Origin of the sequence: Shewanella jiangmenensis, from assembly GCF_018596335.1 — a bacterium.
GTDB lineage: Bacteria > Pseudomonadota > Gammaproteobacteria > Enterobacterales > Shewanellaceae > Shewanella > Shewanella jiangmenensis.
The window spans coordinates 576,056-633,726 of the sequence record NZ_JAHEPS010000002.1 but is presented as its reverse complement, the minus strand read 5'-3'; the positions used below and the strand labels follow the sequence as shown (position 1 = coordinate 633,726).

General features: G+C 55.5%; 52 protein-coding genes (1 of these 52 cut by a window edge). 21 read left to right on the top strand and 31 right to left on the bottom strand.

The features are described from left to right. Together rpsP and ffh are read right to left on the bottom strand one after the other, a co-directional pair. Positions 1–65: the 5' end (the start) of a 30S ribosomal protein S16 gene (rpsP, locus tag KJI95_RS08230; protein WP_214506690.1), read on the bottom strand. It extends 187 nt beyond the left edge of the window; the window shows 65 of its 252 coding nt (coding positions 1–65); the start codon lies at positions 63–65; the stop codon falls past the left edge of the window. A gap of 156 nt (positions 66–221) precedes the next feature. Then, complete coding sequence (ffh, locus tag KJI95_RS08225; protein ID WP_214506689.1) at positions 222–1,595, bottom strand: signal recognition particle protein; 1,374 nt, start codon at positions 1,593–1,595, stop codon at positions 222–224. Positions 1,596–1,848: 253 nt separating this feature from the next. Here ffh and KJI95_RS08220 point away from each other — a divergent pair, with 253 nt between their 5' ends. Continuing rightward, positions 1,849–2,637, top strand: a complete 789-nt coding sequence (locus KJI95_RS08220) for a cytochrome C assembly family protein (RefSeq protein WP_214506688.1) — start codon at positions 1,849–1,851, stop codon at positions 2,635–2,637. A gap of 95 nt (positions 2,638–2,732) precedes the next feature. Further along, on the top strand, positions 2,733–4,022 hold the full coding sequence (locus tag KJI95_RS08215) for an HlyC/CorC family transporter (protein WP_214506687.1): 1,290 nt from the start codon (positions 2,733–2,735) through the stop codon (positions 4,020–4,022). Between the two features lie 253 nt (positions 4,023–4,275). Here KJI95_RS08215 and KJI95_RS08210 read toward each other — a convergent pair whose 3' ends face one another. The 12 genes from KJI95_RS08210 to rpoE form a co-directional block, all read right to left on the bottom strand. Continuing rightward, on the bottom strand, positions 4,276–4,812 hold the full coding sequence (locus tag KJI95_RS08210; RefSeq protein WP_214506686.1) for an Mpo1 family 2-hydroxy fatty acid dioxygenase: 537 nt from the start codon (positions 4,810–4,812) through the stop codon (positions 4,276–4,278). 195 nt (positions 4,813–5,007) lie between these two features. Continuing rightward, positions 5,008–5,391 carry a holo-ACP synthase gene (acpS, locus tag KJI95_RS08205; RefSeq protein WP_214506685.1) on the bottom strand — a complete coding sequence of 128 codons (384 nt, stop codon included), beginning with the start codon at positions 5,389–5,391 and terminating at the stop codon, positions 5,008–5,010. Further along, entirely contained in the window at positions 5,391–6,128 is a 738-nt protein-coding gene (gene pdxJ, locus KJI95_RS08200; RefSeq protein ID WP_214506684.1) for a pyridoxine 5'-phosphate synthase, read from the bottom strand. The genes acpS and pdxJ overlap by 1 nt, the downstream gene beginning before the upstream one ends. A 100-nt stretch (positions 6,129–6,228) precedes the next feature. After that, on the bottom strand, positions 6,229–6,930 hold the full coding sequence (recO, locus tag KJI95_RS08195; RefSeq protein WP_214506683.1) for a DNA repair protein RecO: 702 nt from the start codon (positions 6,928–6,930) through the stop codon (positions 6,229–6,231). Then, entirely contained in the window at positions 6,930–7,928 is a 999-nt protein-coding gene (era, locus tag KJI95_RS08190) for a GTPase Era (protein WP_214506682.1), read from the bottom strand. Before era ends, recO begins: the two co-directional genes overlap by 1 nt. Then, positions 7,925–8,605, bottom strand: a complete 681-nt coding sequence (gene rnc, locus KJI95_RS08185; protein WP_214506831.1) for a ribonuclease III — start codon at positions 8,603–8,605, stop codon at positions 7,925–7,927. The genes era and rnc overlap by 4 nt, the downstream gene beginning before the upstream one ends. A gap of 5 nt (positions 8,606–8,610) precedes the next feature. Beyond that, a complete protein-coding gene (gene lepB, locus KJI95_RS08180; protein WP_214506681.1) occupies positions 8,611–9,528 on the bottom strand; it encodes a signal peptidase I in 918 nt (305 codons plus the stop codon). A gap of 226 nt (positions 9,529–9,754) precedes the next feature. Then, a complete protein-coding gene (gene lepA / locus KJI95_RS08175; RefSeq protein WP_214506680.1) occupies positions 9,755–11,545 on the bottom strand; it encodes a translation elongation factor 4 in 1,791 nt (596 codons plus the stop codon). A 207-nt stretch (positions 11,546–11,752) separates the two neighbouring features. Continuing rightward, positions 11,753–12,250: a SoxR reducing system RseC family protein gene (locus KJI95_RS08170; RefSeq protein ID WP_214506679.1), complete on the bottom strand. Its 498-nt coding sequence runs from the start codon at positions 12,248–12,250 to the stop codon at positions 11,753–11,755. After that, positions 12,247–13,185: a MucB/RseB C-terminal domain-containing protein gene (locus tag KJI95_RS08165; protein WP_214506678.1), complete on the bottom strand. Its 939-nt coding sequence runs from the start codon at positions 13,183–13,185 to the stop codon at positions 12,247–12,249. Before KJI95_RS08165 ends, KJI95_RS08170 begins: the two co-directional genes overlap by 4 nt. 46 nt (positions 13,186–13,231) lie before the next feature. Further along, complete coding sequence (locus KJI95_RS08160) at positions 13,232–13,849, bottom strand: sigma-E factor negative regulatory protein (RefSeq protein ID WP_214506677.1); 618 nt, start codon at positions 13,847–13,849, stop codon at positions 13,232–13,234. Positions 13,850–13,901: 52 nt separating this feature from the next. Further along, positions 13,902–14,480 carry an RNA polymerase sigma factor RpoE gene (gene rpoE / locus KJI95_RS08155; RefSeq protein ID WP_214506676.1) on the bottom strand — a complete coding sequence of 193 codons (579 nt, stop codon included), beginning with the start codon at positions 14,478–14,480 and terminating at the stop codon, positions 13,902–13,904. Positions 14,481–14,665: 185 nt separating this feature from the next. Here rpoE and nadB point away from each other — a divergent pair, with 185 nt between their 5' ends. Then, positions 14,666–16,288, top strand: coding sequence for an L-aspartate oxidase (gene nadB, locus KJI95_RS08150; RefSeq protein WP_214506675.1), 1,623 nt, complete (start codon positions 14,666–14,668; stop codon positions 16,286–16,288). Here the strand turns inward: nadB and KJI95_RS08145 are convergent. From KJI95_RS08145 to rppH, 10 genes are all read right to left on the bottom strand, one after another. Next, positions 16,251–16,676 (bottom strand): protein YgfX, encoded by a 426-nt coding sequence (locus KJI95_RS08145; protein ID WP_349356716.1) that lies wholly within the window; start codon positions 16,674–16,676, stop codon positions 16,251–16,253. The genes nadB and KJI95_RS08145 overlap by 38 nt on opposite strands. A 7-nt stretch (positions 16,677–16,683) precedes the next feature. Beyond that, positions 16,684–16,923: an FAD assembly factor SdhE gene (locus tag KJI95_RS08140; protein WP_214506830.1), complete on the bottom strand. Its 240-nt coding sequence runs from the start codon at positions 16,921–16,923 to the stop codon at positions 16,684–16,686. An 82-nt stretch (positions 16,924–17,005) separates the two neighbouring features. Further along, a complete protein-coding gene (gene nhaR / locus KJI95_RS08135) occupies positions 17,006–17,914 on the bottom strand; it encodes a transcriptional activator NhaR (RefSeq protein ID WP_214506673.1) in 909 nt (302 codons plus the stop codon). Positions 17,915–17,930: 16 nt separating this feature from the next. Then, positions 17,931–18,314 (bottom strand): hypothetical protein, encoded by a 384-nt coding sequence (locus KJI95_RS08130; RefSeq protein WP_214506672.1) that lies wholly within the window; start codon positions 18,312–18,314, stop codon positions 17,931–17,933. Next, a complete protein-coding gene (nhaA, locus tag KJI95_RS08125) occupies positions 18,311–19,486 on the bottom strand; it encodes a Na+/H+ antiporter NhaA (protein WP_214506671.1) in 1,176 nt (391 codons plus the stop codon). Before nhaA ends, KJI95_RS08130 begins: the two co-directional genes overlap by 4 nt. 120 nt (positions 19,487–19,606) lie before the next feature. Then, a complete protein-coding gene (gene thyA / locus KJI95_RS08120; protein WP_214506670.1) occupies positions 19,607–20,401 on the bottom strand; it encodes a thymidylate synthase in 795 nt (264 codons plus the stop codon). Next, entirely contained in the window at positions 20,398–21,207 is an 810-nt protein-coding gene (lgt, locus tag KJI95_RS08115; protein ID WP_214506669.1) for a prolipoprotein diacylglyceryl transferase, read from the bottom strand. The genes thyA and lgt overlap by 4 nt, the downstream gene beginning before the upstream one ends. Before the next feature lie 28 nt (positions 21,208–21,235). Then, the gene (locus KJI95_RS08110) at positions 21,236–22,036 is read right to left on the bottom strand and encodes a sulfite exporter TauE/SafE family protein (RefSeq protein ID WP_214506668.1); all 801 of its coding nucleotides are present in this window, start codon (positions 22,034–22,036) and stop codon (positions 21,236–21,238) included. Between the two features lie 85 nt (positions 22,037–22,121). Further along, positions 22,122–24,356, bottom strand: coding sequence for a phosphoenolpyruvate--protein phosphotransferase (gene ptsP, locus KJI95_RS08105; protein WP_214506667.1), 2,235 nt, complete (start codon positions 24,354–24,356; stop codon positions 22,122–22,124). Positions 24,357–24,387: 31 nt separating this feature from the next. Further along, positions 24,388–24,915, bottom strand: coding sequence for an RNA pyrophosphohydrolase (gene rppH, locus KJI95_RS08100; protein WP_214506666.1), 528 nt, complete (start codon positions 24,913–24,915; stop codon positions 24,388–24,390). Between the two features lie 693 nt (positions 24,916–25,608). Between rppH and mutH the strand changes: the two genes are divergently transcribed. Together mutH and KJI95_RS08090 are read left to right on the top strand one after the other, a co-directional pair. Next, positions 25,609–26,283, top strand: a complete 675-nt coding sequence (gene mutH, locus KJI95_RS08095) for a DNA mismatch repair endonuclease MutH (protein ID WP_214506665.1) — start codon at positions 25,609–25,611, stop codon at positions 26,281–26,283. A gap of 130 nt (positions 26,284–26,413) precedes the next feature. After that, positions 26,414–27,490, top strand: coding sequence for an adenylate/guanylate cyclase domain-containing protein (locus KJI95_RS08090; protein WP_214506664.1), 1,077 nt, complete (start codon positions 26,414–26,416; stop codon positions 27,488–27,490). A 35-nt stretch (positions 27,491–27,525) separates the two neighbouring features. Here the strand turns inward: KJI95_RS08090 and oxyR are convergent, their stop codons facing one another. The 3 genes from oxyR to mnmL all read right to left on the bottom strand — a co-directional run bounded on the left by oxyR (position 27,526) and on the right by mnmL (position 30,252). Then, positions 27,526–28,431 (bottom strand): hydrogen peroxide-inducible genes transcriptional activator OxyR, encoded by a 906-nt coding sequence (gene oxyR / locus KJI95_RS08085; protein ID WP_214506663.1) that lies wholly within the window; start codon positions 28,429–28,431, stop codon positions 27,526–27,528. Positions 28,432–28,791: 360 nt separating this feature from the next. Further along, positions 28,792–29,157 (bottom strand): Hpt domain-containing protein, encoded by a 366-nt coding sequence (locus KJI95_RS08080; protein ID WP_214506662.1) that lies wholly within the window; start codon positions 29,155–29,157, stop codon positions 28,792–28,794. Positions 29,158–29,322: 165 nt separating this feature from the next. After that, complete coding sequence (mnmL, locus tag KJI95_RS08075; RefSeq protein ID WP_214506829.1) at positions 29,323–30,252, bottom strand: tRNA modification radical SAM protein MnmL/YtqA; 930 nt, start codon at positions 30,250–30,252, stop codon at positions 29,323–29,325. 558 nt (positions 30,253–30,810) lie between these two features. On the opposite strand from mnmL, the gene gltB reads away from it, so the two are divergent. The 7 genes from gltB to KJI95_RS08040 all read left to right on the top strand — a co-directional run bounded on the left by gltB (position 30,811) and on the right by KJI95_RS08040 (position 40,339). Continuing rightward, entirely contained in the window at positions 30,811–35,259 is a 4,449-nt protein-coding gene (gene gltB, locus KJI95_RS08070) for a glutamate synthase large subunit (protein ID WP_214506661.1), read from the top strand. A 7-nt stretch (positions 35,260–35,266) separates the two neighbouring features. Beyond that, positions 35,267–36,685: an FAD-dependent oxidoreductase gene (locus KJI95_RS08065; protein WP_214506660.1), complete on the top strand. Its 1,419-nt coding sequence runs from the start codon at positions 35,267–35,269 to the stop codon at positions 36,683–36,685. 408 nt (positions 36,686–37,093) lie between these two features. Further along, entirely contained in the window at positions 37,094–37,786 is a 693-nt protein-coding gene (mtnN, locus tag KJI95_RS08060) for a 5'-methylthioadenosine/S-adenosylhomocysteine nucleosidase (RefSeq protein WP_214506659.1), read from the top strand. Between the two features lie 2 nt (positions 37,787–37,788). Then, entirely contained in the window at positions 37,789–38,775 is a 987-nt protein-coding gene (locus KJI95_RS08055) for a cobalamin biosynthesis protein CobD/CbiB (protein WP_432653792.1), read from the top strand. 92 nt (positions 38,776–38,867) lie between these two features. Next, complete coding sequence (locus tag KJI95_RS08050) at positions 38,868–39,245, top strand: DUF2721 domain-containing protein (protein WP_214506828.1); 378 nt, start codon at positions 38,868–38,870, stop codon at positions 39,243–39,245. After that, the gene (locus KJI95_RS08045; protein ID WP_214506657.1) at positions 39,242–39,865 is read left to right on the top strand and encodes a trimeric intracellular cation channel family protein; all 624 of its coding nucleotides are present in this window, start codon (positions 39,242–39,244) and stop codon (positions 39,863–39,865) included. Before KJI95_RS08050 ends, KJI95_RS08045 begins: the two co-directional genes overlap by 4 nt. Before the next feature lie 63 nt (positions 39,866–39,928). Continuing rightward, positions 39,929–40,339 carry a nuclear transport factor 2 family protein gene (locus KJI95_RS08040; protein WP_214506827.1) on the top strand — a complete coding sequence of 137 codons (411 nt, stop codon included), beginning with the start codon at positions 39,929–39,931 and terminating at the stop codon, positions 40,337–40,339. Between the two features lie 89 nt (positions 40,340–40,428). On the opposite strand, the gene tyrS is transcribed toward KJI95_RS08040, so the two are convergent. Further along, a complete protein-coding gene (gene tyrS / locus KJI95_RS08035; protein WP_214506656.1) occupies positions 40,429–41,625 on the bottom strand; it encodes a tyrosine--tRNA ligase in 1,197 nt (398 codons plus the stop codon). Between the two features lie 129 nt (positions 41,626–41,754). Between tyrS and KJI95_RS08030 the strand changes: the two genes are divergently transcribed. Together KJI95_RS08030 and KJI95_RS08025 are read left to right on the top strand one after the other, a co-directional pair. After that, positions 41,755–43,179: a peptidoglycan DD-metalloendopeptidase family protein gene (locus KJI95_RS08030; protein WP_214506655.1), complete on the top strand. Its 1,425-nt coding sequence runs from the start codon at positions 41,755–41,757 to the stop codon at positions 43,177–43,179. Further along, on the top strand, positions 43,176–44,285 hold the full coding sequence (locus KJI95_RS08025) for an anhydro-N-acetylmuramic acid kinase (RefSeq protein WP_214506654.1): 1,110 nt from the start codon (positions 43,176–43,178) through the stop codon (positions 44,283–44,285). Before KJI95_RS08030 ends, KJI95_RS08025 begins: the two co-directional genes overlap by 4 nt. 81 nt (positions 44,286–44,366) lie before the next feature. Here the strand turns inward: KJI95_RS08025 and KJI95_RS08020 are convergent, their stop codons facing one another. Then, positions 44,367–46,472, bottom strand: coding sequence for a winged helix-turn-helix domain-containing protein (locus tag KJI95_RS08020; RefSeq protein WP_214506653.1), 2,106 nt, complete (start codon positions 46,470–46,472; stop codon positions 44,367–44,369). 464 nt (positions 46,473–46,936) lie between these two features. Here KJI95_RS08020 and KJI95_RS08015 point away from each other — a divergent pair, with 464 nt between their 5' ends. The 4 genes from KJI95_RS08015 (at position 46,937) to KJI95_RS08000 (ending at position 51,569) form a co-directional block, all read left to right on the top strand. Further along, complete coding sequence (locus KJI95_RS08015; protein ID WP_214506652.1) at positions 46,937–49,618, top strand: alpha/beta hydrolase family protein; 2,682 nt, start codon at positions 46,937–46,939, stop codon at positions 49,616–49,618. A 160-nt stretch (positions 49,619–49,778) separates the two neighbouring features. Then, a complete protein-coding gene (gene aqpZ, locus KJI95_RS08010; RefSeq protein WP_214506651.1) occupies positions 49,779–50,474 on the top strand; it encodes an aquaporin Z in 696 nt (231 codons plus the stop codon). A 204-nt stretch (positions 50,475–50,678) separates the two neighbouring features. Next, a complete protein-coding gene (locus KJI95_RS08005) occupies positions 50,679–51,053 on the top strand; it encodes a DUF2750 domain-containing protein (protein ID WP_214506650.1) in 375 nt (124 codons plus the stop codon). Between the two features lie 12 nt (positions 51,054–51,065). Next, complete coding sequence (locus tag KJI95_RS08000) at positions 51,066–51,569, top strand: hypothetical protein (RefSeq protein WP_432653786.1); 504 nt, start codon at positions 51,066–51,068, stop codon at positions 51,567–51,569. 202 nt (positions 51,570–51,771) lie between these two features. Here the strand turns inward: KJI95_RS08000 and erpA are convergent, their stop codons facing one another. Further along, positions 51,772–52,122, bottom strand: a complete 351-nt coding sequence (erpA, locus tag KJI95_RS07995; protein WP_214506649.1) for an iron-sulfur cluster insertion protein ErpA — start codon at positions 52,120–52,122, stop codon at positions 51,772–51,774. A 19-nt stretch (positions 52,123–52,141) separates the two neighbouring features. Continuing rightward, positions 52,142–52,921: a DUF6776 family protein gene (locus KJI95_RS07990; RefSeq protein WP_214506648.1), complete on the bottom strand. Its 780-nt coding sequence runs from the start codon at positions 52,919–52,921 to the stop codon at positions 52,142–52,144. Positions 52,922–53,043: 122 nt separating this feature from the next. Between KJI95_RS07990 and KJI95_RS07985 the strand changes: the two genes are divergently transcribed. From KJI95_RS07985 to hemL, 3 genes are all read left to right on the top strand, one after another. Further along, the gene (locus tag KJI95_RS07985; protein WP_214506647.1) at positions 53,044–54,759 is read left to right on the top strand and encodes a chloride channel protein; all 1,716 of its coding nucleotides are present in this window, start codon (positions 53,044–53,046) and stop codon (positions 54,757–54,759) included. A 163-nt stretch (positions 54,760–54,922) separates the two neighbouring features. Further along, positions 54,923–55,942: an aspartate carbamoyltransferase gene (locus tag KJI95_RS07980; protein ID WP_214506646.1), complete on the top strand. Its 1,020-nt coding sequence runs from the start codon at positions 54,923–54,925 to the stop codon at positions 55,940–55,942. Positions 55,943–55,974: 32 nt separating this feature from the next. Beyond that, positions 55,975–57,258: a glutamate-1-semialdehyde 2,1-aminomutase gene (gene hemL / locus KJI95_RS07975; protein ID WP_214506645.1), complete on the top strand. Its 1,284-nt coding sequence runs from the start codon at positions 55,975–55,977 to the stop codon at positions 57,256–57,258. Positions 57,259–57,671 lie beyond the last annotated feature (413 nt).

Below are 57,671 nucleotides of genomic sequence, written 5' to 3'. Positions count from 1 at the left end.
GTAACTACGATGTTGTAAAATGGACGCTTTTTAGCGCCACCGCGAGCTAAACGAATGGTAACCATGCGTTTTTTGTCCTCTAATGATTTGCACGAAGCAAAAATAAAAACTGGAACCCCGTGTTCGCGGTAGAGTCCCAGCAAGAAAGCCGACGAATTTTACCTGAGTTTCAGGCGAATGCAACCGGATTTGGCCAATTTTCCGGCTGCACCTTACCGGGGTTAACGCCCGGGTAACTTCATGCCGCCGGGCATCATACCGCCCATGGCGCGCATCATTTTTTGCATTCCACCCTTGGAAGACATCTTTTTCATCATCTTCTGCATCTGGGTAAACTGCTTGAGCAGACGGTTAACGTCCTGAATTTCGGTGCCTGAACCAGCCGCGATACGACGCTTGCGTGAACCCTTGATGATATCGGGGTTACGGCGCTCACCCGGGGTCATGGAGTTGATAATCGCCTCCATCTGGCGGGTCATTTTGCCGTCCTGAATTTGTGCCATGGCCTCGGGAGGCAACTGGCCGACACCGGGCAGCTTTTCAATCAGCCCCATCATGCCGCCCATGTTTTTCATCTGCTGCAGCTGCTCGCGGAAATCTTCGAGGTCAAAATTGCCACCTGACTTTACCTTGGAGGCAAGCTTCATGGCCTTTTCTTTATCGACGCCGCGCTCAACCTGCTCAATCAAGGAGAGCACATCACCCATGCCGAGAATACGCGAGGCAACGCGGTCCGGATGGAATGGCTCCAGCGCATCGGTCTTTTCGCCGACACCGAGGAACTTAATCGGCTTACCTGTAATGTGGCGGATAGACAGCGCAGCACCACCACGGGCATCACCGTCGACCTTGGTCAGCACCACACCTGTAAGTGGTAGGGCCTCATTGAATGCCTTGGCGGTGTTGGCGGCGTCCTGACCTGTCATGGCGTCAACCACGAACAAGGTCTCGATGGGCTTAACCGCCGCGTGCAGCGCCTTGATCTCGTCCATCATGGCTTCGTCTACGTGCAGACGGCCGGCGGTATCGAGAATGACCACATCAATGAATTTACGTTTGGCGTGACCAATCGCCGCATTGGCGATGTCGATGGGCTTTTGGCTCACATCGGATGGGAAGAATTCCACTTCCACTTCGTTTGCCAGGGTCTCAAGCTGTTTGATAGCGGCCGGACGGTAAACGTCGGCACTCACCACCAACACAGATTTCTTCTGGCGGGTACGCAGGAACTTGGACAGCTTGGCCACAGAGGTAGTTTTACCCGCACCCTGCAGACCGGCCATCATGATCACCGCCGGCGGCTGGGCAGCCAGGTTCAAGGCCTCATTGGCCTCACCCATGGCTTTTTCAAGCTCGCTCTGGACGATTTTTACAAACACCTGGCCCGGCGTCAGGCTCTTGGCCACTTCCTGGCCTACCGCACGCTCTTTAACGGCATTTACGAATTCGCGGACAACCGGCAGGGCCACGTCGGCCTCGAGCAGCGCCATGCGCACTTCGCGCAGGGTGTCTTTAATGTTGTCTTCCGTTAAGCGACCGCGGCCACTGATATTCTTCAGCGTACGCGACAGTCTGTCGGTCAGGTTCTCAAACATCGTCCAGTGCTAACCTTTAAGAATTGTCAAAGTTGGCTGGTATTATAGCGATGCCAGCGGTTTATGCTACCTGCCAAAACGCGCGGCTAAGCCGCGATGGCAATAAAGCGCAGCTAACAATCAGAATTGGCTAAAATTTGCAATCCACATCACTGCCCATTTCCTCAAAGCTCGTGTTATTCTAGTTTCCAAATCCGCAATCCCGCTTTCGCCACGCGAAGCTTAGAGAAACTACAAAGCAGGTTGATCTCCCATGGTTCTTTTTTCTGCCTCGGCCATGTTCTTCTATTGTATCGCCCTTATTTTGGTGACCAGCCGGTTGTTCCACGCCGAAGGCCCGAACCGGCGCGCCGTGGCGGCCGTCGCCTCGATTGCCGTGGTACTGCATGCTGCTGCGCTGCAGCAGGCCATCTTCACCGATGATGGTCAAAACTTCAGCCTCACCAATGTGATTTCGCTGGTTAACTGGATAATCGCCTTTACCTTCAGCATCCTGATTTTCCGACTCAAGGTGATTGTGGTGGTGCCAGTGGTGTACGCGTGCTCGGTGCTGTCGGTGGCGCTATTGTGGCTGCTGCCGCCCAAGTACATCACCCACTTTGAGCACAACCCCGAAGTGCTGGCCCACGTAGTGCTGTCGCTGATGGCCTACAGTGCGCTGATGATTGCCGCGCTCTATGCCATTCAGCTGGCGATGATCCAGAAAAAGCTCAAGCAAAAGCAATTTATGTTAAGCCCGGCGATGCCGCCGCTGATGACGGTTGAAAAGCAGCTGTATCATCTGGTGATTATCGGGGTGATTCTGCTGAGCCTTGGGCTTGCCACCGGCTTTATCTTCCTCGATGACATGTTTGCCGAAGGCAAAGGCCATAAGGCGATTTTGTCCATCATGGCCTGGTTTGTGTACATCATTATGCTGTGGCAGCAATACACTGTGGGCTGTCGCATCCGCACCGCCATCGCCTATACCCTTACAGGCGCGACCTTACTGTCGCTCGCCTATTTCGGCGCCAGGATAGTGAAAGAACTTATTCTGAGTTAAGCATCTGACAGGGGGCCTTTGGCCCCCTGTTTACTTGACACCCCCGCCAATTGCCAGTATTTACTTACATCTCACGGCCTTAATGGAGCCTTTGCTTGGAATCGATATCGACCGGAACACTGCTGCTGACGCTGCTGGTGTTAATTCTTGTCTCAGCCTTCTTCTCGGGCTCAGAAACCGCGATGATGTCGCTCAACCGCTACCGCCTGCGCCACCTCGCCGGCAGCGGCCACAAAGGTGCCAAACGGGCACTTAAACTGCTCGACCGCCCCGACCGCCTGATTGGCCTTATCCTGATTGGCAATAACCTGGTTAACATCTCAGCCTCGGCCATCGCCACCCTGATTGGCATGCGCATTTGGGGCGATCTCGGCGTTGCCATCGCCACCGGCGTGCTCACTGTTTTAGTGCTGGTGTTTGCCGAAGTGACGCCAAAAACCCTGGCCGCCTTGCACCCAGAGCGCATCGCCTACCCATCAAGCTTTCTGCTTCGCTGGCTATTGATGGTGATGCTGCCGCTGGTGAAGGTCATGAACATCATCACGTCATCGATTTTGCGGCTGATAGGCGTTACCAATGTCGCCACCAATGACGCACTGAGTCAGGAAGAGCTTCGCACCGTGGTGCACGAGGCTGGCGCTCTTATTCCGCAGCGCCACCAGGACATGCTGCTCTCGATTCTCGATCTTGAAAAGGTGACGGTGGAAGACATCATGATCCCCCGCGCCGAAATCTACGCCATTAACGTCAACGATGATTTCAAGGTAATTAACCGCCAGGTCATTCAAAGCCCGCACACCCGGGTGCTGGTGTACCGCGACACCATAGACGATGCGGTGGGCTTTATTCACCTGCGCGATGCGCTAAGGCTGCAATCCAAGGAGCAGTTCAGTAAATCGACGCTGCTGCGGGCGGTAAAAGAGCTGTATTTTGTGCCTGAGGGTACGCCGCTCAACGTGCAGCTGGCGAATTTTCAGCAAAACAAAGAGCGCATCGGGCTTGTGGTCGATGAATACGGCGACATTCAGGGGCTGGTGACGCTGGAAGACATTCTCGAAGAAATCGTCGGCGATTTCACCACCTCGATGGCGCCTACCGCCAGCGATGAAATCTTCCCTCAGGAAGATGGCAGCCTGCTGATTGATGCCGGTATTAACATCCGTGAGCTCAATAAAGAAATGAAGTGGGACCTGCCCACCGACGGGCCCAAGACCTTAAACGGCCTTATTCTTGAGTATCTTGAAGACATTCCCGCCCCCAACACCAGTTTGCGCCTCGAGGGTTACCCCATCGAAGTGATGGAAGTGGCCGAAAACATGGTAAAAACAGTGCGGGTTCAGCCCAACCTGTATCAGGCGCCGGGCCGGGTCGGCAAATCAGACTGACAGCGCTAATCGCCACACAAGCGGGCCAAGCCCGGCTGAAACAGGTGTGAAGAAGCTTCACAAAAAAGGACGCCATCGCGTCCTTTTTGCTATTCAATTCACTCTTCACTCGCTGGGATGTGCCTGAAGCGCTGTGCAAGTCGCGCTGAGTAAGTCGCTCAGTGCAACCGGCTACATTTAAATAGCCCTGAACAAATAGCAGTGTGCTTGCCCCGCCATTACTGCGCTTTGGCGTTAAGTTTTTGCTTTGGTCTTAAGTTTTTGCTTTGGTCTTGCGCTCGGCTTCCAGCGCCCGCCGTGCGGCAATGGCCTTGGGGGTGATTTCTTTATCGAGCGCCTTTTCGAGCCCGAGCGCAAAGTAAAGCTCCGCCATCAAGAAAAAAGGGCCTATCAACAGCTGGGTTAAATCATCAATAAAGGCAGGCTTGGCCTTTTCGTATCTGTGACCGATAAGCTGAAACACCCAGCCGATAACAAACACCGCCGCCGCTATCCAGCCGGCATTGGGCAGCATCGCCATTTTATCCGAGGTGTAGAGCACAGGCAGGATGAAGAGCAGCATCCCCACCGCCAGGCGCACATGCAGCATCACATAATAGGCCAGCACCACTAAGGTAAACACCATGGCCGCACTTGCCACGCCAAAGCCTGCCAACTCAAAACGCAGTAATCCGAGCCAGACAAAGGCCGACCAGATGATAAGTGGAATACCGACAAAATGGGTTTTGATATTGGTGGGATTAAGATGCACGCTCTTGTAGCGCGCAAGCTGGTCGACGGCCGATTTCATCTGTTGCTCCTGAGCTTATCATTTTTACAGCCAACTGGGGGCGCCAGCGACAGACTGTCGCCCCGAAAACCTGTACATTTGTACCAGTAAATCAGGAAGCCTTTGCGCTGACAAGTAAAACACTGAGCAGATTTCGGCCTAAAAAACAAAAAGGGAGCCAGGCTCCCTCTCTCAAATGATTCAGCACAGTAAGGCTTAATCCGAACTGATGATGGCCGTCGCCACCGCGTAATGGCGCTCATCGGCAATCGACAGATGAACGCTGGTTGCGCCGAGAGCATCAAGGCGGGCCCTGGCTCCGTCGGTCAGGCGCACCATGGGCGCGCCCGTGTCGCTGCTGTAAGTTTCGATGTGCTGAAACGACACGCCGCGACCTATGCCGGTACCCAGCGCCTTGGCGACCGCTTCTTTGGCGGCAAAGCGCTTGGCAAGATAGCGCTCGCGATGACCGCTGGCGACAAAAAGCGCCATTTCAGCCTCGGTCAGTACCCGTTTGGCCAGCCGCTCACCGCTGCGCTCAAGGTGCTCCTGAATGCGGCTTATCTCAACGATGTCGGTGCCGAGCCCCAGCAGTGCCATTACTCGCCCCGGCGGCCTTCGAGCATAAGCTGCTTCATATCACGTACGGCTTTCTCGAGGCCATCGATGGCGGCGCGCGCCACAATCGCATGGCCGATGTTGAGCTCGTAAAGCTCAGGAATAGCGGCGATTGGCTTCACGTTGTGGTAATGCAGGCCGTGACCGGCGTTTACCGTAATGCCAAGGCCATGGGCATACTTGGCCATAGACGCAATGCGCTCAAGCTCGGCAGCGGCTTCGGCTTCACTGTGAGCCTCGGCGTAGCGGCCGGTATGGATTTCGATGTAGGGTGCGCCCACCTCTTTCGCAGCATCAATCTGGGCTTTATCGGCATCGATAAAGAGCGATACCAGAATGCCCTGGGCGGCGAGACGCTCGACCGCGGCGCGGATTTTGTCTTTTTGACCGGCGACATCGAGGCCACCTTCGGTGGTCAGCTCTTCACGTTTTTCAGGCACCAGACACACATAAGTCGGCTTGACCTCACAGGCAATAGCCAGCATCTCTTCGGTGACGGCGCACTCGAAGTTCATGCGGGTTTTCAGGGTCTTGGCCAGCAGATACACATCGCGGTCGATAATATGGCGACGGTCTTCACGCAAATGAATGGTGATGCCATCGGCACCGGCATGTTCAGCCACGGCGGCGGCATGCACAGGATCCGGATAATTGGTGCCACGCACCTGACGCAGGGTAGCGATATGGTCGATGTTCACGCCAAGCAGAATGCGGCTCATCGGGTACTCCTTCACGATTATTGGTTTTGGTTCTGCAGTAACTGGTTGCTGTCGGCATTGTACTGGATAAGCCCAAGGCTTGATACCTTTTGCCTTGTGCTCAGGCGCCCTTGCCTGCCGGCACATCGCGCCCGCTGCGACCGGCAAAAAGTGCGCGGCTCACCAGCGGCTTATCTCCTATCACGGGGGCAAGCAGTTGACGCAAGAGCTTCTTGGCGCTTTGAAAATCCTCATCCGCAAGGCTTTGGTTGGCCAATGAAAGCAGCACCCGGCCAGGGGTGGCGTTGGGCGCAAGACTTGGAATAAAGCCGCCCTGCGCCTTGAGTAGATAACAGATGTCCGGCTCGATGGTATTACCGGTTACATCGGACTCAAGCGGCGGGCAAATGCCAAGATCTTTCAATAATTCAAGTTCAAAGTAGCGCAGCACCCGCTGCTCAAAGCCAGCGGCAAGTGTCATCAGCGTCTGGTGGTAGGTGTAAAACAGGCCATCACCGCCATGGCTGTGGCTTAGACTTCGCATCAGCAGTTCGTTTAAGTACATGCCGGCGTAAAGGGAGTCGCCCTGCAGCGGAATGGCAGGAGCATAGGCTTCGGGCTGATTAAGGGTTCTGAGCTCGCCTTTGCCGGAAAGGGTAAACAGCAGCGGCTGAAACGGCTGCAGCAGCGCCCGGGATGAGCGCTTGCCGCCGCCAAGACGGGCTATCGCATCGACCCTTCCGGCGCCATCAACCAGCAAATTGACGATGGCACTGTTTTCCCGGAAGGGGCGTAAATGCAGAAGATAGCCCCGGTGTAGCATCAGTCTTCGCCGTAGCCCAGACTTCTGAGGGCGCGCTCATCGTCGGCCCAGCCGGACTTGACCTTCACCCACACTTCGAGGAACACCTTGTTATCAAACAGGCGCTCCATGTCTTTGCGGGCTTCGGTGGCGATGGTGCGGATACGCTCGCCGTTTTTACCAATCACCATCCGCTTTTGGCCGTCACGCTCAACCAGCACCAGCGCGTTGATTTGATACACGCCGTTTTCCATCATCTTAAACTGCTCGATTTCCACGGTGGCATCGTAGGGCAGCTCATCGCCGAGGAAGCGCATCAGCTTTTCGCGGACGATTTCAGAAGCCATAAAGCGCTGGCTGCGGTCAGTAACATATTCTTCGGGGAAGAAGAATGCCTGCTCCGGCAGCGACTCGCGGGCGAGATCCAGCAAACGCTCGACGTTGGTGCCCTGTTTGGCCGAAATCGGCACTATGTCATCGAAGGGATATTTCTTCGACACTTCAATCAGGTACGGGAACAGCTCTTCTTTTTCCTTGATGCCGTCGACCTTGTTGATGGCGAGCACCGTCTTGCGGCTCTCACCACCACGACGCAGCTTACCCAGCACCATCTCGTCATCGGCGGTCCAGGTCATTCCATCCACCACAAAAATCACCATCGACACATCGGCCAGCGAGCTTGCGGCGGCGCGGTTCATCAAACGGTTGATGGCACGTTTTTCGTCGATGTGCAGGCCGGGGGTGTCGATAAACACAATCTGGCTCGGGCCATCGGTATGAATACCCATAATGCGGTGACGGGTGGTCTGCGGCTTACGGGAGGTGATACTGATCTTCTGCTTCAAAAGCTTGTTGAGCAGGGTGGATTTGCCCACGTTGGGGCGGCCAACAATGGCCACCATGCCGCAGTAGGTCACATCGTAATGTTCCTGCGGCTGATTCTGGCTGTTCATACGCGCCAGCAATTCTTCCAGACTGGGTTCGTTTTCCGGTACGCCTGACTCGGGTTTATTACTCATTGTTTCAATAATTCCAACACTTGGGCCGCAGCCATTTGCTCGGCCTTGCGCCTTGAACTGCCCACACCAACCACGGGGTCGGCGAGATCGGTCACCAGGCATTGCACGGTAAAGGTTTGATCATGCGCCTCGCCTTCGACCAGGGTCACCTGATAATCGGGCAGCGGCTTTTTAATCCCCTGCAGGTATTCCTGCAACAGGGTTTTGGCATCCTTTTGGCCAACGCCGGGCATGATCTCTGCCAGACGCGTTTGGTACCAGTTGAGCAGCAGGGCGCGGCAAGTTTCCAGGTCCGCATCCAGATAGATGGCGCCTATGATGGCTTCCACCGCATCGGCAAGAATCGACTCACGTCGAAAACCGCCGCTCTTAAGCTCGCCCGGCCCCAGATTGAGGTAATCGCCGAGCTTGAAGTCACGGGCTATGATGGCCAGGGTATCACCGCGCACCAAGGTCGCCCGCATCCGGCTTAAGTCGCCTTCGGTGGCCTTGGGAAACTGATGAAACAGCGCATCGGAGATAACGATAGACAGGATGGAGTCGCCCAGAAACTCCAGCCGCTCATTGTGCTGATTGGAGGCGCTTCTGTGGGTCAGTGCCTGCTCAAGCAAACGGATATCCTGAAACTCATAGCCCAGAGTACGGCACAGTCTTGGCAGGTTTTTAATCGGCTCCATCATGCTCACTTGATACCGCCTACACGCTCAAAACGCACGCCGGTTGGCACCCAGGTAGGCAGGGTGTCAGATGGCTTACGGTCAAACTCAAAGCTAATCCAGATGGCCACGGCTTTACCTACCAGGTTATCTTCGGGAACAAAGCCCCAGAAACGGCTGTCGGTACTGTTGTCGCGGTTATCACCCATCACAAAATACTGGCCCTCGGGCACCACAAACTCGCCCACCTGCAGGTTTTCACCGCGATAGAACATGCTGCGCATGTCCGGGCGGGCCGGGTTAATCAGAATTTCGTGGCCAACGTTGCCAAGCTGCTCGTTAAAGTGCTTAAGACGGCTGCCATCCTGAACAAACTCACTATCACCAAGGGAGACACGCTCAACCTTGGACGGCACGCTCTGGCACACCTCGCCTTCGGCGCAGGCGCGCTGGATAAAGAGCTCTTTGTTCTGATAAAACACCTTGTCGCCCGGCAGACCCACTACACGTTTAATATAGTCAATCTTGGGGTCCAGCGGGTATTTGAACACGACTATATCACCACGCTCAGGCTTGCCGGTTTCGATGATTTTATTGCGCCACATCGGCTCGCGGATGCCGTAGCTGAATTTCTCGACCAGAATGAAGTCACCCACCAGCAGGGTTGGCATCATGGAGCCGGACGGGATTTGGAATGGCTCATACAAAAAGGAACGCAGCACCAGCACGAAGGCAATCACCGGGAAAATCGAGTGTGCGGTTTCAACTATGTACGGCTCTTTGGTGATGGACTCGGCCACTTCGTCAGTTAAATTGACGTTTGATGCCTGGGCGGTGGCAAGTGCCGCCTTACGCTTGGGCGCCTGAAACAGTACGTCAAACAGCCAGATAAGGCCCGACACCAGCGTGACTATCACCAGAATTTGAGAAAAATACGCAGCCATTAACGGTTTTACTCCTTGGCATTCAATTAATTGGCTAATCTCTTGCGCTTGGGCATCAGCCCATTAAGACAGGGCTTTTGAAACCACAAGACCCAAGAGTCAGTCGCTTTGGTGAGCATACCGCCATGGCAAATGTGCAATCTGCTAACCAAAGCGCCGCAAACTGCGGCGCCTTTATCGATGTTGTACCTAAGCCAGGCTTAAGGATGCAAGCAAAGAAATGTGATCAATCGTTAAGCTTGAGCACCGCGAGGAACGCCTCTTGCGGCACCTCTACGTTACCCAGCTGTTTCATCCGCTTCTTACCTTCTTTCTGCTTCTGCAGCAGCTTCTTCTTACGCGACACGTCGCCACCATAACACTTGGCGGTTACGTCTTTACGCAGCGCCTTCACGGTGGAGCGGGCGATGATTTGACTGCCCACAGCCGCCTGAATCGCGATGTCGAACATCTGCCTTGGAATAAGCTCTTTCATCTTCTCCACCAGGGCTATACCTTTGTGGCGAATGTTGGAACGGTGGATGATCATCGCCAGCGCATCGACGCGATCGCCGTTGATGAGTACGTCCAGACGCACCATGTCCGCAGGCTCGAAGCGAATGAAGTTATATTCCAGCGACGCATAACCGCGGCTGGTTGACTTGAGGCGGTCAAAGAAGTCCATCACCACTTCGGCGGCCGGGATATCGTAGGTCAGGGCTACCTGATTACCGTGGTAAACCATGTTCTTTTGCACGCCACGCTTCTCGATACACAGGGTGATCACGTTACCCAGGTAATCTTTCGGCACCAGAATATTGGCCTGAACGATAGGCTCACGCATCTCTTCGATGTGGTTGATGGCCGGCAGATCCGACGGGTTATCCACGTACACGGTTTCGCCGTTGGTCAGTACCACTTCGTACTCTACCGTTGGGGCTGTGGTGATCAGGTCCAGATCGTATTCGCGTTCCAGACGCTCCTGAATGATCTCCATGTGCAGCAGACCGAGGTAACCGATACGGAAACCAAAGCCCAGCGCCGATGAGGTTTCAGGCTCAAACTGCAGCGAGGCATCGTTGAGACTGAGCTTGTTCAGCGCGTCACGGAAGTTTTCATAGTCGTCGGTAGAGATGGTAAACACACCGGCGTAAACCTGTGGCTTAACCTTTTTAAAGCCCGGCAGTGGCTTGTCGGCGCCGTGCTTGGCGTGCGTCAGGGTGTCACCCACAGGCGCGCCGTGAATTTCTTTAATACCGGCAATGACATAACCTACTTCGCCAGTGCTCAGCATGTCTTTGTCTTTCTGCTTAGGTGTAAAGATACCCACGCGATCGGCGTTATAGGTTTGGCCTGTGCTCATCACCTTGAACTTGTCGCCTTTCTTCAGCACGCCGTTTTTGATGCGCACCAGCGACACTACGCCAAGGTAGCTGTCGAACCAGGAATCGATGATAAGTGCCTGCAACGGCGCATCCGGGTCACCTTCCGGTGGAGGGATTTGCGCGACTATGGTCTCGAGCACTTCGTCAATGCCGATACCGGTCTTGGCCGAGCAGCGCACCGCATTTTGAGCTTCGATGCCAACAATGTCTTCGATTTCGGCGGCAACGCGCTCAGGCTCGGCCTGTGGCAGGTCGATTTTGTTCAAAACCGGCACAACGTCCAGATCCATTTCCAGCGCGGTGTAACAGTTGGCCAGAGTCTGGGCTTCTACGCCCTGACCTGCGTCCACCACCAAGAGCGCACCTTCACAGGCTGCGAGCGAGCGTGACACTTCGTAGGAGAAGTCCACGTGGCCGGGGGTATCAATAAAGTTCAGTTGATAGATTTCGCCATTATTGGCCTTGTAGTCCAGGGTCACGCTCTGCGCTTTAATGGTAATGCCGCGTTCACGCTCAAGATCCATGGAATCAAGGACCTGTTCGGCCATCTCACGGTCCGTCAGACCACCACACACCTGGATCAAACGATCTGACAGGGTGGATTTGCCATGGTCGATGTGGGCAATGATGGAGAAGTTTCTAATGTTTTTCATGCTTCGGAAATGACCAAACTAAAATGGAACACAAAATCAAAGGTGCGAAATTGTACCCGATTAGTGATGCAATACCAATCTCAACCGATGATAAAGCTAAGGAAGGGTTAAGCGCAGTGCGCTGGCTGAATTCAGGCTTAAGGATAAGGGCCATCGCAGGCCGCGTTAGCTGCGCCGCCGGTGCCGTTAACACTGTTGATTTTGAGGTTATGCGGGCTTAGTCAGGCAATCAGGCGTTATCGACTTGCCAAGCCTTGCCAGGATCACCGGCACAGTTTCACGCTCAAGGGCTCGGGCAAGATGCTTACCAAAGCGCCAACTGATAACGCCGCCCACAAGCGCAAACAGTATGCTGGCGCTATCGGCTCCCAAACCCAGCACTGAGGCTAAATTCAGTTGTACTGCCATAAGCTTACCGAAAAGCGCGCCAAGCAACATGCCAGCGAGCGGCATCAGGTACACCAAAGCCGCAGCCTTGAGCAGGCTGGACTCTGGCAAGCCGAGGCGCAGCAACTCGCCTTCTTCACAGCGTTCGCTGCTGTGAATGGAAAATTGCTGGGTTTTACCGGCAAAGGCACTGGCAATGGCGCCGGTGCCGCAGTTTTCTTTGGCGCTGCAGTGGCCGCAGGCGGTTTTCACCTCAACCTCGACTGTAACCCAACCGGATGGCTCAACCTTCACCACCCGCGCCAGCTCTTCCATCATGACGGATTATCCAGCGTCAGGCTGCGAATGATGCGGCTTAAGGTCGCCATCGGCACCCGGCCAACCGCCACCACTTCAGCATTGCCCACTTTTTCAGTCACCAGCCCAAGGCCGTTGCGGGTCATCAGCTCTTCGGGCATGGGCACACTGCCGGCGCGGCCAACATAGACGGAAATACTGGCGATGCCATCGGTAAGCGCCACATATTCCACCGCTTCCTGCGAGCCCATCAAACGGTGATGGTCGCGGGCGACGATGCGATAGCCCTGGGGCAACCAGCTGAAATTCCAGTTTTGGCCGTCGTGGCGATCGAGCTGATTAACCACAGGTGGCCACTCTTGCTTGGCCGCCTCAACCAGCAACGCGGCTGGCTCCTGCAGTACGATAAGTTCCACCACCATGATTTGCTCAAGCAGCTCTTTCTCGTCGGTCAGCAGCTCATAGCGCAGCGGCAAAAAGGTGTCCATGTCCAGCCACACCTGCAGCGGATAACGGTGGGCATCGGTCGGAATAAAACGGATCAGCTGGCCGGGTCTGCCGGCAATGCGGCTGCGACCACCCAATACAAACTGGTAGCCGGACTCAAGCTCGGCAATATTTCCGGCAAAAATCGCGGGCCACAGTCCCTGAATGCGGTCGGCATTAATGCTGATGGCGGGCTGATCGTGCTCGATAAAGGTCACGGTATTGCCGATACGCACCGCATTTTTGGTCGGGCCGTTCAGGTGCTCCAAAAACGCAACTTCCTGGCCGTTTACCTTGCCGTGCAAATACACCATGGGGCGGATATGGTCGGCCTGCAGATGAATGACCGACATTTTGAACTGTTCTTGATTGAGTGCCCGGCTCATGTTCTCGAGCCAGGCCTTTGCAGAAAGGTCTTCAGCGTGCGCCGGAAGTACCAGGGCCACCAGGGCCAGAAGAATAAAACGCAAGCTTACTCCTTGTTGGGCGTGTAACTGGCCGTGCGCGTTGGCTGGCTCAGCGTTTTACAGGGATGAGAGTCTCCTCTGTATTGTCATCCACAACCACACCACTGTTCAATCTCTGCTGCAACATATGGTCCTGTAAATAGGCATTGATGCGACGGCGCTGCTCCAGCAGTTGCTCGTTGCTGGCCTGATTTTGATTGACCACAGGGCCTGTCTGCAGGCTCACTGGCGTTGCAGTGCCCACCAGCGGACGGGTGTTAAGTACAGGCAGCGGCTGGGTTTCGTCAGCAGTTTGGTAATTCTGCACCCCAACCACGGCTATCAGAGCCACCGCAGCGGCAATGCCGTATTGACCGAGCTGGCGCATAAAGGGCACCACCACGGCGGATTTTTGTGATGCAGCGTCGCTGGAAGCATCGGCTGCCATACTCGCGCTCGCAGCCTTGGGCGCCAGCACAGTCGGCTCAAGCTCAAGTGCCGCCGCAATGCGGGAAGACAAGTCAAGCGGCATCGCCTGAGGCAGTTCGTCGCGCATCGCGTCGCCAATCAGGTGATAGCGCTGCCAGGTGGCATGTGAGCCGGTATCTGCGGCAAGTTCGGCTAAGGTCTGGCGATTGGTTTCGCCATCCACGCTTGCAGATACCCATTCCTGTCCAGTCTTTTCCATTACTCACGTCTCTCTAAAAGATGAAAACCATGACTGATGCGGCCAATGCCCATCAGGATTCCAACAAGGGTTGTAACTTTTTATCTATCACTTCCCGTGCGCGGAAAATCCGTGACCGCACAGTACCCACAGGGCATTCCATAATATTGGCAATATCCTCATAGCTCATACCATCGAGCTCACGCAAGGAAATGGCCATTTTCAACTCTTCGGGCAGCTCTTCCAAGGTCTCAAACACCACGCGTTTGATTTCATCGGACAACATCAGCCGCTCCGGCGAGGCAAACTCCTTGAGGGCATCACTGCCTTCGTAATATTCGGCTTCTTCGGCATCCACATCGTTGGCCGGCGCCCTGCGCCCCTGGGAAACCAGGTAATTTTTAGCCGTGTTTACCGCAATCCGGTACAGCCAGGTATAAAACGCACTCTCGCCACGGAATGTTGCCAGCGCCCGGTATGCCTTGATAAAGGCTTCCTGAGCCACATCGGCCACATCCGCCTGATTACGGATATAACGCGAGATAAGGTTCAACACACGGCTTTGATATCTCAACACCAGCAGGTTGAACGCGTTTTTATCTCCCTGCTGAACCAGTTCTACCAGCTCTTGATCGCTTTTTTGTCCACTCATCCGAGCCGACTTCTCCCAAATCCAACATACTGATTTTTCAGTCGCTCGAATCATAACTATCTATGTAGACCAGCGTTCGAAGAAAAAGTTCTGCGTAAATTCAAAAAATCCCCTGATGGGGCAAGTACAATAAAATGCCAACTTTGTTTATGATAGCGGGACATTTGAACCCGTCATGATACCCGATGAAACAAGCAGTTGAACACCAATCAGATATTCTGGTCATTGGCAGCGGCGCAGCAGGGCTGACGCTGGCGCTCCATCTTGCTGAAAAAGCAAAGGTTACACTCATTTCCAAAGGGCCGCTCAGCGAAGGTTCCACCTTGTATGCCCAGGGCGGCATCGCCTCGGTGTTTGACGAAGGCGACACCATCGAGTCACACGTAGCCGATACCCTGGTTGCCGGTGCTGGCATTTGCGATGAGGCCGTGGTCACATACACTGCCGCCAACGCCAAGGCCGCGATGCAGTGGCTTATTCAGTGTGGCGTGCCCTTTGATAAAGAAGAGCACATCACCAACGAGGCCCAGCCCTATCACCTGACCCGCGAGGGCGGCCACAGCCACAGACGCATACTGCACGCCGCCGACGCCACCGGCAAAGCGGTGCAAACCACGCTGCAGGAACTGGCATCGTCACACCCGAACATTCAGGTGCTTGAGCGCTATAACGCCATCGACCTTATCACCACCCGTAAGCTCGGCCGCCCCGGTAACCGGGTGCTTGGCGCCTACGTTTGGAACCGCGAGCTTGAGCAGGTAGAAACCGTGAAGGCCCGCTTTGTGGCGCTTGCCACCGGCGGCAGCTCCAAGGTGTACCAATATACCTCCAACCCGGACGTCGCCAGCGGTGATGGCATTGCCATGGCATGGCGCGCAGGCTGCCGTGTGGCGAACATGGAATTTAACCAGTTCCATCCCACCTGCCTGTACCATGCCGAAGCACGTAACTTTTTGCTGACCGAGGCCCTGCGCGGTGAAGGCGCCTATTTGCGCCGCCCCGATGGCAGCCGCTTTATGCCGGACTTTGACGAGCGCGCTGAGCTTGCGCCCCGTGACATAGTCGCCCGCGCCATCGACTTTGAAATGAAGCGCCTTGGTGTTGACTGCATGTATCTGGACATCAGCCACAAACCGGCAGACTTCATCATCAAGCACTTCCCGACTATCCACAGTCGCTGCCTCGAACTTGGTCTGGATATCACCAAAGAGCCCATTCCCATCGTGCCGGCCGCCCACTACACCTGTGGCGGGGTGATGACTGACCTGCATGGCCAGACTGACCTTAATGGCCTGTATGCCATCGGCGAAGTGGCCTATACCGGCCTGCACGGCGCCAATCGTCTGGCCAGCAACTCGCTGCTGGAATGTCTGGTATTCGCCCGCGCCGCCGCCGAGGATATTGAAAGCCAGCTAGGGAAAATCGCCCTGCCCGGCCCATTGCCCGCCTGGGATGAAAGCCGGGTTTGTGACTCGGATGAAGAGGTGGTGATTGCCCACAACTGGCACGAACTGCGCCTCTTTATGTGGGACTACGTGGGCATTGTGCGTACCGATAAACGGCTTGAGCGCGCGCTTAGGCGGGTTACCATGCTGCAGCAGGAAATTCAGGAATACTATTCCAACTTCCGCGTCAGCAATAACCTGCTGGAGCTGCGTAACCTGGTACAGGTAGCAGAGCTGATTATCCGCTGTGCCATGGCCCGTAAAGAAAGCCGCGGCTTGCACTGTAACCTCGACCACCCGAACAAGCTCGAGCACTCAGGCCCGACTATTTTGAGTCCGGAGAGTTTAACGCCCGGGCGTTGACGGCAAGCAGCAGCCGGCTCAGGCTGCGATAGTCTGCATCGCTCAGCATATCGGCAAACACCAGGCCCAGACGGCGTTGTCCCTCTGGGCTTTTTATTTGCATCACGCATAAAAGCGGCGTTACCCGCGCGCTCAGCACATCACTGCTTTGCTGACGCCCATCCGGCGCAGCATCAATCAGCTCGCCCTGTGCAGTTAAGCCAAATTGCCAATGCCATGTGCGAAGCTTAAACAGCAAGCCAATGAAATACAGACAAATAACAAGCGCTGTGACTATCTTAAGCGCGGAAAAAACGGGGGTAAGGTAGGCAGGCCAGGCCAACAGGCTGGTCATAAAGAAGGCCCAAAGGATCGCTACAGCAAGGTATTGATCCCTTGAGGCTGTCACGGAAAATCTATGGCGCCTCGCGTCCACGGACGGTGACCACCATGGCGGCAAGCTCAGGATCGGCGCACTTTTCGTGGCCCATAAACCAGGCGAACAGCTCCGGATCTTCGCACTCAAGCAAACGCACGAACACAGCCTTGTCCTTGTCGCTCAGCGTTTCGTAGTGATTTTCCACAAAGGGCTGAAACAGCACGTCCAGCTCCAGCATGCCGCGGCGGCATGCCCAGCGAACCCGCGGGGTACTCATAAGATCTGACACGTTTTTACTTCCTGTTGCTCGCAAAAAACCGCGCTAAGTCTAGCAGGCTTGACCTCGGTGTGGCCAGCGCTCAGAAGCTTTGCACCTGTCTGTCTTTACCATGGAACAGATCGGAAAAATCCGTTTCAAGCAACCTTTTAACCGCCGGATGCTGGATCATCCGCTCGGCAAACATCACATGGTACTCTTCGCGAATATCCAGGGTTTCACCAAGCAGACACATGCCGTGGCCAAGAATATCCTGCTTGTAAATCGATGGCGCCACAAAAATGCCCTTACCAAAATAGCCAAAGGCCTTCATCATGGCCGCATCATCAAACTCGCCAAGGATACCGACACTGAGATTTTTTTCGGCAAACCAGCGATGCAACTGCTGCCCAAGGCTGGTGCGCTTGCCGGGGATAAGCAATTTATCCTCCTCCAGACAGGCCGGAAATGGCTTGCTGTATTGCCGCGATGAGAAAAAACTTACCCCGCACTCACCAAGCTTTTTCGAGAGGATTTCGGGATATTTAAGCGATTCGCCGGCGCAATCCGACAAAATCATATCCAGTTTATGCTCACGCAAACGGCCAATCAGGCTCTCGTGGGTCGCCTCATAGCAGGCAAGGTGCATACTACCATCGGTGGGCAGCACACTGAGTAATACCCGGCTCGACAACGCCTTAGAGAGCGCATCGGCAATGCCGACCTCAAACAGCATAGAGGCATCTTTACGATAGTTGAGGATATCCAGAAGCTCATAGCTTAAGTTGAACATCTTGTCGGCATAGCGGTAAACCAACTCACCCAGATCCGTCGGCTCAAGCTGACGCCCTACCCGCTTGAACAGCGCCCCGCCAAGACGTTCTTCCAGAGCCCTTATCTGGCCTGTGACGGTTTGCGGGGTGAGGCACAGGGCCTCGGCGGCTTTGACCACCGAGCCCTTGCTTTGCACCATCCAGAAATAGTACAGATGGTTATAGTTAAGATGCTGCATAAGGATGGCTACAGCCTTACTTGAGTCGCTGGCAGTCGAGCAGGCTGTACATCGCCTGGGCAAGTCCTTCCTGATCTTTCACTTCGCCTGAGCCAAGTGCTTCGGTCAGACCTTCCACCAACACATCCCGGTCGGGGATGCGATCAACGCAGTAACGGCGGTTGGCATCCTGGAAACGCTTGCCACCACGATACTTGAGTGCGCGGCTCTCAAACCCATTGGATTCAGGCCGGGCGCCGAGGGCACTGGTTTTATACATCAGCGCGCCGTCGACCACGCCATCAAGATAGCTTTGGCACTCGGTGCTGCGATTATCCTTAAGGCACACATCAAGCGGTGATGCCATCGACAGCATTGGCAGCGACAGCAGCGCCGCGCCACAGATCCATTTCAGCTTCATACCTTTTCTCCTGCTGGTGGCAGTACTTTGGACAGCCAGAAATAACCAATTACAGCGGCGAACAGGGAACCGAGCAAAATACCGAGACGGGCCAGATCGCCATAGGCCTCCGCGCTCTGCTCAAACGCCAGTGACGAGATGAACATCGACATGGTAAAGCCGATACCGCACATCACAGCCACAGGGGCAATTTGTCTCCAGCCAATGCCGGGGGGCAGCTCAGCCAAACGCAGTTTTACCGCGATAAAGCTGAACACCAACACACCGATGGGCTTACCCAGCAGCAGACCCAGCGCAATACCCACAGGCACAGGCGACATCAGGCTGTCGATGCTCATGTTGCCAAGCGGCACGCCGGCGTTGGCAAAGGCAAACACAGGCAGAATCAGGAAGTTACTCCAGGGGTGCAGGCTGTGCTCTAGGTGCTCTGAAGGCGAGCTGCCATCTTTGGCCCGCAGCGGAATACAAAACGCAATCACCACACCGGCCAACGTCGCATGGACACCGGATTTAAGCACCGCAATCCAGAGAATAAGGCCAAGCACCCCGTAAGGCGTCAGCGCCGTTACGCCTTTGCGGTTTAGCGCCACGAGCCCCGTTACGGCAATGGCCGCAATAATCAGGCTCAGCATCGACAGATCGGTACTGTAGAACAGCGCGATAATCACGATTACGCCAAGGTCGTCGATGATGGCGAGCGCCAGCAAAAACACCTTCAGCGCAACCGGTACCCGCTTGCCAAGCAGCGCCATAACCCCAAGGGCAAAGGCAATATCGGTGGCAGCAGGAATAGCCCAACCCACCTTGGTGGCAGGATCGGCATAGTTAAAGAAGAGATAAATTGCCGCCGGCACCAGCATACCGCCGATGGCGGCGAAGGTCGGCAGCGACGCCTTGGACGGGCTCGACAGTGCACCTTCCAGCAGCTCTCGTTTAACTTCAAGGCCGATAAGCAGGAAGAACAGCGCCATCAAGCCATCGTTGATCCACAGCAGCAGTGGCTTATTGATATCCAACGCACCAAAACGTACCTGCATCGGGGTATCCAAAAACCCCTGGTACAAACCGGAAAGCGGTGAGTTGGCGAGCAACATAGCCAGAGCGACCGAAACAAGCAGCAAAATGCCACCGGCCGACTCCTGGCTCAAAAAATTACGAATAGCCTTTTCCATTTCGTTACTCCCAAAAAAATCTTATGACTTGAGTGTAGCGAAATCAGATTATCAAACATAATCGTAAGTTTCTGCCTGACACCTCGAAATAACCGAGGTATCAGACGAAAGTTTACTCAATCAGATAGCGACTGGCGCTTTGATGTGCGGATGCGGGTCGTAATTCGAAAGTTCGAAGTCTTCAAAGCGGTAATCAAAGATGGATTCAGGGCGACGCAAAATGGTCATAGTCGGCAGCGGGCGCGGCTCGCGCGTGAGTTGCTGCGCAGTTTGTTCCATGTGATTGCTGTAAAGATGGGTATCACCACCGGTCCAGACAAAATCCCCCAGCGCCAAATCGCACTGCTGCGCCACCATCATGGTCAGCAGCGCGTAGCTTGCGATATTGAAAGGTAAACCGAGGAATACATCGCAGGAGCGCTGATACAGCTGGCAACTGAGTTTGCCGTCGGCCACATAAAACTGGAAAAACGCATGGCAAGGCGCCAGCGCCATTTTATTGAGTTCACCCACGTTCCAGGCAGAGACAATCAAACGGCGGGAATCGGGATTGGACTTAATCTGCGCTATCACTTCACTTATCTGGTCGACATGGCGACCATCGGGCGTTGGCCAGCTGCGCCACTGGGCACCATACACAGGGCCAAGGTTGCCGCTTTCATCGGCCCACTCATCCCAGATACTCACTTTGTTTTGCTGCAGGTAGGCGATATTGGTGTCGCCTTTCAAAAACCACAGCAGTTCATGGATGATGGAGCGCAGGTGGCATTTCTTGGTAGTGACCAGCGGAAAGCCTTCACTGAGATCAAAGCGCATCTGATAACCAAACACCGAGCGGGTACCAGTGCCGGTACGGTCACTCTTGTCGGTGCCCTTATCGAGAATGTGCTGCATTAAGTCGAGATATTGCTTCATCCACGCGCTTCCTGTTTACGCAAAATCAGATACAGACCGAAAATAATCATCGGCAACGACAGTATTTGGCCCATGGTGATAAAACCAAGGTACAAACCGAGGTGCGCATCGGGCTCACGCACGGTTTCAACCAGAATACGGAAAACACCGTAACCGAGCAGGAACATACCGGACACGGCACCCACCTTGGTGGTGCGCTTGGAGAACCACCACAGCAGCAGGTACAGGGCTACGCCTTCGAGTGCAAACTGATACAGCTGCGATGGATGGCGCGGATCCGGTCCGCCGGTGGGAAACACCATGGCCCAGGGCACATCCGACACCCGGCCCCACAGCTCGCCATTGATAAAGTTGCCGATGCGGCCGGCACCAAGACCAATAGGCACGACCGGCGCCACCATGTCAGCCACTGCAAAAAACGTCCGTTTCTGGCGCCAGGCAATATAGGCCATGGCGGTGATAACCCCGATAAGGCCGCCGTGGAACGACATGCCGCCTTCGGACACCTTAAAGAGATACATGGGGTTGGCGAGGAACAAATCGAAGTGATAGAAGAGCACATAGCCGATACGGCCGCCCAGCACCACGCCAAGGAACCCGTAGAACAAAAGGTCTGATACCTGCTCACGGCTCCACAGCCCATTTGAGCGGTCGGCTTTACGATTCAACAGCCACAGCGCCGCCATAAATCCCACCAGGTACATAAAACCGTACCAGCGCAGCGCAGGTTCAAAGGTGTTGCCAAACAGCTCAAACGGGCCGAGTTTGACAATAATCGGGTCGATATCTGGGAAAGTTAACGCCATAAGGTTTCCGAAAGTTCCTTTAAAAACATCAGCCGAGCACCAGTTTGATGCCGATGACTGTCAGTAGCAGCGCAAAAATCTTTTTAAGCAGCGCGGTTGGCCAACTGCTGGCCGCCCGGGCGCCAAGCGGTGCCGTAAGCATTGAGGTGCAGACAATACCAAAGAGTGCCGGCAAATACACGTAGCCCAGGGTGAATTCAGGCATGCCGGACGCATTCCAGCCGGCAAGCACGTAGCTTAAGCTGCCCGACAGCGCGATAAGAAGACCGGTACCGGCCGACACACCCACCGCGGTGCGCATGGCAATACCGAAAAAGGTCAGTAGCGGCACCAGCAGCACGCCACCGCCAATGCCCATCAGCCCCGCCACCAGTGCAATCAAGGCCACCATCACAAACAAGGGCAGTGTCGATGGCAGCGCGCGATTGGATTCTGTCTTGACCGGATAGGCCATATGAATCGCCATCAGGATAACGAAAATGGCGAACACTTGCTTAAGGTGGGCTGCGGCAATCCGCTCGGCGATAAAGCCAGAGGCAAGCGCGCCCACCAATACTGCCGGTGCCAGCAGTTTAAGCAGTGACCAGTCGATATTGCCGCGGCCATGGTGAGCCCGGGCGGAAGATAAAGAGGTCAGAATAATTGCCGACAATGAGGTCGCAATCGCCACATGGGGCAAAAAGTCAGCGTCAAAGCCGACCTTGGGCAGCAGATACAGCAGCGCCGGCACTATCATCAAACCGCCGCCAATGCCAAGAAGCCCGGCCATAAAGCCGACAAAAGCCCCCAGCAGCACACACCAGCCTATTACCCACAGCACTTGTTCCACTGAACCAACCTTTTGTTATTCTGATGGCCCGCGGTTTAACATCAGGGCCGCTCGCGGGTTAAACACTCTTTCCGGATTTCCGGTATCAGCCAAGAATAGACGCAAGCTCACGGCTGCTTAAAAACTCCCGCACCAGCTCGCGGGCATCCTGACCGTTGGACATTTGCAGCACCAAATCCAGAAGCTGCTCAAGCTCCCTGCGCTCAACCCTTCTGAGCAAGTAGTTGATTTTGGCAAGGCTCGCCTGGTTCATCGACAGCTGGGTGTAACCCATGGCCACCAGCAGCAGAGCGCCCATCGGCTCGCCGGCAAGCTCGCCGCACACGCTCACCTCGAGCTGATAATCACTGCATTCCTTGAGCGCACGGCGCAGCGCCCGCAATATGCCAGGATGGAATGAATCAAACAGACCGCTGACGCGGGGGTTGTTCCTGTCCACCGCCAGCAAATACTGGGTCAGGTCGTTACTGCCCACAGAGACAAAATCGACCCGCTTGGCCACTTCATCGAGCTGAAACAGCAGCGCCGGCACTTCCAGCATCACCCCAATCGGCGGCCGCTTAAGGGCGGGATTTACATCGGCCTTAAGCTCGTTGAAGGCCTGGTCGAGGTACAAAAGCGCCTCGTCTATCTCATCTATGCTGCTGACCATGGGCAACAGAATTTTAAGTTTGTCGCTGTCGCCTGCGGCCTGCATCATGGCCCGCAGCTGCACCAGAAACAGCTCAGGATGGTCCAGCGACAAGCGAATGCCACGCCAGCCAAGGAAGGGGTTTTCTTCAGAAATCGGGAAATACGGCAGCGGCTTATCGCCGCCCACATCCAGGGTGCGCATCACCACAGGTTTGCCTTCGGCCGACTGCAGCACCGACTGATACACCTTGATTTGCTCAGACTCGCTGGGAAAGCGCTGCTGCAACATAAAGGGGATTTCGGTGCGGTACAGGCCAATGCCGTCGGCGCCTTCGGCGATATCGGTGGCTACGCCGCTCATCAGTCCGGCGTTGAGATACAAATGAATCCGATGGCCGTCCAGCGTCAGCGCAGGCTCCTTGAGCTCTTCGGCATACTGGCGCGCCATGGCTTTTTGCGCGCTGAGAAGATTGCGGTACTCATCCACCACCGACGGCGATGGCGATACCATCAATAATCCGCGGCCAGCGTTGAGAATAAGCAGCTTTTTATCAAGCTCGGCCTGCAGCACCTGCTCCACGCCTATCATGGCGGGCACCCCGAGGGCGCGTGCAAGAATTGCCGCGTGGGCATTTACCCCGCCAAGTTCGGTGACAATACCGGCAAGCTTCTGGCGCGGAAACTCCGCCAGCATGCTGGTGTCGGCTTCACGGGTCACCAGAATAACCGGCTTGTCTGGATCGAGATTCATCCGCCCGGGCTCAATCAGCTGGCGCAATACCCGCTGGCCAAGGTCGCGGATATCACTCGCCCGCTCCCGAAGGTACGCATCGTCCATGGCCTCAAACTGAGCCACATACCGAAGCGACACCCGGCTCACCGCCGATTCGGCGCTCCAGCCGAGGCGCACCTCACGAAGGTAATCACCGCCAAGGCTTTCATCGTCGAGCAGGGTTTGCAGCGCAAGGAATATCGAGCTGAGCTCTTCGTCCTGATCGCCTTCGAAGCGCTGCGCCAATGCCAGCAGAGCATCCTGACTGCGGCCAATGGCCTGACGCAGTCGCTGCGCTTCGGCATCGATATCGGTGCCAGTAACTTCAGGCTGGCTCAGGGAAATTTCACCGCCTATCACCAGCGCATGGGCAATCGCCACACCGCTGGAGGCGCAGGTGCCGTGAAATAACACCTGTGAATCGACGGAATGAACTTCGGCGCGCCGCTTAAGGCCGCGAATGGCCATGGCAAGCTGAGCGGCCAGGGTCATCAGGAAAGCTTCTTCGCCTTCATTAAACTGACGGGCCTTGGCCTGCTGCACCACAATTACGCCAAGGAGTTGCTTTTGATAAATAATCGGCGCCGCAAGGAAGGCGCGATATTCATCTTCATTGGCTTCGGGAAAGAGTTTAAAGCGGGGATGGAGGTGCGCATCGGCAAGGTTGATGGCTTCTTCGCGCTCGGCGACCAGGCCAACAAGGCCTTCACTCATCGGCATGCGCACCCGCCCGACGGCACTTTTTTCAAGACCGTCGGTAGCGGACAGCACCAGCAGTTGCTGCTCAAGGATATACACAGAGCAACAATCGGTTTCCATGGCCGATTTGGTCTGAATAACCAAGGATTCCAGCGCCAGCTCCAGGGTATGGGCCGACGCAACCGATTGAGTAATATCCCTGAGTGTATTAAGCACCGCCGTCCTCCCCCGATGTTGGCGCGCGTTGTTACCTGTCTCTGCCTTTATTGCGCTTGCTGGTGCGCAGCGGCTCACGGGCCTGCAGCGCCAGCGCAACCGGGGCAAATTCTTTCATCACCTTGCGATACACGTCCCGCTTGAACGACACCACCTGCCGCACCGGATACCAATAGCTTACCCAACGCCAGTCATCAAACTCAGGATGGCCGGACGAATTGAGATTAATGGCATTTTCACCGCCTTTGAGCATCAGCAAAAACCACTTTTGTTTTTGTCCGATACACACAGGCTTGGTGTCCTGACGCACCAGGCGTTTTGGCAACCGATAACGCAACCATGAGCGGGTTGAAGTCAGGATTTGCACATGCTCTGGCCTGAGTCCAACCTCTTCATAAAGCTCACGGTACATGGCGTCTTCTGCCGATTCGCCGTCGTCTAACCCACCCTGTGGAAATTGCCACGAATGCTGGCCAAAACGTCTGGCCCACATAACCTGCCCTTCGGCGTTACAGATGATGATGCCCACATTTGCTCGAAAGCCGTCGCTATCAATCACATGGACTCCAAAATACCCAAATTGTAATGAAAGGATTGTTTCACAAACCCAAGCTGGCGGCAAACCCCTATTTGCCCCTCAGCGTTGGATAAATCTAAGCCCTTTTTATGATTATCAACAGCCCAAGGAAGCATCAGCCGATGATATCCACAAAAACTGTGGATATGTCTGTAGGCAAGTCGAGGGAACTGGTGGAAATGCTCAATAATGCCGCAGAACGGGATCGATCACAAAAAACACGATCAGATAGCTAATCTTTGTTTTAAAAGGATTTAAATTAATGCCAGACTGTCAGAAAAGGATTCCCGCTCAGATCGAACAAAAAAAAACCAAGATCAATTACTCACCAACCGCGTCTAATTTCCACGCAGTTTTATACACAAGCCCGGTGGATTTTGCCCCTGTAACCCCAAAAAATTCCACCAATTATCGGTTGACTCCCCTGCCATACTGGGGTATTGCGGCTAAATTTATTCAGTTATCCCACAAATCTGTGGATAAATTTGTGAGGAATCGCGGGGAAATACGCGGGTAACTTTTCATAACCGCCGAAACTGTAAATCGTACTCATACAAAAATCATTATTATCAACACGTTAAATAGATAAATTATCAAAAAATTTATCCACCGACCGTGACTGAACAAAAAACAACCAGGATTGATCTTATCCCCAAAGGGCGTAAACTCGCGCCCATGAACTATCCAAGCCCCCCCGAAAGCCTTGATGAATTGCTAAGCCGCGCCCGCGCCATGGCTGGGTTATCCCTTGGTCAGCTGGCTCTTGGCCTGGGCTGGGATGTGCCGCCTGACCTTAAGCGGGATAAAGGCTGGATAGGACAACTGATAGAGCAGGAGCTTGGCGCCACCGCTGGCTCCCGACCTGAGCAGGATTTTCTGCATCTGGGGGTTGAGCTTAAAACCATCCCCATCGATCGCACCGGTAAGCCGCTTGAGACCACCTATGTGTGCGTGGCGCCGCTGATGGATACCGGCGGACTTACCTGGCAGCAGAGCCTGGTGAAACATAAGCTTGAGCGGGTACTGTGGATCCCGGTGGAAGGCGAGCGCGATATTCCGCTGGCACAGCGGCGTATCGGCAGCCCAATCCTGTGGCAGCCCGATGAAGCCGAGCTTGCGCTCCTTCGCCAGGACTGGGAAGAAATCCTTGAGTTTATCGCCCTGGGTAAGGTCAGCAGCCTCACGGCTCGCCACGGCGAAGTGCTGCAGCTGCGACCAAAAGCCGCCAATGCGGCAGCCAAAACCGAGTGTATTTTGGAAGATGGCAGTGTAGGGCTTACCAATCCACGGGGCTTTTACCTGAAAATCCCCTTCACCCATGCCATTTTGCGCCGTGCATTTGCGCTGTGACGGTGAGCACAGGCGCCATATCTTGGCGGCGCTTGATTCAGATCACGCTTAGGGCTGGTAATGAGGCACGGGTTTTCTATACACTACCTCATTCGTTGTAATCCCTCTTTTTACGGATATTGAAGCTGCAGTGAGAGCAAGTCGTCAGGCAAAAAAGCTGTTGTTTGCCATTTTGGCATGGACAATAGCCATGGCAGCCTTTGTTTTCTTCCGCTATGCCCAAACCCAGGATCTTCCACAATGGGCGGTGGGCAGTGGCGATCTGGCGACCCTTGCCGTTTACATGGGGATCATTTTTGGCAGCCTGCACTGGATGTCGAATCTGATTGCCGATTTCAGCGCCATTAACCGTCTGCCTTATTTATTCTCGGTACTGTTTAAAGGGCTGTTTTTGCTGCTTGGGGCAACGACCCTCGCCTATATGACCCAGTTTTTGAACATGTGGGCCATCGAAAACCACATGACAACCCTGCGGCAAATGCTCACAGTGCACGTGTTGTACAGCCCATCGTTTCAGGCGTTGATTGTGTATCTGGTGGTGGTGCGCTTAGGTCTTGCCTTTATCGAGCAAATGGCGCTGCTGGTTGGCCCGCGGGTACTGCTCAATATTGGTCTTGGCAAGTATCACAAACCCAGATACGAGCAGCGGCTGTTTTTGTATCTGGACATGGTTGCCAGCACCACCCATGCCGAATCCTTAGGCGATTACCGCTTCAGCCGCCTTATTCAGGACAGCTTCAGTCTGCTGTCAGACACAGTGGCCAGCAACGAAGCCGAGATCTACCGCTACATGGGCGATGCGGTGCTTATTCACTGGCCGCTGCATGAAGGCATCAAACGCGATCGCTGTATGAACATCTATTGGGAATTCAGCCAGCAGCTTAACTGGCAACGGCAGTACTTTGAGGAACATTACGGTTTTGTGCCCAAGTTCAAGGCAGCGGCCCATTGCGGCCAGGTGGTGGCAGCTGTGGTTGGGGTGCAAAAGCAGGAAATCAGTTTCTTCAGTGATGTGCTGAACACCCTCGCCCGGCTGCAGGATCAGTGCAACCCACTGGGTCAGCGGATGCTTATCTCTGGCGCACTCGCCAATCGGCTGGAAAATGATGACAGCGATTATGTGCTCTCGCCTCTGGGTCCGGTTAAACTCAAAGGCAAACAGCATTCCATTGAAGTGTATGGCGTTACGCCAAGGCAAGGCGGTTAAACCTGCCGAGGCGCTGCGCCTGCTTGCTCTGAAGCTCAGCTGCCCTTAAGCAACTTTTCGATTTCCAGCCCCAGCGTCCGGAAGGTGCGGATACGGCTCGTGGTTTGACGCCACACCAGGCCGATGTCGCGATACGGGGCATTGCCCGGCGGGTCAATTACCTTAAGTTCGGTGTCGTTCAAAATGCCGGCGTCAATCGCCATCTGCGGCAAAAAGGTGGTACCGAGCTTACTGTCTACCATCTGCACCAAAGTGTGCAAACTGGTTGCGGCGAACGGGTTAATCTTGTTGGTATCGCCAAGCTGACAGGCGCTGATGGCATGGCCGGTAATACAATGCTCTGACTGCAAAAGGAAAATACTTTCATCCGGCAGCGCCTGATAATCCACCGGCTGGTGGATGTCGTGTGACAAATCCTGATGCATTACCATCTTGAATGGGTCAACGCCCACTTTCATGCTGTGAAAGCCGCTGGTATCCACCGGCAACGCCAGCAGCAATAAATCCAGCTCACCTTTACCCAGCGCATCAAGCAGCCGCTCTGTGGTGTCTTCTTTGAGTAAAAGCACCAGCTCGGGGTAGTTTTTCTGGCAGTGTCTTACAACACGGCTTAACAAAAATGGCGCTATGGTCGGAATGCAGCCAAGGCGAATTTCACCTGTCATGGGCGCGCCCTGATTGCGCACCAGCTCCACCAAGTCGTCAACGTCAGTCAGGATTTTACGGCAGCGGCCGACCACCTCTTCACCGACAGCGGTAAACATAAATGACTTATGATCCCGCTCAATCAACTGGTGCCCCAGTTGCTCTTCGAGGTTCTGGATCCCGCTTGAGAGCGTGGACTGACTGACGTTACAGACCTTAGCCGCTCGGTTAAAGTTCTGTTCCTGATGAAGATTTACCAAATAATACAGGTTTTTAAGGCTGGGAAGGTGTTTCATTTTATCGATTACCACCACGACAATGAATAGAAACTACCAGTTACTTTAACACAGCTGCCGACAGTTGCACCAAGCTCAATGAGCTTATGTGAGCCATCTCCAGCTATAGCACGAAGCCAAACCCACATTGCGCTTTCCCAACTGCGCGCCATTGAGGGCATTCAGTAAAAACCGCTGCGGATCCTGAATCAAAAATCCGCCGCCCAAAATAACAAAGCCCGCTTTTGCACAGGGCAGAAGCGGGCTTTATTGTTTTGGGATTGTTCTGGGCGATTTAATCACGGTTTGCATCCGATCTTTTAAATCCGAACTCTTACATCCGATCTTTTAAATCCGGTATTTTAGATCAGAGCAGGCAAACTAAACTTTTGCCTGCAAAAACGCTTTCAGCGCGGCCAGATCATCAAAGGCGTGAGTGGCTATCATATTGAGCCATTCCTGATGACCCTCTTCCCAACCGGCTTCGCCGCCATGCTGCAGCAACTGGGCATACTGCTGGATACGCTTGAGACCAACACTGCCGGCCGCGCCCTTGAATTTGTGCGCTTCCGAGCACAGAGTGTCCTTGTCACCAGCCTCTTTCGCCTTTACCAGATTACCAACGTACTCAGGCATCAGCTGTTCAAACAACACCACACTCTTAAGCAGGGTTGCAGCCCCGATGGCGCTGACATATTGCTCCAGCGTGTTTAAGTCGAGAATTGAGTCCAGTTCGGCAATAGCCATCAAGGCCCCCTTTTTGGTCAGTGAAAATCATGCAAGCGGCGCATGACCGCTAATACTAAGGCACATCATACCCGCTCCAAATCAGGGCGCAACCGTACCGCATTTGAATTCCCTGGATAATTCCTCATTTTTACAACTTTTTAACCACAAACAGTATGATAAACGCTATAAATAGACTTTTGTCGTAGACTCAAACAGATAGGGCGAGTCGGTGCGGCTTCCCTGCCCGCCTGATTGTGCCAGCGCCTGGGTGATGGCGGTCATTGCGAGCCACTTGTGGCCACACCAATCGGGGGCAAGCAGCAAGGGCGCGCGGGCATGGGCGGTCACCCGATGAAACAGCACCTCGGCGGGGGTAGCCTGAATAAGGGCGGTTGCGCTGCTGACATACTCATCGAGGCTCATCGTCTCAAGCCTGCCGGCGCGCCACTGTTTGGCCATGGTGCTGCCTTCTACTATATGCAGCGGATGCAACTTAAGCCCATCGACCCCAAGCGCCAGCACCCGCCGATGGCTTTGCGCAAAATCCGTCGCTGTCTCACCGGGCAGCCCCAGAATAAGGTGGGTACAGACCTTGATGCCGCGCGCTCTGGCCCTTAGCACCGCATCCTCGTAGGCACGGAAATCATGGCCGCGATTGATGCGCCTGAGCGTTTCATCCCGCGCCGTTTGCAGCCCAAGGTCCAGCCAGACCTCAAGACCAGGCCTTTGATACGAGGCCAGCAAATCCAGCACCTCATCGGGCACACAGTCCGGGCGGGTACCAACAAACAGCCCGGCCACCTGCCCCATGGCGAGCGCCTCATCGTAGCGGCGCTTAAGCACAGCCACTTCATCATAGGTGCTGGTATAGGCCTGAAAATAAATGAAATACAACTCATCTTCAGCACCGGTCATCTGCCGTTTGAGCTGTGCGGCGATGCTGGCCTCATCTTTGCCATCGTTATTGAAAGACGGCACATGACAGAAACTGCAGCCACCTTTACCAAGGGTGCCGTCGCGGTTGGGACAGGTAAAACTGGCATCCAGCGTCAGCTTTTTTACCCGCCTGCCAAAACGGCGGCGGCAATCGTTGCCAAAGGTGTTTACCAGCATATCAAGGCTGGCGGCGGGCTTGAGAATTTCGCTCAAAACGTGGCTCAAAACGGCTCCTCGGTTAAAAATCCGGTGCCAATTTTAGCGCCAACGGCCACTGTGGCTGTGGATCCAGGTCAAACTATGGTGGGGTTGGCACAGTCTGGGATCCCGCTCACACCCACGCATTAAACAAAACAGATTCCACTCACAATTTGTGAATAGTTAATCAAATCGCCAAAAATTGCATTTTCTTCACTGTGTCTGCAAAAAAACTCACTATTTCTATTGCAGAAACAATACCCCAACCTGTTACATTTTGGTGAACACAAAAGTGCTAAAAAATTAAAATTACTATAATTCATAATGTTATAGCGACACTTTCACAGTTGACGTTAACGTAAAGCAATTATCAAAACTGTATGAAACGTGACTTTTTACCCACATTTTATGCAATCTTTAGGTTTGACCTTTGTAAAGTCTCAGGATAGTTTGAGAAGTTCGGGTGCATATCTATCATTATTTTTTGCGTGATTCCCCGAGCAGTATCAGTCAGAGGTTTTTTGGTGGGGGATTTGTATGAGCTTGTATCATCCCAGTTTTGAGCGGGACAATTGTGGATTTGGTCTGATAGCCCAGATGGATGGCGAGGCCAGCCACCGCATTGTGCGCACCGCTATTGCGGGACTGGATCGCATGAAACACCGTGGTGGCATCGCCGCAGATGGCCGCACAGGTGACGGTTGTGGTCTGCTCATGCAACTGCCAGTTAAGTTTTTCGAGGCCATTGCCGCCGAAAACGATTGGCACCTGTCGCGCAAGTTTGCCGTGGGCATGTTCTTTTTAAGCCAGGACGACGACAAGGTCGCCGCCGCCCGGGTTTTGCTGGAACGCGAGCTTGAGCGCGAAACCCTGAGCATTGCCGGCTGGCGCGAAGTGCCGGTCAATCCCGATGTGCTCGGCGAAATCGGTAAGGCAAGCCTGCCGCGCATAGTGCAGGTATTGATTAACGCCCCTATCGGCTGGCGTGAAAAAGATTTGGAGCGACGCCTGTATATGGCCCGTCGTCGCCTCGAGCAGCAAATCAGCAATGACCCGGATTTTTATGTGGCGAGTCTGTCCGGTCAGGTGATTGTGTATAAAGGCCTGATGATGCCGGCCGACCTGCCTGCCTTCTATCCTGACTTGGCCGACATTCGCCTTGAAAGCGCTATCTGCCTGTTCCACCAGCGCTTTTCAACCAACACTTCGCCAAAGTGGCCGCTGGCACAGCCGTTTCGCTTCCTTGCACACAACGGCGAAATCAACACCATCACAGGTAACCGCCAGTGGGCCCGTGCCCGTGCTTACAAGTTCAACTCGCCGCTGCTGCCTGACCTGCAGCAGGCCGCCCCCTTTGTAAACGAAACCGGCTCCGACTCCTCCTCCCTCGATAACATGCTGGAAATGCTGCTCTCCGGCGGTATGGACTTGTACCGCGCCATGCGTCTGCTGATCCCGCCCGCATGGCAGAGTAACCCCGAGATGGACGAAGAGCTGAAAGCCTTCTACGACTTCAACTCCATGCACATGGAACCCTGGGATGGCCCGGCCGGTATTGTAATGACCAACGGCCGCCACGCCGCCTGCGCGGTGGATCGTAACGGCCTGCGTCCGTCCCGTTATGTCATCACCAAAGACCGTATTCTGACCCTCGCCTCCGAAGTGGGCATTTGGGACTATCAGCCCGACGAAGTGGTGGAAAAAGGCCGCGTTGGCCCCGGTGAACTCCTGGTGCTGGATACCCTTAACGGCCGTCTGTATCAGTCATTTGAGATTGATAACGACCTCAAGCGCCGCCACCCCTACAAGGAGTGGATGACCAAAAACAGTCGCACCCTGAAACCTGCCGAAGAGATGACCGGCGAGCAGCATGGCGCCAGCGAATTTAGCCGCGATACCCTGCTGCAATACCAGAAACTGTTTGGCTATACCCGTGAAGAGCTCGAGCAGGTAATTTGGGTGCTGGCGACCCAGGGCGAAGAAGCCGTGGGCTCCATGGGCGATGACACCCCAATGGCGGTGCTGTCGCAAAAGAGCCGCTCGCTGTTTGACTATTTCCGGCAGAAATTTGCCCAGGTCACCAACCCGCCCATCGACCCGCTGCGCGAAAAGCACGTGATGTCGCTGGCAACCTGCGTTGGCCGCGAGCAAAACCTGTTTAACGAAACCACCGGCCATGCGTACCGGGTGATGTTCAACTCGCCGATTTTGCTTTACTCCGACTTCAATCAGTTGATGTCGCTCGATAAAGCTTACTATCGCGCCAACATTGTCGATTTGAATTACGATCCGGCCGAGGGCCTCGAAGGCGCCATTCGCCGCATCACCGACGATGCCGAGCGCCTTGCCCGCACCGGCACCACTTTGCTGGTACTGTCCGACCGGGCCGTAGCCAAAAACCGTCAGGTTATTCCGGCGGCCATGGCCGTGGGCGCGGTGCAGCAGATGCTGGTTGCCAAGAGCCTGCGCTGCGACACCAACATCATAGTAGAGACCGCTTCGGCCCGTGATCCGCACCATTTTGCGGTGCTGCTGGGCTTTGGCGCCACCGCCATTTACCCCTATCTGGTGTACGAGTCCATCGCCGAGCTTGCTAAGCGCAACAACGCCGACGACATGGTCGCCCTGATGCTGAACTTCCGTTACGGCATCGAAAAAGGTCTGCGCAAAATCATGTCCAAGATGGGCATCAGTACCGTGGCCTCTTATCGCTGCAGCCAGCAGTTTGAAGCCATCGGTATTGCCAGCGAAGTGATTGAGCTGTGCTTCAAGGGCGTGGTGAGCCGTATCGAAGGGGTGAACTTTGCCCATCTCGCCAAAGATCAGGCCAAGCTGCATCAGGCGGCGTTTCGCCCCCATGTGCCGCTGCCACAGGGCGGATTGCTCAAATATGTTGAAGGCGGCGAATACCACGCCTTCAACCCGGATGTGGTCAACACCCTGCAGGCCTCCCTGCACGGCCGCGACTATGGCAAGTACAAGGAATTCACCAAACTGGTGGACGAGCGTCCGGTAGCCATGCTGCGCGATCTCATTGGCATTCGCGGCGCACTTAAGCCGGTGGAGCTTGCAAGCGTTGAAGACGCCAAGGGGCTTTATCCGCGCTTCGACAGCGCCGCCATGAGTATCGGCGCACTGAGCCCAGAGGCCCACGAGGCGCTGGCGATTGCCATGAACCGCCTCGGCGGCCGCTCCAACTCAGGTGAAGGCGGTGAAGATCCACGCCGCTTCGGCACCGAGCGCAACTCGGCCATCAAGCAAATTGCCTCCGGCCGCTTTGGAGTTACCGCCCACTATCTGGTGAATGCCGATGTGCTGCAGATAAAAGTCGCCCAGGGCGCCAAGCCAGGTGAAGGCGGACAGCTGCCCGGCCATAAGGTCAGCGTTGAGATTGCCGGTCTGCGTTACGCCCGCCCCGGTGTCACCCTGATTTCACCGCCGCCGCACCACGATATCTACTCGATTGAAGATTTGGCGCAGCTGATTTTCGATTTGAAACAAATCAACCCGAAGGCGCTGGTGAGCGTGAAACTGGTGTCTGAGCCAGGCATTGGCACCATAGCCACCGGCGTGGCCAAGGCCTACGCCGACATGATAACCGTGTCCGGCTACGATGGCGGCACAGGCGCAAGCCCGCTGACATCGGTGAAGTACGCAGGCTCTCCCTGGGAGCTTGGCCTTGCCGAGGTGCATCAATCGCTGGTGGAAAATGGCCTGCGCCACAAAATCCGCCTGCAGGTGGATGGCGGCCTGAAAACCGGCACCGACGTGATTAAAGCCGCATTGCTTGGGGCCGAGAGCTTCGGCTTCGGTACCGTGCCCATGATTGCCCTTGGCTGTAAGTACCTGCGTATTTGCCACCTCAACAACTGCGCCACCGGGGTTGCCACTCAGGATAAAAACCTGCGAGACAACCACTTCCACGGCTTACCGGAGCGGGTGATGACCTACTTCGAATTCGTGGCCGAAGAAGTGCGCGAATGGATGGCCAAACTCGGCGTGAGCCAGTTTGAAGACTTGGTTGGTCAAACTTCATGGCTCTATGCCCTCGAAGGCGAAACCGAGAAGCAGCACGGCCTGGACCTGTCGCCCATTCTGTATCAGCCAACCGTGGCCAAAGGCTCGTCCCGCACCTGGCAGGAAATCAACCCGCCCACCGACAAGGGACTGCTGAACCAGCGCCTCCTGGCCGATGCCGGTGATGCCATCGCCAAGGGTGAAGACTTCAGCGCTGCGTATCGTATTGCCAACACCGACCGTTCGGTGGGCGCAGCGCTCAGCGGTCATATCGCCAAGACCTGTGGCCTTGGCGGCGCCAAGGGCAAGGTCAGCCTGTCCTTCAGCGGCACCGCCGGACAAAGCTTTGGCGTGTGGAACGCGCCGGGCCTTGAAATGAGCCTGTGCGGCGATGCCAACGACTATGTCGGCAAGGGCATGTCAGGCGGAAAACTGTCGATTTATCCGCCCCTTGGCAGCGCGTTCCAGAGTGAGCGCACCGCCATTGTCGGCAACACCTGTCTGTATGGTGCCACCGGCGGCAAGTTCTTCGCCGCGGGTCAGGCCGGCGAGCGTTTCGGGGTACGTAACTCAGGCGCCATCGCGGTCATCGAGGGCCTTGGCGACAACGGCTGCGAATACATGACCGGCGGCATAGTGGTGGTACTCGGCAAGACCGGGGTTAACTTCGGTGCCGGTATGACAGGCGGCTTTGCCTACGTGTTTGACCAGTTCCGCCGCTTTGGCCGCCGGGTTAACACCGAGATGGTCGACACCCACAAGGTGGATTCAGTCATCCATCAAAAGCACCTGCGTGGCCTGATTGAGGAACACGTCAAGGAAACCGGCAGCGAACACGCCAGGGCGATTTTGAGTGACTTTGATAACTGGCTCGACTGCTTTGTGCTGGTCAAGCCGAAGAATGTGGCGGTGGCCGATCTGCTCAAAAACGAGCAGCAAAGCCCTGAACTGGCAGTAAAGGCGGGGTAATCGCATCATGAGTAACGACTTTCAGTTTATTGAAGTTGGCCGCAAAGATCCGGCCAAGCAACCGATAAAACTGCGTGCCACGCAGTTTATCGAAATCTATCAGCCATTTACCCAGCCACAGGTGAATGAGCAGGCCGACCGTTGCCTCGACTGCGGCAACCCGTACTGCGAATGGAAGTGCCCGCTGCACAACTACATTCCCAACTGGCTCAAGCTTGCCAAGCAGGGCCGGATCATGGAAGCGGCGGATCTGGTGCACGAAACCAATACCCTGCCGGAAATTTGCGGCCGGGTGTGCCCGCAGGATCGCCTCTGCGAAGGCGCCTGTACCTTGAATGACGACTTTGGCGCCGTAACCATAGGCAACGTCGAGAAGTACATCACCGACACCGCCATCGCCCAGGGCTGGCGTCCGGACATGAGCAAAGTCACGCCGCGCAAAGAGCGGGTCGCCATCGTTGGCGCCGGCCCTGCCGGTCTTGGCTGCGCCGACATCCTTGCCCGCAACGGCATCAAGGCGGTGGTGTTCGACAAGTATCCGCAAATCGGCGGCCTGCTGACCTACGGCATTCCCTCGTTCAAGCTGGATAAATCCGTGATGGAAACCCGCCGCCGGGTGATGGAAGGCATGGGCATCGAGTTTCGCCTCGGGGTCACTGTCGGTAAGGACATCGCCTTTGCCGATCTGCTTAAAGACTACGACGCCGTGTTCCTTGGCATGGGTACCTACAGCGCCATGCAGGCGGGTCTGCCCGGTGAAAACGCCGAGGGCGTATTGCAGGCGCTGCCATATCTGATTGGCAACACCATGGAATTGCTTGGCCAGCAAAGCGAGCACAACCCTTATATCAACCTCGCCGGTAAAAAGGTGGTGGTGCTTGGCGGCGGTGATACCGCGATGGACTGCGTGCGCACCGCAGTGCGTCAGGGCGCGAGTGAGGTGACCTGCGCCTATCGCCGCGATGAGGCCAACATGCCGGGCTCGCGCCGCGAGGTGCAAAACGCACGCGAAGAAGGGGTTAACTTCCTCTTTAACCGCCAGCCAGTGGCCATCAAGACCGAAGGCGGCAAGGTGGTGGGCATTGAGTGCATCGAGACCCGCATGGGCGCCGCCGATGCCAACGGCAGACAAGCGGCCGAAGCCATCCCCGGCAGCGAGCAACTGCTCGAGGCCGATGCCATCATCATCGCCTTTGGTTTTCAGCCAAGCCCAGCCCCTTGGTTTGCCGACTTTGGCATTGAGCTTGATGCCAAGGGCCGGGTAAAGGCGCCCAAACTTGCCGACAACCCGTTCCAGACCAGCAATGCCAAGGTGTTTGCGGGCGGCGACATGGTGCGCGGCTCAGATCTGGTGGTGACCGCCATCGCCGAAGGCCGTGAAGCGGCCCAGGGCATTCTGAACTTTTTGGAAACTGCCGGCGCCTGACGCCAGGTTTCAACCCAGTTGCTTGTGTCTTGCGCATCCAAGGCTTTGGCCGAGGATGCGCTTTTTTTTGAGCCTGTATGCCCCTAAGGAAGGTGCGAACAAGTCGTCGCACAGCTCTGGCTTTGATAGCGACGACAGTTCAAGGCATTCAGCTGAAGGCATGCCGAGGCCTGCTGAAGTTGAATAACGACGAAATGGGGTTGCTATCAAAGCCCCGCAGGGCGTGGCTTACAGCGGTATCTGCCGCGTTACAGTTCTTGCGAAGGACTAGGGCCATTCGCTGCGAACTGTGCCTTGCATCTATCCACTGTAAGCACACGCAGAGCAAGCACGGGACTTATTCGCACCTTCCCTCATCCGACTGTGCTATATTGAGCGCTATTCTTAGTTCAGTTCAAAGGCAAGTTTATGAAAATTGGTATTATCGGCGCCATGGAGCCGGAAGTTGCCCATCTTATTTCCTCCCTGTCGGGTGCCCGTACCAGCAAGATAGCCGGCATTGAATTCACCGAAGGCGAATTGCACGGCAAACAGGTCATAGTGACCCGCTCCGGTATCGGCAAAGTGGCGGCGGCGCTTGCCACTACCCTGCTTATCGATAAATTTGCTCCGGATTATGTGATTAACACAGGTTCGGCCGGTGGCTTTGTCGACAGCCTGACCATAGGCGATGTGGTGATTGGCAACGAAGTGCGCTACCACGACGTGGATGTGACCGCCTTTGGCTATGAAATCGGCCAGATGGCGCAGCAGCCTGCCGCGTTCAAAAGCCATCCAGCGCTTATCACTGCCGCCAAGGCTGCGGTGGCCAAGCTCGGTGAAGTGAAAACCATCGAAGGCCTTATCTGCACCGGCGACAGCTTTATCTGCGATCCGGTTCGCACCGCCAGAATGCGCGCCGACTTCCCCACCATGGCCGCCTGTGAAATGGAAGGCGCGGCCATCGCCCAGGTGTGCCACCAGTTTGGTACCGCCTTTGTGGTGATCCGCTCCCTGTCCGATAACGCCAACAACGACAGCCCGGTCGACTTCGGTGAGTATCTGGTGAAAGCCGGACACCACTCGGCGCTGATGGTCATGGCGCTTATTGAGGCACTCTGATGCTGGAGAGCCAGTTTGTCGGCAAGCTCGTCGCGCTCGATGGGGCCCTGTTTGAAGGGTTCCTTATCCTGCTGTGCGCGCTGCCGCTGGCAAGACTGGCTCCCCTGCCCCGCGACATGCAGCCCATGGTATGGTTTGGGGTGCTGGCGCGGGAGCTTGGCCGCAAGGTCAATCATCCCGAGCGCGGCCGTCGCCAGCAAATGACTGCCGGGCTGTTATCGGCACTCTTGCTGATTTTGCCCTTCTGGCTGATTGTGGTGTTTTTACTGCAGCTTGCCGCCTTTCCGTGGTTTTTCGAATTTATCATTCTTTACCTGTGCTTATCAGACGCAAGCTTTGCCCAGGTGGCCGATGAAGTGCACCGCTTTGCCTCCCACGGCAACAAGGAGCAGGCAAAGAAGCTGCTTGGGCAATATGTCAGCCGCGACACGACCGAGCTGTCGGAAGTTGGCATCGCCAAAGCCACCATCGAAAAGCTGGTCACGTCACCCATTTACGGCACCGCCAGCACGGTGTTTTTCTTCGCCATAGCCGGTGCGCCGCTGGTGCTTTTGGTGCGCATGCTCAAGCAGCTTGAGCTGGTGTGGCCGCCCATCTTGCCCCGCTATCAGGCGTTTTGTGCGCCTATCAATCGGCTGGTGTCGCTGCTGCAGTATCTGCCTGCATGGCTTTGGAGCCTAAGCCTCGCCATTCAGGGTGGCCCTGCGGGCTTTAAAGCGCTTATCAGCCACAGGCGCTGGCACCCGCTTGGCAATGCGATGCGGGCAGCTTCAGTCACCGCGGCCATTCTTCACATCGAGCTTGGCGGCGCGCAGAAATTTCAGGGCGAGCGGGTGGTTATCGATAAGGTCGGCACCGGGCCGCTGCCCGATGCAAGGCATATTCCCTTGGCGATAAAACTCGCCAATCGCGCCTGTTTTACCTGGTTTGCCTTTTTAGTGTTCATGCCCATCGCCTGGACAGTGCTGCGCTACCTGCAGACGCTGTAATTTAACAAGCCAGGCACTATAATGAACGGCCGCGCAAACTGGCGCGCACACCGGTTTCATTCCCTTAATGGACACTCATCTTGTTTGAACAATTGCACATCTCATTGACGACGCCGGCACTGCTGTTTCCGGCTATCTCGTTGTTGCTGCTGGCCTACACCAACCGCTTCTTTTCACTGGCGGCGCTTATCCGCACCCTCTCGGGGGGCGACAAGCCGGTGCACCGGGATCAGATTGATAACCTGAAGAAGCGCATCGTCATCATCCGGCGCATGCAGGAAGCCGGAGTGCTGAGCTTCGCCCTGTGTGTACTGTGTATGATTTTTATCTATATCGGCATGAACAAAACCGGCTCGCTGATTTTCGGCGCCAGTTTACTGCTGCTCCTCTATTCACTGATTTTGTCGGTGATTGAAATCCGCATCTCGGTGGATGCGCTCAATATCCACCTGAAAGAGATGAGCAAATGAGCTGGATTTACTTTTTTGACCTGTGCGGCACCGCCGTATTTGCGCTGACAGGCGCACTGGCGGCCGGTCGCCACCGGATGGACCCCTTCGGCGTAACCGTGCTTGCGGCCGTGACTGCAGTCGGCGGCGGCACCATGCGCGACGCCATCATAGGCGCGACGCCTGTGTTCTGGCTTAGGGATCCCAACTACATGATAGTGATCCTCGCTACCGTACTCTTTACCCTGATTTTTATCCGCCGCCCGCGCAAGGTGCCGCAGTACACCCTGCCGATTGCCGATGCGCTGGGGCTTGCCCTTTTTACCGTGATTGGCGCGCAAAAAGCCTTAAGCCTTGGGCTTAACGGTATGTCCGCCGTTATCATGGGCTTGATTACCGGGGTGGGTGGCGGCATTATCCGAGATGTGCTTTGTCGCCAAATTCCTATGGTGCTGCGTACCGAAATCTACGCCACTGCCTCTATCCTCGGTGGTATTGCCTATACGGTCAGCCTCAAGCTCGGCATGGACAGCAAAACGGCCATGTGGCTGTCGATGCTGAGTGCGTTGGTGCTTAGGCTTGCGGCCATTCGCTGGCACTTGTCGTTGCCAGCCTTTGATTTGAAAACCAAGAGAGAGTAACAGTTGCGAAAAATAGTATTACTGCTGTATCTGCTGACTGCCGGGGTGTTCGCTCAAAGCGAGATGCCCAAAGAGCAGCAGATGGCAGTAGACTATATCAACGCCCTCACCAGCCACGATTATCAAACGCTGGAAACCTTTTACAACCGCGACAGCGTGTTTCAGGACCGCACCGCCGGGCGTAAATACAAGGGCGGGCGCTTTATCATCGAGTTTTTTGAGCGGGCCCACGAAGGAGTGCTGGAATACCAGTTCAATATCGAGCACATGTATAACTCGGGCTCACTGGTGGTGATGATTGGCAACTATCGGCTCAAGGGGCCGGGTGAGCAATTTGGCAAGCCGGGGAAAATCATTGAGGTGGCGGTGCCTGCCGTCACCACACTGAAGCTGGATATGCGTAATCACAGGGTGACCGAGCATATCGATTTGGTGGACTATCAGACGTTGTCGGATCAACTGTCGATGCAATAAGCAATGGCTATAAACAAAGAGGGCGCCCGCAAGGCGCCCTCTTGTTTTACTTAATTTAGATTCAGCTCAGGCTTATCAGCTCAGGCAGTTTAGATCAAAGTCACCTTGGCAAACTTGCGCTTACCCACCTGGAAGATGGCGCTGTGGCCCTGGGTGAATACCGCCTTGGCATCATCCAGCTTGTCGCCGTCCATCTTCACCGCGCCCTGTTTGATCATCCGCAGCGCTTCAGAGGTCGAATCCACCAGACCCGCGTCTTTGAGCAGATTGGCAACCGCCACGCCTTCACCGGCTTCCAGGGTCACTTCAGGAATGTCATCGGGCATGGCGCCCTTCTGGAAACGGTCGATAAAGTTCTGATGCGCTTTTTGCGCCGACTCTTCATCGTGGAAACGGGCAATGATTTCCTTCGCCAGCGCAATCTTGATGTCGCGCGGGTTGGCACCATTTGCCACATCGGCTTTGAACTGCTCGATTTCGGTCAGCGGACGGAACGACAGCAGCTCGAAGTAGCGCCACATCAGCTCGTCTGAAATCGACATGATTTTACCGAACATTTCGTCCGGCGCTTCGCTCACACCAATGTAGTTGTGGGCGGATTTGGACATCTTCTTCACGCCGTCCAGACCTTCGAGCAGCGGCATCATGATAACTGTCTGTGGCTTCTGGCCTTCGGCCTTTTGCAGCTCACGGCCCATCAGCAGGTTGAACTTCTGATCGGTACCGCCAAGCTCAACGTCGGCCTTAAGCGCCACCGAGTCCCAGCCCTGCAGCAGCGGGTACATAAACTCGTGAATAGCAATCGGCTGGCCGCCGCTGTAGCGTTTTTTGAAATCGTCACGCTCAAGCATGCGCGCCACAGTCTGGTGCGAGGCCAGACGGATCATTCCGGCAGCGCCGAGCTGTTCAAGCCAGCTTGAGTTGAATTCGATACGGGTCTTGGCCGGATCGAGAATTTTGTAAACCTGCTCTTTGTAGGTTTCGGCGTTGGCCAGCACCTGCTCGCGGGTCAGTGGCGGACGGGTACTGTTTTTGCCACTTGGATCGCCGACCATGCCGGTAAAGTCACCGATAAGGAAGATAACTTCATGGCCCAGATCCTGAAACAGGCGCAGTTTGTTCAGAATAACGGTGTGACCAAGGTGAATGTCAGGTGCAGTCGGATCGGCACCCAGCTTGATGCGCAGTGGACGGCCTTCTTTCAGTTTTTCAACCAGATCCGCCTCAAGCAAAATCTCGTCTGTTCCCCGCTTAATTTCCGCTAAAACCTGATCCAAATCAGCCATGTTGGCAACTACCCCTTTCGCTAGCCGTTATCAATCAAAGAGAGCTATGTTACTTGTTAGCCTGTGCAAATGAAAGCGTGTACACTAGGCTCAGTTTTTTACCGTGTCATAATTTGATACCAGACTCACATGACCAAAGTTCTTACGCTGTTCAAGCTGCTGCCAAAAAAACACCAAATCGTGTTGAGCGTGCTTGTATTGCTGACCACACTGTCGCTTTTTTTTCCGTCTGAGGAAGCCGAGGCTTCCCGGCAGTATCCTTCTGAGGCCCATTCCGAGGTCGACTTTACTATTCCGCTGTCACAGCGCGTGCCCCATCCGCCCAAGGGCGATGAAGTCAGCTTTGGTGCGCCCAATGGCGAATCAGAGCCTGAAGATGCCCGCAGCAATCGCCGCGATGAATTAAAACAGGCATCCAAAACGGCCAATCAGAATGAACCCCAGGGCACCAACCGCGAAGTAGAACACTTTGAAGTTGCCCGGGGCGATACCCTGGCAACCTTATTTCAGCGCGCCGATCTGACCAGCGGCGACGTGCACGAAATCAGCCAGCTGCCCGAAGCACGCAAAAACCTGTTGACCATCATGCCCGGCGAAGAAATTGCCATCGTAAAAGATGCCGAAGGCAAATTTGCCGAGCTCAATTACCGCATCGATGCCGTCAGCACCCTGGTGATTGCCAAAACCGACACTGGCTACAGCGAAAAAATCGAAGTCAAACAGCTGACCACCCGCACCGAATTTGCCCAGAACACCATTCGCAGTAACTTTTGGTCGTCTGCGGTGGATGCTGGGTTAAACGCCTCACAAATCATGGATCTGGCCACCATCTTCGGCTGGGACATCGACTTTGCCCAGGATTTGCAAAAGGGCGACAGCTTTGCCCTCCTGTATGAAAAACACTATGCCGACGATACCTATGTGCGCAGCGGCAACATTCTGGCGGCTGAATTTATCAATAACGGTGAGCGCTTTACCGCCATTCGTTATGACGACGGCAACTATTACTCCGAAACCGGTCAGGGCATGCGCAAGGCGTTTTTACGCTCGCCGGTGGATTTCAAATACGTCAGCTCCAACTTCAACCCCAAGCGGCTGCATCCGGTAACTGGCCAGGTGAAAGCCCACCGCGGTGTGGATTATGTGGCGGCCATTGGCACCCCTATCAAGGCGGCCGGCGGCGGTAAAGTCGTTGAAGCAGGCTACAATCAATACAACGGTAACTATGTGTTTATCAAACACAACTCCACCTACACCACCAAGTATTTGCACCTGAACAAGTACAAGGTAAAGCGGGGAGATACCGTAAAGCAGGGGCAAATCATCGGCACCCTGGGTAAAACCGGCCGGGTGACCGGCGCGCACCTGCACTATGAATTTATTGTCAACGGCGTGCACCGCAACCCGCGCACCGTGGATCTGCCCAAAGCCGACTCCATCGGCAAAAAAGAGCAAGGCAAGTTTAATCGCATCAGCAAGGATCTGATGGCCAAGATTGAGTTCAACAAGCAGCAGCAACTGGCCATGAAGTCACAGGAAAAGCAGACACAATGACCCAATCTCTTTTTATCGGACTCATGTCCGGCACCAGCATGGACGGTGTCGACGCCGTATTGGTGGATTTTGCCGGCGCCGAGCCCAAGCTCGTTGCCGCCCACACTGAAGCTATCCCTGAGCATCTGCTGAAGGGGCTGCAGCGCCTGTGTCAGCCCGGGCAGGATGAAATCAACCGCCTCGGCAGGCTCGACAGAAGCGTCGGCTCGCTGTTTGCCAAGGCAGTAAACAACCTGCTGCAAAAGGCAGGCGTTGAGGCCAAAGACATCACCGCCATCGGCAGCCACGGCCAGACAGTGCGCCACATGCCGAACCTTGAAGTGGGCTTTACGCTGCAGATTGGCGACCCCAACACCATAGCCGCCGAAACCGGCATCGATGTGATTGCCGATTTTCGCCGTAAAGACATCGCCCTTGGCGGTCAGGGCGCGCCGCTGGTGCCTGCATTCCATCAGCAGGTATTTGCCAAAGACGGCCAGTGCCGCATCATTCTCAATATCGGCGGCATCGCCAATATCACCTTTTTGCCGGGCAATGCCGATGCGGTGCTCGGCTTTGATACCGGCCCCGGCAATACCCTGATTGATGCCTGGGTGCAGGAAGTACGTCAGCAACCCTTTGATGCCGACGGCGCTTTTGCCGACAGTGGCAACACCAACGACAAGCTGCTGACCCAGCTGTTGTCTCACCCCTATTTTGCACTGTCGCACCCCAAGAGCACCGGCCGCGAGCTGTTTAACCGCGCCTGGCTTGAGCAGCAACTGGAAGACTTTGCCAATCTGGATGAAGCCGATATTCAATCCACCCTGCTGGATTTGACCTGCCGCAGCATAGCCCAGGATATCTATAAGCTGTCGTGGGAAGGCGAGCTGTTTGTCTGTGGCGGCGGCGCGCTCAATGGCGCGCTGGTGCGCCGACTCGGCGCCCTGCTGCCCGGTTACAGCATAGAAACCACCTCGGCGCTCGGGGTCGACCCCAAGTGGGTCGAAGGCATTGCCTTTGCCTGGCTGGCGCTGCGCCATCATCAGGGCTTACCGGCCAACCTGCCTGCGGTCACCGGCGCAAAACGCATGGCCGTGCTTGGCGCGCGCTTCCCGGCGAATTAACGCACCCGCCAAGCGCTTGCTGTCACACCATGAAAAAACGGCCGGTTGGCCGTTTTTTTATACTCGTCAAACTCATTTGTCTTACTGCAGCGCCGGGTGCCTAAGCAGCATCACATCGCGGCGCGGGTAACTCCAGGACACCATAATGAGCTCGCGGCTGCCCGGGATCCACGCCATGCTTTCCTGCCTGCTGATGCTGTTGGGAGGCAGATTGATAATGGCGCGACTTTCGCCTGAGTTAAAGTCGTAGAAGCTTAGCAGGGTCGATGCAGAATTGGGCGCACGGTAAAACACCCCGTCTTCAGTCACAGTCCACACATAGCCATCCGTGAGCTGGCGCGATGACAGCAGCTGCTGCGGCTCTGCCGGTTTATCCCACGGCATCCGCCACAAGCCCCTCGGGCCATCGGCATAGGTAAAATACAGCCACTCCCCTTCCACCTGCATGCGGCGCACCTGCACCGGCGAAAACACCGCAGGCTCAGCGTTGTTGAAGTTAAAGCGGGTCAGGCCATCAAGGGTGCTTGCCATCAAAAAGCTGTCATCGCCACTCCACTCAGGCCGGCCATGGTTGATGTATGGCGACGCCAGCACCCGAATGCTGTTATCGCGGGTATCGAGCACATGCAGCTTGTTGCCCTCATGATTGGTGTCGGCGGCGACAAAGGCGATGCGGGTGCCATCGTGGGACCAGGCCGGCGATGCCGCCTGGCGCTTAAGCTCGGTGTGCATCTGGCGACGAGAGCCATCGGGAGCCGAGGTCCAGATTTCGTTGTAGCCCGACTCGTTCGACACAAACACCAGCCGGTTGGCGGCGGCCGAGTAGTCGACATAGCGCTGGCTGAAGTTTCCGTAAATCATCGGAAACGGCGCCTGCGCCACCTCGGCAAACGGCGGCACTGTCACCATCTGGCGATGGTTGTTGTAATGGTAAAACACCAGCTCATCGGAGTCGGGAATAAACCTTGGGTAGCTCAGGCCATCCACATGCAGCGGCGTTATCTCGCCGGTGTCGGTATCGAGCACAAAACCGTCGCGGTTGCCCGCTTCTTCGGTGCTGAACACCAGCCTTCTGCCGTCATCATGCCAGGACAGGCCACGGATATCTTCAATGCCCTGGGTCAGACGCCGCTCTGTGCCATCGCTCAGTGAGCGAAGGAATATGTCTTCCGAAATATCGCCAAAACGGCGGGCAATAGCGAGATAACGTCCATCGGGGCTGAAGCTGAAATCACGATCGCGGTAGGCGCAGTCACTGTCGCAGGATTGGCGCTGGGGCTTTGCATCCTCCTGGGTCAAATCCAGAAACATAATGCCGGTAGACGCATCTTCCGGCCCCTCACCTATATAAGCGAGGGTTTTGCCGTCCGGTGACAGGTCAATCGAGGCGGTGGCGCTGCTGCATTCAGTCAACGGCTGCAAATGACCGTCTTTCAATGTCAGGCGCATGATGCTGCAGCCCTTACCGGTTTGGCTTGGGAAATAGAGCGCCGTGCCATCAAGGGACCACACAGCGCGCAGCTCATCTGTCTCACTGGATGTCAGCTGCTTGGGGCTGGCGCTTGGATTATGCAGTTCAAGCTGAAACAGGCTGCCTTTTTTGCCGGGCTGCTGACCGCCATACACCAAAAAGCGGCCATCGGGCGACACGGCCGGAAAACGCTCCGAGCCACCATCGGCGGTGAGGCGCTCTATCCCGAACGGGCGATGCTGGGAGTCTGTGTACCAATGGTGGGCAATCAGTGCCACCAGCAGCGCCAGCGACAACAGCAAAATCGACACGCCGCGACCAAGGTTACGCACCTTCTGTTCAAGATCCTCTGTGGGATCTTCAGCGACGCGCTCAAACTGCGGCTCGATACAGAGCCGATACCCCGTCTTTCTGACGGTTTCAATCGCCTCTTCATCGCTCAGTTTGCCAAGGTGCTGACGCAGGTGCCAAATGGCATTGGTCAGGGCTTTTTCGCCCACATAGCCGTTGCCCTCCCAGATGTCGGTGATAAGCTCCTCGCGGGTCACCACCCGGGGGTAACGCTCAGCAAGGTAAGTGAGCACTTCAATAAACTTGGGCTGTAGGGTTACGCGCTGCACAGGTTCACTGGCCGTAGCAGCAAAACTCAGGCTGTTATCACTGGCATCCACCCGGCACATCCCCAGCTGGAATACATGATGTGTTGTCTCGGTCATAACTTGACTGTCCAAAAAATTATTACCGCCGGCAAACCTGACTTTGCCTCATGCGCTCTGGCGCCATTGTAAAAGCCATGTGAGTTTGATGACAATAGCTTTAGCCATTTCATCATTAATACAACTATTTGTTTATATAAGAAATAGATTTTAAATAGAGATATAAACAAGCAAGAAAAGAGCGCTGCTCGATTGCCGTGGCCGCCGACATTTTTTACAAAGCCAAATCACACCTATAACAACCTATACCAATAGAGACAGGCAATTGCATGCATCCACTCAATGAGTCACAAAAACCGTCCGCGGCAGTTCGCGCGCAGGCGACAGCAGCGCGGCCGCACGCCTCGGCACGTGAAGCTTGCAGCGCCTTATCTATATCTCAAAGTCACGCTTACTCAAGGGTGTTAAAGCAGGATACAGGCCGAAGCCACTTAAGCTTTGCTGCTAAAAACAGCTTGATACTTATGCCATTTATGCTGCTGACGCTGCTGTTTTTGATGTCCGCCCATGGCGCCGAGCTGAGCCGCCCGGATAAGCCCGACGCTTTTGCCAATAGCACTTTTATGAAGCAGGCGGCCTCAGTCAGCGCCTCAACCCCGGCACCTCAGATGCCGGATGGCTACCAATTGCCACCCACAGCCTATGTGCAAATGGTTGATGCCAGCAAGGATACCAAGGTGCAGCTGTCGCCGGACAGTAAGTGGTTGCTTCTCGCCAACCAGAGGGCCAATGCGTCACTCAACGAACTTGCAAGACCGCTGATGAAACTTGGCGGCAGCGAAATCGATACCCTGACCGACTTACCCAAGGACCCGGGCCCCATCTACCAAAGCCTTAAACTTATCAGCAGTGATGGCAAGCGCAGCATCGCAGTAGCGGGTATCGGGCAACTGATGCCCTATATCGCGCCGCGGTTTTCGCCAGACAGTCAAAGCCTTAGCCTGATAAGCCTGGCAAGTGAGCGGCCGGTGCTGCATTTTATCGATATCCCCAAAGGAGCGATTCAGGCCGTCCCTGCCGCGCGGCTTAATTTCAGCCTGGGGGTGAATTATGCGTGGCTGCCAGACAGCAGTGCCGTTGTCGCTGGTATCGATACCAGTGCGCCCAAAATAAGCTCAGTACTGCCGCCGCCAACCATCAAAGAAAGCACGCCAGCGCAGGGCAGCCGTCGTACCCACGCCAATCTGCTTAAAAATCCGCTCGATGCCTCACTGTTTGAGGCGCAGATTATGGCAACGCCAAGCCTTATCGACCGACATGGCAAGGTAACAGCGCTGACTGAGCCGAGCGCGCTTAAAGACATTTCCCCCTCCCCCGATGGCGCGCATCTCCTCATCGTAAGCCTGGATAAGCCCTATTCACTGCGCGTGGGTTATCGCGGTTTTCCCAAGCGGGTGCAGGTTATTTCCTTGAAGGACTCAACGCTTAAGTTTGAGCAGCACCTTGCCGGCGCCGACAACGAAAACGAAGATGATGACAATCCAGCGCCCAAACCCCGCCTGTGGCAGTGGTCGCCCAAGGGCGAGCTGGTGTGGGCCCAAAGCCATGAATTTACTGACGATAAAGGCAAGACGCGCTGGCGCGACCGGATTTGGACGCTCGCACCGCCATTTGATACAGAGCCTGTGCAACTTACCGAGGTGAAGTGGCCTATCATCGACCTTGATTGGCGCGACGATAACGGCATTCTTATCACCCAGAAAAAGCGTTCGGTGCAGGAAGTCAGGGTAAGTCTTTACTTACCGGCCAGCGACTCAGCAGCAGCTGACACGCTTGTGATTGATGCGCAAATCAACAAACAGCCATCCCAAAGCAATAACCAGCAAGCCCAAAGCGATGCCAACCCAGGCCTTAAGGATTGGTATCAAATCAGCAGCCGCGATACCTACCAGCGCCCCGGCACCCTGCACCGGGTACGCCAGGGCGGCACGTCGGTTATCGCCACCCGCGATGGTACCATGATCCATTATGGCGAAGGCCACTCAGATGACGGCATGCGCCCCTTTGTACGTCAAAGCGCCCCCGGCGCTGACAGCAAGACATTGTGGCAAAGCCCGCTGGATGCGCTCGAGCAGGTCGAGGCAATTCTCGCCCTTGAGCCGCTGACCCTGCTGGTCAAACGCGAAACACCCCACGAGCCACCAGCGCTTTATCTAGTGCGGCCTAACCAGCATCAACGCAAGCACGAAAGCCAGAATCAGACTCAGACTCAGACCCAGACTCAGACTCAGGCTCAGGCTCAGACTCAGAGCGAGAGCGAGAGCCGCCAGTTGATTGCCCCCCTTGCCCGTCGCCAACTCCTTGCTGAAAACAGCAGCCGCGAACTCATTCGCTTCGAGCGCGCCGATGGCCAGAAGTTATCTGGCACCCTGCATCTGCCACCCGGCTATAAAAAGAGTGATGGCCCCTTGCCGGTGCTTATCTGGGCCTATCCGCGGGAATACAACAGCACAGATGTCGCCGCGCAAATCAGCCACAGCCCACTTGAGTATCCTGGCATAAGTCCGCTCAGTGCCCAGGCCATGCTCGCCGGCGGTATAGCCGTGTTCGACAAGGTATCGATGCCGATTATCGGCAGTAAGGATAACCCCGCCAACGACAGCTTTTTACCGCAGCTGATTGCCAACGCCGAAGCCGCGGTGAAGGTACTGGTGGAGCGTGGCATCGCCGCGCCGGATAAAATCGCCATTGGCGGCCATTCGTATGGCGCCTTTATGACGGTTAACCTGCTGGCCCACACCGATTTATTTGCCGCCGGCATTGCCCGCAGCGGCGCCTATAACCGCAGTCTCACGCCCTTTGGTTTCCAGAATGAGCGGCGCAATTACTGGCAGGCGCAGCAGCTGTATCAGGGCATGTCGCCCTTTAATTACGCCGATAAAATCCGCGCGCCGCTGCTGCTTATCCACGGCGAGGCCGACACCAACCCGGGTACCAACCCCATTCAGTCGGCAAGGCTGTTTGATGCGGTATCAAGCCTTGGCGGCCAGGTCCGGCTGGTGAACCTGCCCTTTGAAGGTCACAGCTACAAGGCCCGGGAATCTCTGCTGCATTTGCTGTGGGAGCAGGATAATTGGCTTAAAACCCACCTAAGCGGCCAGCAAAAACCACTGACCAGCGTAGAGAAAGATACAATTAAGCACTGATTTTCATCGCAATTAGTCGTAAATCCATCTTCTGGTTGATATCTAAGCAGCAGCAGGCAGCGCCATGATAAATAGCCGGAAGGAGGTATCCCACAGGGATCCGGCACGTGCGCTCAATAACAAGTTCCGCGGCTAAGCCCGGATCAGAGGATGACTTGCGATGAACATGACACAAAAAATGCTGGCCGAGTTTCTCGGCACACTGTGGTTGGTACTGGGCGGCTGCGGCAGCGCCGTGTTGGCGGCGGCGTTTCCGGAGCTAGGAATTGGCTTTGTAGGGGTATCACTGGCGTTCGGCCTGACAGTGCTGACCATGGCCTTTGCCATCGGCCATATTTCTGGCTGCCACTTAAACCCGGCTGTTTCATTTGGCCTGTGGGCCGGCGGCCGTTTTCCTGCCAGTGAACTGCTGCCTTATATTGCGGCGCAGGTAACAGGCGCCATTGCCGGTGCCGGTATTCTGTACCTGATTGCCTCCGGCCAGGCAGGCTTCTCGCTCTCGGGCGGTTTTGCTTCCAACGGCTTTGCCGAGCACTCACCCGGCGGTTACAGCCTGACGGCGGTGCTGGTATGTGAAGTGGTTCTGACGGCGTTTTTCCTGTTGATTATCCTTGGCGCCACCGATAAACGCGCGCCGGCGGGTTTTGCCCCCATCGCCATCGGCCTTGGCCTGACCCTTATTCACCTTATCAGCATTCCTGTGTCCAACACCTCGGTAAACCCAGCCCGCTCCACCGGCCCTGCGCTGTTTGTGGGTGACTGGGCCGTGTCACAGCTGTGGGTGTTCTGGGTGGCACCCATTGTCGGTGCGATTATTGCCGGCATCATCTATCGCAGCTTTGAAAGCCGCGACTGAGCATTTTGAGCGTTACGCCAAAAGTGAAAAGAGCCGCACTGCGGCTCTTTTCACTTTTGGGCCGCCGTTTTATCGCGCACACCGGGCGCTCACCGAGGCGCTCATGATTTAAGCGCCTTTTTCCCGTCGGCAACAAGTGGTACCATGCCGCCAATTAATGCCGTGCTCTGGCACGCAACTTGTCCCTCCCAAGAGAGTTTATTGATGAGCAAGAAAACCCTGGCGCAAATCACCGCCATGACCCCGGAAGCGCGTTACGACTATCTGGTGGAAGAAGTCAAAGCCAACCAGGAGATCTGGACCCTGCAGGACGTCGATGGCTGCGTAATGCTGACCACCGAAGATGAAGACTGCATCCCGATGTGGCCAAGTGAAGAAGCCGCTGCCCAGTGGGCCGTGGATGAATGGAAAGACTGTGAGCCGCTGTCTATTCCGCTGGACGAATGGCTGGAGCGCTGGGTTACCGGCATGGAAGACGATGAACTGCTGGTTGCCGTGTTCCCGGTACAGGACGATCTGGGTGTGGTGGTTCCGCCCTGGGATCTGGAAGGCCGTATCAAACCCAAGACCCGTCATTAATCTGAGGTAGTCATGGCTCAAGACCCTACCCAGAATAAGACTCAGGCTGATGAGCCAACACTGGCATCAGCCGCAACAGAGCAAACGGCCGTAGCTGAGCAAGCGGGCACGGCGGCAAAAAGCCCCATGCCCAAGCGCCTGATAGCACTGATGCTGCTGTATACCCTGGCATCGGTCAGTGGTTTGGTGGCCAAGCAGGGCGTGCTCTTTTGCCTGCTGACGCTGCTGATGGTGCTGGCGGTATTTGCGCGCCAAAAGGCCGGATTGTGGTTTTTGCGCGGCTATACCCTGGTGCAGCTTGGCATGTTCAGCATGCTGCCCTTTATTCTGGATCAGGGTGAGAACGTGGCGACCGGCCCCAACACACTGAAGCTGGGCTCACTGCAAATTGAAGCCTCGGATCACACCATTTTTGGAGTGCTTATCCTCTTTGGTGCGCTGCAGGTACTCTTGGTGTTTACCCCAAAAGTTGGCCGCTTTTTTACCCGCGATCCCAACTTTAATATCATGAGCTGATACCGGCTTCGCTATGCTTTGCTAAACAGCTGCTCTGTTAAACAACTGCTCTATTAAACAACTGCTCTGTTAAACAACTGCTCTGTTAAACAAAAAACCGCCCTTGGGCGGTTTTTTTGATTGCTGCATGCTCAGTTCGTTTAACGGCCAACATGGATCGTTCAACGGCCAACATGCCTGCACACAGGAGCAAGCGAAAGGCTTACACCGAGAAGCTGGCGCCACAGCCACAGGTCGTGGTGGCGTTGGGGTTCTTCACGAAGAAACGTGAACCTTCCAGACCCGAGGTGTAGTCTACTTCGCCACCCATCAGGTATTGCAGGCTCATTGGGTCAACCACCAGCTGTACGCCCTGTTTTTCCACGGTGAAATCACCCTCGTTTACCTTTTCATCAAAGGTAAAACCATATTGGAAACCCGAGCAACCGCCACCGGTCACATAAACACGCAGCTTCAGGGCCTCATTCTGCTCTTCATCCAGCAGCGCTTTGACCTTGGCAGCAGCGGCATCGGTGAATGTGATGGGCATGGCTACGTCAGCTTGTTCAGACATTACTACCTCGTACTTCAGATTACTGCGCGGAATTATCCGTTACCTGACTGTTTTGTTCAAGTATTATACCGGGTTCTTTTGCCTCGCCTGTGAGCCTTGGCAGGCTGAAGCTTTGCTCGGCCGAAGCCGCCTGATTGTGCTTGCTTTTGGCCACTTTCAAGCGGGCCTTGATGGAGGTTAACTGAAAGTCCGCCGGCAAGGAGATCGGGGTTTCCAGCACCTGATAATAACGGAAATCAAAGTCTTCCAGCTTGCCACCCACTTCGGCAAGTTTGTATTCCTGCTTGCTGCCATCCTTGTTGAACCCCTGCAGGCTGACATCAAGCGCCCCGTGTATATTCTGCTTTTTCTTTTGCAGCTGGGTCAGGATCACTTTGATTTTTTGCTGGCCGTCGCTGCCAAAAGGCAACAGCTCCATGCCGTGAATGGTCACGCCCTCGGCGCTCTCGTTGGGGGCCACTACCGCCTTGTAAAACGACAGCTCCCGCTCCAGCTCACGCTGTTTGGCCGCCTGCTCGGCGAACATTTTCTGCATTTGCGCGTTGGCTTCTTTTTCCACCGCGATTTCAAGATTGCGACTGGCCACCAGCTGCGACTGGACTTTAAGCTCTTCGGTCAGACGCTTTACCTTGCCGCCGCCGAGGTTCAGCACCGGCTGATCCAGCGACAAGGTCAGATGGTAGCTGAGGGCGCCGAGCAAAAAAGCGACCAGCATCAATAAACACAAATACCAGCTCGAAGGACGGAATTTACGCTCCATCACTTGCAGCCGATCGAGCCAACGATGATAATTCGCCATTGAATAACAGCCCCTTAGTAAAATCATCCCTGCAATTTTCGCTGGGATTTATCCGGACGGGGCAGAATAGCAGCTAAGGCATGGCCAAGGCCAGTACCCAAAGCCAGGGGCATAATTCAGGCATGAAATTCAAAAGCCGGCTGGATGCTTTCAGGCGTCTTGCCAAGGGCTACCTGCACACCACTCTCAGAGACAAACTGTCCCAGGCACGGGTCAGCACCCAGCTGTGTGCGCTTGCGCTGTGCTTTGCGCTTATTGCTTCTGTGGTCATTATTCTGTTCAGATTGCTGCTTGAAGGTGCCAACAGCGTCACCGGCATTGAACAGATGGATATCCACGATGTGGTATACGACTGGCGGGCGCTGCTGCCGCTTTTGGGGGCGCTGCTGATTTGGCTGGTGGCGACCTTAGGCTCCAAACGTTACCGGCGCATGGGTATCGCCTACGTGCTGCACCGCTACAAACTCCACTACGGCAAAATTCCGCTGCAATCGGCGGCCGGACAATTTTTTCAGGCGCTGATTGCACTTGCCAGCAACTTCTCGGTCGGCCGCGAAGGCCCGGCCATTCACCTTGGCGCGGTAAGCGCGAGTGTCCTTGCCGAAAAATTCAAACTGCCCGACAACAGTGTGCGCATCATGTGCGCCAGTGGCATCGCGGCCGGTATCGCCGCTACCTTTAACGCCCCCCTTGCCGCCGTGGTGTTTGTGTTTGAGGTCATAGTTCGCGAATACAAGCTGCACTACTTCTTCCCCATCATGATTTCGGCCATTTGCGGCGCCGTGACCAGCCAACTGGTGTTTGGCAATATTCACGAGTACGACAGCATTCAGGTAATACGTATTCCGCTGGACCATTACCCCTTGCTGCTGCTTGGCGGCCTTGGGCTCGGTGTGGCAGCGGCGGCCTTTAACTGGACGCTGCTTAAGGTGACTGCCACCGGTCAGCACTGGCCGCTCATCATTCGTCTGCTGATTGCAGGCAGTGTGACCACCATTATCGGTATCGCCCTGCCCCAGTCGCTGGGCTCCGGCGATCTCGCCATTAACGCCGTGATTGCCGACAACCCAGAGCTTTTGCTGCTGATTGCGGTCTTGATTGGCAAAATGGTGGCCACCATCGCCGCCATTGGCCTTGGCATTCCCGGCGGACTTATCGGCCCGCTCTACGGCATCGGCGCGCTGCTTGGCGGCATTCTGGCGCTTATCAGTGCCATGCTGTTCCCCTCTATCGCGCCTTATGTGGGGCTTTACACCGTGATTGGCATGACCGCCATGATGGGCGTGTGCCTGAGTGCGCCGCTGGCGGCGCTGGTGGCGCTATTGGAGCTTACCAACGATGCGGCCATTATTCTGCCCGCCATGTTCGTGACCATTCCGGCGTATCTTGTCGCCTATCAGTGGCTTAGGGCTGACTCGATTTTACTGCGTCAGCTCGACATCATGGGGCTTGGCTACAAGGTGCCACCACTCAATCAAGGGCTGCAACTCCTTGGGGTGCGGGCACTGATGAACCGCCGTTTTGTGGTGGTCAAAAACGATGACGCCCTGCTGCTTGAAGTGCTCAAACGCGCCGAAGGGCGCCCTGTGCTGGTGCGCGGCGATGAGGGCGACATTCAAATGCTGCGCCTGGAGATGCACTCCTTTGACGACACAACGACCTTGTCGCGCCAGCCAATGCAAGGCCTGCCGGACAGCGCCACCCTGGATGAGGTCTACAGCCTGCTGTCGCCCAAACGCACCGGCGAGGTGTATATCTATCAGGGCAGCCGCGACAATCTGGTCGGGGTGATAAGTTGGTCCAATCTGCAGCAGGAGATCCGCTCAGGCCAGCTGTAACGCCTGCCACACAGGTTTACCGGACAAAAGGCGGGGAATTTTCCCTGCGGCATTTCAATGGGGCGGCCCTTCTGCTATAGTTGCGCCTCAGCCAAACCCTACGAAACCCAGGGCCGAAAAGGTAGTTTACCGCTTCGCCCCACAGCATTTGGAAAGCCGGCTGATGACTCAGTTCAAGGGATCTCACATCCTCTCCGTAAACCAGTTCGATCTGGACTCTATCCACACCATTTTCAGTGTTGCCGAACGTATGACGCCCTATGCGCTGCGGGAAAAACGTACCCGCGTGCTGGATGGTGCGATTTTGGGCAACCTGTTTTTTGAGCCCAGCACCCGTACCCGGGTGAGCTTTGGCTGCGCCTTTAACCTGCTGGGCGGCCGGGTGGCTGAAACCGTAGGCATGGCCGCCTCCTCACTCTCCAAGGGCGAATCGCTGTACGACACCGCCAGGGTGCTGTCGACCTACTCTGACGTGATTGCCATGCGTCACCCCGATGCCTATTCAGTGCGTGAATTTGCCGAGGGCAGCCGGGTACCGGTAATTAACGGCGGCGACGGCCCCAACGAGCACCCGACCCAGGCACTGCTGGATTTGTTCACCATCCAGAAGGAACTCGGCCACGCCGGTCGCGGCATCGACGGTATGCACATCGCCATGGTGGGCGACCTTAAGTTTGGCCGCACCGTGCACTCGCTGTCGCGTATGCTGTGCCTGTACAAGAACGTCAGCTTCACTCTGATTTCGCCAAAAGAACTGGCAATGCCCGATTATGTGATTGCTGACATTGAAAATGCCGGTCACAAGGTCACAATAACCGATCAGCTGGAAGGCAATCTGGACCAGGCCGATATTCTGTACCTGACCCGTATTCAGGAAGAGCGCTTCCCATCACAGGAAGAGGCCAACAAGTATCGCGGTAAGTTCCGCCTCAACCGCAGCATCTATACCCAGCACTGCAAATCCAACACAGTGATCATGCATCCGCTGCCACGGGACTCCCGCGCCCAGGCCAACGAGCTGGATAATGATTTGAACAGCCACCCGAATCTGGCCATCTTCCGCCAGGCCGACAACGGGCTGCTCATCCGCATGGCGCTGTTTGCTCTGACCCTTGGGGTAGATGAGCAGCTGGAACAATACGAGTGTCCGGTTAACTGGTATTCACGCAAGGCTGACTTCTAAGCGTCGGCCACTGACTTAAAGGATCTGTGTACATGACCCGTTCTGAAACCTTGTTTGAACAGGCTAAAAAATCCATTCCCGGCGGCGTAAACTCGCCGGTGCGCGCCTTCAATGGCGTGGGCGGTACTCCACGTTTTATCGACAAAGCCGATGGCGCTTACATCTATGATGCCGACGGCAAGGCCTATATCGACTACGTAGGCTCCTGGGGTCCGATGATCCTGGGCCACAACCATCCTGCTATCCGCGAGGCGGTGATCAACGCCGTTCACAATGGTTTGTCTTTCGGCGCGCCGACTGAACTTGAAGTCACCATGGCCGAAAAAGTCATTGCCATGGTGCCATCCATGGATCAGGTGCGTATGGTGAGTTCAGGCACTGAAGCCACCATGAGCGCCATCCGTCTGGCCCGTGGTTACACCAAGCGCGACAAAATCCTTAAGTTTGAAGGCTGCTACCACGGCCACGCCGACTGTCTGCTGGTAAAAGCAGGTTCTGGCGCCCTGACTCTGGGTCAGCCAAGCTCCCCGGGTATTCCTGAAGACTTCGCCAAGCACACTCTCACTGCTGTTTATAACGACCTTGAGTCCGTGCAGTCGTTCTTCGACCAGTATCCTGAAGATATCGCCTGTATCATCATCGAGCCGGTTGCCGGCAACATGAACTGTATCCCGCCTGTGCCAGGCTTCCTTGAAGGCCTGCGCGCCATCTGTGACAAGTACGGCGCCCTCTTTATCATCGATGAAGTAATGACTGGTTTCCGGGTCTCCAAGAGCGGCGCTCAGGGCCACTATGGCGTAACGCCGGACCTCACCACCCTGGGTAAGGTCATCGGCGGCGGTATGCCGGTTGGTGCCTTTGGCGGCAAAAAAGAAGTAATGCAGTATCTGGCACCGGCAGGCCCTGTGTATCAGGCAGGCACCCTGTCAGGTAACCCGATTGCCATGAGCGCGGGGCTCGCGCAGCTCGACGCCCTGTGCGCCGACGGCCTGTATGAAGAGCTGGCGGCCAAGTCCAAACGCATCGCCGAAGGCTTCAAGGCCGCAGCCGACAAGCACGGCATCCCGATGGCCATCAACTACGTTGGCGGCATGTTCGGCTTCTTCTTCACCGCCGAGCAGCACATCACCCGCTTTGAGCAGGTGACCCGCTGCAACATGGATCAGTTCCGTGCCTTCTACCACGGCATGCTCGATGAGGGCGTGTATCTGGCTCCGAGCGCCTACGAGGCAGGCTTCCTGTCCATGGCACACGGCGACAAAGAAATCGAAGAGACGCTGGCCGCCGCCGACCGCGTACTGGCACGGATGAAGTAAGCTGCCATAATCCCATATCGCTGACCGGTTAACCTTGCCGGTCGAAGGGTAAAAAGGACGCATCTGCGTCCTTTTGTTTTTTACGCGCTGCAGGGTTAGCGTACGGCTTTCGGTTATTAACGAGCCATTGAAAAATATTTAAAAAAACCACCACAAGTCTGCCCCAGCAGATCTTTCCGGGCAGGATTAGACCGCGCACGAATTATTAGTCGATTCAACTGCATCCAAATCAAATTGCAGCATCTATCACCATTAAATCCCCAACCCTGAGTGATCGGGATCACGACTTATAGACGAATTGTCTAGTGCGTAACGGTTGCGTTCTCACCACGGTTATGGTCTGATCCGCACGCCCTCGGCGGCGTTATCACAGCCGGCTTAATCATTCCTTGATTGAAGCTTGCTAAACGGCC

Coding starts and splice junctions, on each gene's coding strand:
- KJI95_RS08030 (WP_214506655.1), top strand. CDS start 41,755: ATGACCAAAGTTCTTACGCTGTTCAAGCTGCTGCCAAAAAAACACCAA.
- tyrS (WP_214506656.1), bottom strand. CDS start 41,625: ATGGCTGATTTGGATCAGGTTTTAGCGGAAATTAAGCGGGGAACAGAC.
- KJI95_RS08220 (WP_214506688.1), top strand. CDS start 1,849: ATGGTTCTTTTTTCTGCCTCGGCCATGTTCTTCTATTGTATCGCCCTT.
- KJI95_RS08040 (WP_214506827.1), top strand. CDS start 39,929: ATGCCCAAAGAGCAGCAGATGGCAGTAGACTATATCAACGCCCTCACC.
- KJI95_RS08000 (WP_432653786.1), top strand. CDS start 51,066: ATGGCTCAAGACCCTACCCAGAATAAGACTCAGGCTGATGAGCCAACA.
- aqpZ (WP_214506651.1), top strand. CDS start 49,779: ATGAACATGACACAAAAAATGCTGGCCGAGTTTCTCGGCACACTGTGG.
- KJI95_RS08170 (WP_214506679.1), bottom strand. CDS start 12,250: ATGATGGAAGAGCTGGCGCGGGTGGTGAAGGTTGAGCCATCCGGTTGG.
- KJI95_RS08080 (WP_214506662.1), bottom strand. CDS start 29,157: ATGGCTATTGCCGAACTGGACTCAATTCTCGACTTAAACACGCTGGAG.
- mtnN (WP_214506659.1), top strand. CDS start 37,094: ATGAAAATTGGTATTATCGGCGCCATGGAGCCGGAAGTTGCCCATCTT.
- lepA (WP_214506680.1), bottom strand. CDS start 11,545: ATGAAAAACATTAGAAACTTCTCCATCATTGCCCACATCGACCATGGC.
- pdxJ (WP_214506684.1), bottom strand. CDS start 6,128: ATGAGCCGCATTCTGCTTGGCGTGAACATCGACCATATCGCTACCCTG.
- era (WP_214506682.1), bottom strand. CDS start 7,928: ATGAGTAATAAACCCGAGTCAGGCGTACCGGAAAACGAACCCAGTCTG.
- KJI95_RS08005 (WP_214506650.1), top strand. CDS start 50,679: ATGAGCAAGAAAACCCTGGCGCAAATCACCGCCATGACCCCGGAAGCG.
- nhaR (WP_214506673.1), bottom strand. CDS start 17,914: ATGCAGCATCTTAACTATAACCATCTGTACTATTTCTGGATGGTGCAA.
- rpoE (WP_214506676.1), bottom strand. CDS start 14,480: ATGAGTGGACAAAAAAGCGATCAAGAGCTGGTAGAACTGGTTCAGCAG.
- oxyR (WP_214506663.1), bottom strand. CDS start 28,431: ATGAAACACCTTCCCAGCCTTAAAAACCTGTATTATTTGGTAAATCTT.
- KJI95_RS08020 (WP_214506653.1), bottom strand. CDS start 46,472: ATGACCGAGACAACACATCATGTATTCCAGCTGGGGATGTGCCGGGTG.
- KJI95_RS08210 (WP_214506686.1), bottom strand. CDS start 4,812: ATGAAATCGGCCGTCGACCAGCTTGCGCGCTACAAGAGCGTGCATCTT.
- KJI95_RS08130 (WP_214506672.1), bottom strand. CDS start 18,314: ATGAAGCTGAAATGGATCTGTGGCGCGGCGCTGCTGTCGCTGCCAATG.
- mutH (WP_214506665.1), top strand. CDS start 25,609: ATGAACTATCCAAGCCCCCCCGAAAGCCTTGATGAATTGCTAAGCCGC.
- thyA (WP_214506670.1), bottom strand. CDS start 20,401: ATGAAGCAATATCTCGACTTAATGCAGCACATTCTCGATAAGGGCACC.
- mnmL (WP_214506829.1), bottom strand. CDS start 30,252: ATGCTGGTAAACACCTTTGGCAACGATTGCCGCCGCCGTTTTGGCAGG.
- rnc (WP_214506831.1), bottom strand. CDS start 8,605: ATGGAGCCGATTAAAAACCTGCCAAGACTGTGCCGTACTCTGGGCTAT.
- ffh (WP_214506689.1), bottom strand. CDS start 1,595: ATGTTTGAGAACCTGACCGACAGACTGTCGCGTACGCTGAAGAATATC.
- KJI95_RS08160 (WP_214506677.1), bottom strand. CDS start 13,849: ATGGAAAAGACTGGACAGGAATGGGTATCTGCAAGCGTGGATGGCGAA.
- KJI95_RS07980 (WP_214506646.1), top strand. CDS start 54,923: ATGACTCAGTTCAAGGGATCTCACATCCTCTCCGTAAACCAGTTCGAT.
- acpS (WP_214506685.1), bottom strand. CDS start 5,391: ATGGCACTGCTGGGGCTCGGCACCGACATCGTTGAGATAAGCCGCATT.
- KJI95_RS08065 (WP_214506660.1), top strand. CDS start 35,267: ATGAGTAACGACTTTCAGTTTATTGAAGTTGGCCGCAAAGATCCGGCC.
- lgt (WP_214506669.1), bottom strand. CDS start 21,207: ATGGCGTTAACTTTCCCAGATATCGACCCGATTATTGTCAAACTCGGC.
- nadB (WP_214506675.1), top strand. CDS start 14,666: ATGAAACAAGCAGTTGAACACCAATCAGATATTCTGGTCATTGGCAGC.
- KJI95_RS07985 (WP_214506647.1), top strand. CDS start 53,044: ATGAAATTCAAAAGCCGGCTGGATGCTTTCAGGCGTCTTGCCAAGGGC.
- KJI95_RS07990 (WP_214506648.1), bottom strand. CDS start 52,921: ATGGCGAATTATCATCGTTGGCTCGATCGGCTGCAAGTGATGGAGCGT.
- recO (WP_214506683.1), bottom strand. CDS start 6,930: ATGCTACACCGGGGCTATCTTCTGCATTTACGCCCCTTCCGGGAAAAC.
- KJI95_RS08140 (WP_214506830.1), bottom strand. CDS start 16,923: ATGAGTACCCCGCGGGTTCGCTGGGCATGCCGCCGCGGCATGCTGGAG.
- gltB (WP_214506661.1), top strand. CDS start 30,811: ATGAGCTTGTATCATCCCAGTTTTGAGCGGGACAATTGTGGATTTGGT.
- KJI95_RS08045 (WP_214506657.1), top strand. CDS start 39,242: ATGAGCTGGATTTACTTTTTTGACCTGTGCGGCACCGCCGTATTTGCG.
- KJI95_RS08025 (WP_214506654.1), top strand. CDS start 43,176: ATGACCCAATCTCTTTTTATCGGACTCATGTCCGGCACCAGCATGGAC.
- nhaA (WP_214506671.1), bottom strand. CDS start 19,486: ATGGAAAAGGCTATTCGTAATTTTTTGAGCCAGGAGTCGGCCGGTGGC.
- hemL (WP_214506645.1), top strand. CDS start 55,975: ATGACCCGTTCTGAAACCTTGTTTGAACAGGCTAAAAAATCCATTCCC.
- KJI95_RS08015 (WP_214506652.1), top strand. CDS start 46,937: ATGCCATTTATGCTGCTGACGCTGCTGTTTTTGATGTCCGCCCATGGC.
- erpA (WP_214506649.1), bottom strand. CDS start 52,122: ATGTCTGAACAAGCTGACGTAGCCATGCCCATCACATTCACCGATGCC.
- lepB (WP_214506681.1), bottom strand. CDS start 9,528: ATGGCTGCGTATTTTTCTCAAATTCTGGTGATAGTCACGCTGGTGTCG.